The organism is Spirosoma foliorum, assembly GCF_014117325.1.
GTDB classification, from domain to species: domain Bacteria; phylum Bacteroidota; class Bacteroidia; order Cytophagales; family Spirosomataceae; genus Spirosoma; species Spirosoma foliorum.
Genome location: NZ_CP059732.1, coordinates 807,401 through 864,683, shown reverse-complemented (window position 1 = coordinate 864,683; position 57,283 = coordinate 807,401). Strand labels below are relative to the sequence as shown.

Here is a 57,283-nt window from a genome sequence, read left to right as displayed (position 1 = left end):
TCGAAAAACTCATAAAATAGCTTGGTGCAGCTCATTGATTTGCCTCCTCTCGTTTACGTTCGTTTGCTGCTTTAATGTCCTTTTTGTTCTCCTCCAGGAATAAAAGAACATCGTGCAAATTGGCCTCTTTAGCCTGCTGCATGGTGCCAAAAATCCCTTTTTCGGCCAGAATGTGCTGGTTCTTGAGCCACCCCTGGCCAGGGTATTCCTCTGGATCTCCGCCCTCCCCATCAAAGAGCTCGTACCTGGCCAGCACTTTCTGCATGTTCCCCGCAAAATAGAGGAGCACCAACTGCTTTTGGCTCAACTCCATACCGGCCAGCTTCTTGGCCATTTCCCTGGCCATAAACTCATTATAGGGCTCTCGTTTGTCGCCGTTCCAATTGGGCTCCAGCCAATACTCGCCCGTTCGCTCTGGTCGGCAGATGGTGGCCACTAACAGATCTAAGTGAGTGTCTCCGGGCACGAGTTGTTTGATCCACACTAGGAAATGTATGTAAGCATCGGAGAGCTCGCCAAAGCTCATGGTAAGAAAATCCTCCTCCGGCAGTAATAGGCTCCACTCCTTATACTGGAGCAATGGAAAGGGTTTCTCCGTAGAGAGCTCCTTACTCATCCACCGGACTTGGTGGATGAGTTCGTGGAGTACAATGGCATTGGCTTCTTTCACTTTTTTGCGGATACCTGGCCCGAAATGTTTACGCATTAACGCCCTCCATTGCTTGCCGCCCATATCCAGCAGGATCTGGAGCATGTGGTGGAATTTTTCGGGTGTATCGGGTGTAAAGTACACCAGTTGGAGAAGTCTTGGCAGGTGCTCCGGTTTAACCTCTTTCCAGTTTTCGGGTAGTTCTTTGGCCTGGCCGTTAAAGTTGATCTCTTGCATTAGTTGCGTAGCTTTTCTTTGAACCACTGGTAAAAACTAGAATATTGAGTCGTAGCCAGATAATCAAATGAGTTTTTGCCCCAAACGATCCGAACCGGGAGCCAATAAATAATGGCCGTACTAAACTCCAGAGTCAGGAGTATGAGCTGTAAGATTATGTAAATAGCGTATCTCATTCGATTACTGTTTGAGAGAAAGTAAATAGGGTGTAATCCAGTTGGCAATCAGTTTTATCTCCGACTTTTTGCGCCTATTCCGGTAGCAGCCGCCAACGGTGCCACGGCCTCCAGTGGTATTGAATCCGATTAGGTAAACCTCCTCTTCGTCCATATCCCACTCCTCCACGGCCAGCCCTTCAATGTGCGACACGTACAAACTAACGGCATCCATTCGGCGCGGTTTGATGCCTTTGCGCTGGTTGCCCCGTTGGTTTCGTCGATAGATGATTTTTTTCGGATCGGCAAAGTAACTGGCCACCATCCCCACCGCCTTTACCGGCAGCTTTACCCCGTTGATTCGATGCGCGAAATAAAAGCCACTGGCACAATACAGGGAGCGCTCCGGTAGGCCATTGGACAGATTAATTTTGCTGATCCATTCGGCATCATTGTGATCGGTGAGCTCTTTTAGGCCTAAAAACGTGGCCGCTGAGTCATAGATGGCCTGCCGTAGTTTCGTCTCATCTAACGTAATCGGTTTGGCTGGATAGGTGGCCAGCACGATAGCCTTTTTAGGCTGCTTCTTTAGGGTTTGACTCCATGCGTGAGAGCAGAGTGTAACACAAACAAGGCAATAAAGGAAAGCGTTAGTAGACATCGCTGATAGGGTGTTAAATCCTCAAAAAACTCGGTGAAAAAATCCTTACGGGAACGTATAAACGGCAGCATGTAAAAAGCAACGAAAGGCACCATAATCAAGAGTTTGAGCAATCCCACCGGCAGATCCCAAAACTCCACCCATTTCTCAAAAAAGAACTTTTGGATAGATGTTTCGTCGTAAGCGCTCATCTGCTGCTCAATTGGCAGCACCTTGTTTGCCTCTTTGATGTGCTCCCCGGTACTGTTGAAATAGTGATTTGCTACCCAGATGGCCAGCAGTAAGAGCGAGATCTGCACGACGGCCCCTAAACGGTGTTTCAGCAATGAGGCCACGGCTTTCACGGCTTTACTTTCCTGCTGGTGTTCTTCGGGCTCCTCCACGGCCAGGCCTAACTCCCTGGCCAGTTGGTTGGCTTGTTTGTCGGCATCCAGCGCCCACTGCACATACATCCGTTTGTTGGCCTCATCCTCCTCTTTGGCCGCTGTTAAGCGGAATCCAGCAGCATCCTCCCGCAAATGGTTGTATTCTTCCAGCTTTCTGGCCTGCTCTTGCTCTGCCGCTACTTGCAGCTTTAGCTCCAGTTCATTCTCCTGCTCCTGGAGCGCTTCTTTTTGCGCTTGGAGCTGTTGGGCCAGTTCTTCCAGAGTGAGCGCTGGAGGAACTGGCTCAATAACGTGCAATAAGGGTTGAGCCTGATTGAGTGGATGCACTACGCCACCTACCTGGTTGGCTGTTGTTGTCGCTTTGTTTTGCGTTTTCATGCTACAGAATTATTAAAGACTCGTTTGTAAAATCGTCGGTTTGTTGGGTGCCCACTTTAGCCAGTTGGGCCTGGTAAAAGGCTGGAAACAGGCTGGCCGTGGCCGTGGCCTGGAGGTATTCGGTGAGATCGGCCAGGAACTGCTGGCCATCCTGGTAGAGCTGCCGTTTTTGAGTGCCCTTATTGTTATCGCTCGGAGCCACCTGCTCCAGTGTGCCATCCTTCGAGCGGCTTTCTGTGATGCCGGTAATGTCCAGGGTAAGGGGCAAATACGGGTAGGCCTCAAAGAGTGCCATATGAGCCACCGCTGGCCGAATGAAGTCCAGCAGCATCTGCTCCTCTGCACTCCAGGTGGCTGCTGGATCGCGCCACTTTACTTTAAGGGCTACATAATCGGCATCGGTCAGGATTGGCCGAATGTAGTTTTGTTCGGCTCTACGGATGTACGTAAGGAGCTGCTCAAAGAGTCGGTTTTTACGGCCTAATGTGGGCACCTGTTCGGATAATTCCCCGGCAGAGCGGATAAACACCTGCTGGCGTTTGGCGTAAGCCGTGGAGCTCGTCCAGGCCGCTGGTTTAATGGATTCCATTGCACTCCAGAAGTTCTCCAGAGCCAGATCCAACATGGCCAGATTTGCCTCCTTTGAGTCCACGTATTCCCATTTGGAAATGGCCACCGCGTTCTGGCCGTTGACCTTTTGCAGCCCTAACTCCCCGGCCTTAAATTTCATGTGGGGAAATGCCAGCTCGTAACATTTCCAGCTCATGCAGGAATGAGCCAGGTAAAGTAAATCGGCCTCATCACTGCCAGCCTCTGGAGTCGTAATTTCCTGGAGGTATTCCATGAGTGGCACCCCCACCAGCTCGGTAAACCAACGCTCGGCAAAGTTGGCAAATGGCTCCAGGGTTTTAAAGTTGATGGAGGCCTGGATGCCGCCCAATTGGCTCTTAATAATCTCAGCGGTTAGCATTATGCGGAATGGTTTACAACGGCCTGTTTGCCGGTTGGATTCTTGTCCAGGGTGGTGAGTTGTACCTCCTTGAATACGGGAATGATATTGGTGTAATTCATGGCTCGGAGGGCCATCTGGATTGGCTCCAGCAAAATCTGCCGCTGGACGGGTGTTCTGAAATGCTGCTGATAATCGGCCACCGTTCTTACCTGGCTCCCAGAGTCGCCACTTTTTGAGCCTGGCGTAACGCCACCCAGAACCGGCAGGATGCCCACGGCATTGGTGATGGAAACCCCGGCCATTTCCCAAACTTTCGCATAGGCATCGTCGGACATTTCGTTTTTCAAGGGCACCACATCAATGCTTTCCAGCGCTTTGCCATCGTCACCACGTAGGTATCTAACCAGGAGCGATTTATTGACATTGTCCACGCCTGAGAGCCACTGTTTGAGGTTCTCACCAAAGGTGGCCCACTTCTGGCGGATCTTGTCGGGTGGTAGATCCTTGCCCCCTTCCTGGTCGAAATAGTCTTTGGGCATCTTAATCAGATACTTAATGTTGTATCCGTTTTTGAGCCCTGATTTGTGAAAGAGCGGTATCAGGTTGGCCACTTCGATCCAGTCGCGGGAACACCACCAGGAGGGAAACGCATAAAATGGATTGCCACTAATGTGCTCCCTGGAGTGGAAAAGACTTACTATGCTGGCCTTTGGATCTTTGCGGTTAAATGCCGGTATGGAGTCGCTTTTGCCCACTAACCCCCGGCCCTCGCCAAAGAATGGATTTTGCAGGTAGTTAACCACTTTCCCGTTTTTGGGCAGGCCTATCCGCGTGGTAAAACTGTCGGAAATGGAGAGCAGTGGCATCCCATCCACGGTAAACTCAAAGCGGGTAAAATGATTGGCATTTGTTACCCGTTCATTGATAGCCGCAATGATGTAATTGGTTAGCTCCGTTTCATACACCCAATCCTCCAGCCTGGCATCCGTAAAGGGCTCCAGCCGCATGGTTTTGCCTTCAAAGATCCGCTCAAAGAAGCCGATGCCAGAGCCGTAAATCATATCTCTGGTGGCCTCCAGGAGTGGCCTGATCTGGTTGTTATTCTGCACCAGTTTGGCCATCTGATTGGGCTGGTTGTCCGCATCTCCCCAGGGTATCCAGTCCCGCCCACCGCTTTGGGAAAGCATCGACCGGGAGCCATACACCTGATCCCGGCCATCGACTAGCTGGAGCAATGAGCCGTTTTTTTCGCTCGGTATCAATACCGCATTGTCACTAATCCACTCCATAGCGTTTAATAAGTGTGCACCACTCGCTGGCCGTTGTACTCCAGAATCAGATCAATGCAGATCTCGAATGGCTGATTTTTGTTGTCTAGGTTCTCCAGCAGGAGCACGTGGTTTAAATTGATGTTGCCCCGGTAGCCTTGAGCACCTGGCAAGTTTTTGGAGCACTTTCGGACTCTGGCCTTATAGCCTACCGTACTATCTTTTTTGGCGTATTTGAGAGAGAAAATATGGCTCTTTCCACCCTCCAGGGTATCCTGGTGGATTTCGGCAAACATGGCCCTCCTGGTAATGGTTTTGGTGTTACTTGCCATTTAACGCAATGCGTTTAACGGCCACGGCCACCGACACATTTACCCGATAATTACGGCCATCCATGAGGGTAATAAAGCTCTCATCGGCTGGCCGTTGTACGCTTTGCTCTACGTCCATGACGAACTCAGGATTAATGTGGATCTCTCGTACTGGCCCATCTGAATTAGTGATAAATTTGACTAGTTGCATCTGTGGTGGTTGCTTAACTCTTGGCCAAAGTTGCACCGGCCAGGTAGCTCCAGAAAGGACGGTTTAGTTAGGGTAAAATGCCCTTTATTTTGCCTGCTATGTAGAGTCCTACGGCCACCCGCATAGCCCAAATTTCCAGCCTGGCCAGGTTAGTCTTAAGTGTCTGCTCTCCTAGCTTTTGCTTTGTATTGGTCAAGTCGGCAGATAGATTGCCGTTTGCTTTCGTAAGGCTGGCCACATCTCCAGTGAGCTGCTTAATGGTGGTTTCCTGTTTGCTGAGTTGAGCCACGTAAACCACCTCTCTTTTTATAGCCCAATCGCCTTTAATCAGATCCAGCTCCACCTGCCTGGCATTACGGATAAAATCCACGGCCACGGCCAGGCTATCACTTTGCTTTGTACCGTTTGTTGATTGAGCGCATAGCCTCCAGCTCTGAGTGGTTAGCAGCAGAATCCAGAGCAGCCTTTTCCCGTAATCGGTTGTTTTCATGTTGGAGCGAGTTAATTTGTGTTTCCTTGAGATTAATCACCTTGCTCCATTTGATGGAGTCTAAAACGGTTTGAGCGCTGGCCTTTTCCTGGAGTAAAATAGTGCGCTCATCCTGGCAGGCCTTGAGCTCTCCCTGGCCAGAGAAATGGCCGATTAACCAGGTTACAACAATGGAGAGCAGGATGGCCGCAACCTCCCAGGCAAAGCGTTTGTAATTGCCTTTGAAAATTCCCAGATAGCTTTTATAATGTTCATAGTCCAAAGCTGGCACCGGATCAGGCCACCCAAAAGGACAGGTTCGCCTGCCCCATAAAAAAGCCACGGCTGGCTGGCCGTGGCTGGTGGTAAATAATGCAAGCAGCATTAACTTTATATATCTATACCGAAATCACAATGGAGATAACAACTATTTTCAAAACATACATAATTATACTATTGTCGATAGGTCTATTTGCCTGCCAAAGAAACAATGAGCCCAATCCTGAGCTTAGCCCTTTTACTGTGACGGCTAAACCAATACTTGGTGTTGCAGACCTTAAGCCAACACAATTTGTCTATGATATTCAGTTGACCTGGACAAAAGCGAAAGCAACCATCGGAGATTCGATTACCTATTCTGTAGTTTATAAAGATACTTTGGCAAAAAACCTGACTGACACGACGTTAATCATACCTAATGTCGGCAATAATTCTACCGTATCGGGTATAGTCATAGCTAAATCAAGTCAAGGGCTCAGCGCATCTGCTCAATTTAGTATTACAGTTGGCACTGCACCTAAATTCAGAATAAAATCATGGAGTGTAGAATCGTCTACTTTTAGATATTATACGCTTACCAAATATCACTATGATAGCCTTGGGCGCTTAGATTATTTTATAACGGCTGATGCTAAACAATGCTGTACAATATATAAGGCAACCCAAAGAACTGTTTTAAAATATAATCAAATTGGCCAGTTAATTAGTGTCGAGGGCTTACCTAATGGAGATAATACAGGCTTTTACGAGAATTACCTTACTACTTATGAATACGATGGGAGTGGAAATCTTACTTTGGCAAAAAATTATTCAACTCAATACCAACAGCCTCCACAAAAATTGGGCTCAATGATTCAATATGAGTACAATAATGAGAAGCTGCCGATTAAAGCAACTTATATATCTAGCTCTTCTAAGGAAATAGATACTTATACATATAAGAATGATAATCTTATTCAGATAGATCGGACTGATGGCCTAGGCAATAGTTATAGTTCAATCTTTTATCAATACGATAAGAATCCCAATCCATTTTATGGACTGATAAGATTTACTGAATATACTGACTTCTCTGTTACATTCAGCAAGAATACCCATGCTTTCCAGAATATTATCACCGATTCAAATGGTCTAATCGTCAAAAAAGTAAGCACGGGTAGTAATGACAGGACAGAGACGTTTGAATATGAGTCCTACTAGCTAAGCTTATTGTTTATTAACTCATCATTTTTTCTACCTTAATCTGCTCCAGCATATCCATTAAATCAATCTGGGTGCCTTTTTGAATGCCACCAGGTAGCTCCGTCAAACGTTTGCTGGTTCCTCTCACAGCTTTCTCTCTTATCGCATTTTCAATGAACGCCACTGGATTATCCAACTTTGAAAGTATTTGAATTACATCCACGGCCAGCTTTGAGTGGATCTTTTTACCCTCTTTTTTCTTTCGGCCAGAGTTTGCTGGCCTTATTTTTTTGGAGCCATCTGCATTGTATCCCTTTGGCATATAAAGAACTGGTTAAGCCTGGCCAGATCTGGCCAGGCTGGTGGTTAAAGTAGTGGCTCTAATGTGTCGGTGAGAATGGCAATTTGTTTGGAGACTCCGTACAAAATAAAGATCTCGTCCACATCCTGGCTTTTGTCTCTGGTCTTGTTAACCTGTTCCCCAAACTCCTTTAATTCTGCTGTGATTTGTTCTACTCGTTCCCGCGTAATCATTTTAGTATGACTTATTCCTGGCCATTTGTTGATGGCCAGGCTGGTGATTTATTCTATTCCGGCTCTTACTTTTTCCTTCTCTCCAAGCTCCAGAATTAGCGGGATCTTATCCGCTTTATAGCGCTCATTCAGATTCTGGACAACGTGCCACATGACCAACTCAAAGGCATCTGTGTAGCTAATGAAAGGCGCTTTTCGTATCAGACAACTGGCTACATAAAGCAGGTGGTAAGGCTTTGGCAGGATTCCTTTTTGCGCTCGGTCTACTACGTTTTTGCAGATCCGTGGAATGTTAATCTCCTGGCCTTTAAACTCGCATTTCCTCCGTAATGCAGAAATCATACTATCCTCGGCTGGCTCCAGCTTTTTGAGGCCTGGAGAGCTGAAATACCATTTTTCTCCATCGGGGAATGTGTTAACGTATTGCTCTAAAGTGATTGTGATTGTTTCCATTGTTTTGGTTGGGTTATCGACGGATTTTAGTAGAAATTTTGCCTCCTAATTGTGGGATGATGTTTGGCCTGTAAGTGTCGTCTGGGTTATCCAGGATCTCTCCAGAGATCTGGTTTAGGCGTTTGCAGTGGCTACAGTCGCAATTCTTTTTACTGTTTAATGGCAGATTGAAGCGAACTAGTAAAATGTCCTGTATTTCCTTATTGTCTTGGATTTGCTCTTCGGTAGGCGAGTCAACTAGCATTAAATGATGGCTACTTAAGGTGGATTAGAATGGCAAATCGTCGCTCCCTGCTTCACTAGTGAAGGAGCCAGCCGTGGCTGCTGCTGTAGTCGTTTGAGTGGCAGGAGCTGCCTGTGTTGCAGGAGCTGCTCCTGCCGCTGCTGCTGGCCGTTGGTCGTGTGGGGAGCTGCCTAATGAGATGTTATTTATTTCTATTTTGATGGTGCCATAGATTTTGCCATCCTTCTCATAAGTCCTTACCGATGGTTTGCCCTCCACCAGAATCTCACGGCCTTTAGTTAGCCAGTTGGCCACCTTAAAAAAACGCTCCTGATTTGATACGCAATCGTAAAACGTTACCCGCTCAACCTTTACGCCATCTCTGTTTTTGTATGTCTCATCAATGGCCAATGAAAAGGATAAAAATTGGTTGCCCTGGTGGTTGTGGATAACGGCATCTTTGCCAATACGGCCAATGGCCTGGATTTGATTTAATTTCACTCTGGTAACTGTTTAGATGGTTAATTGAGACTTTTCTAGTAGTTGAGCTCTTAGCTTTTCCAGCTCTTTTGCCTGGCTCTGGCAGAGCTCCACCGTGGCCAGTATGTGCTCTCTCATGGCTATGCCTTGAGCAGATGTAATGATGGCTTTCTGGAATCCGGCTTGTATGCAGCCGGTTAGCTTTCCGGTTGGCTGGAGTGCATTTGTGATGGCCTCCAGCGCTGGTGTTACCCTTGCTTTTGCCATCGGTTTAGGCCTCTATTAGTTGGCTTTCTACCTCTTTATATTCCGTTACGCTGCCCTCTGTAATGCCTTGAACTATTTGCAATACTTTCATTAGCATGTCCATATTTTGACAGTTGGCTAATTGCCTGGCTAGTGTTAGAATTACATCACGGCTGGCCAGGTAAAGCACCCGCTCCTCCGGTTTGAGATCGGCCAAAATTCGGCCCCGGCTTTTGTCTGCACCTTCTTGGAGTTTGCTCTTAATTGGCTGGCTGGCCAGTAGTAAAAGAGCAATCTCCTGGAGGAATGTGCTCACCGCTAATTTTTGTTTACTCGTGTCCATACGGATTAAATTTTGCTGGTTTGGCGAATTGATTTATTGAGTTGTCCATGAGCTTGAACATGGGATTGATAAGCAGGGAGATGAGCATAAAGCTGGCAATGACAATGGCCAGGCAGGCCGAAATGATTACGGCAGGAATTGCCAGTAGGGAACAGGTAAAAAGGATTTTGAACATGGATGTAATTGACTAAGGGTTAACTTTTTAGGCCTGCATCGACTAACTCATGGTCGATTTCTCCGAGTAATTGGCGGAGCTCTGGAGTGAGCTCATAGTTTTGGAGGTCTTTCCAGAATGCCACGGCTACCGACATTGGTAGACTCAGACCGTATTTTTTATTGTTGTCCCGTTCGCTCCAGGTTCTGATCTGAAGCCTAGTTAATTTGGCTCTCCATTCCAGTATCAGGATTTCCTCAAGTGTCCGGTTTACGGTGTCCGCTTTGCTGATATATCCAGGATCTGGGATAAACAAAATGAGCTGCCTAACCTGCTCCCGGTAGAGCTTAAGCGTGACTCTGTACATATTGATTTTAAGACATTTAGAGCTATTTGGCCTATTTGAGCCTGGTAAAAAAAAAGATCTCTTAACGCTGGCCATGTATCGGCTCTAGGTGGAGAATTTTACTTTTTCGGCCTTTTTTGGGGCATCTTTTAAGCAGTTGCTGCTTTTGCCCATTTTTTGAGTTGGGCGCTGGATGGCTTGGAGCTATTGATGGCCACTGGATTGAGAATTTCAACGCTCTTACAGTGTAAATAAAGCCCTCCCTTTGGCCCCTGGCTTAAATCAGCCTCAATTTTTATCGTGGCTCTACGGCCAAGTTCACCCCATTTAAAGCCCTTTTTTACCCGATACTTACAAAGGATCTCTGTTTTATCTGGGTTGTTAATTGCTGCCACCAGATCCGAGTGGATAGGCACCGAAAACTCTATGCGTAATCCATCCTCTGCATTTACCGCCCTGGCTGGATAACTCACCCAGGAATCAAAGGAAAATGTGCCTAATACAGAGCGATTTACGGGAATTGAGGCTGCTTTTTTACGGCTTTTTGCTGCTGGCTCTGGAGCTGTGGCTGCTGGAAAAAGTTCTACCTGCATGGCAATAAGTTAGGATTGTGAAACGTGGCTTAAGATTGATCCAACCGTAATAGGCTGGTTAGTTCGGCCATTGGAGGCCTGGCCTGGCCGTATTATTCTGGGTGGTGGTGAGAGTACCCCTTTTGGCTCTGGAAATTCATCCTGGCCGATGGTGCCTATCTTATTGTTTGGGCTGTAACATCGGTTATCATAGACCTCCACCAGCTTGAGTTTTTTAGTGCTAAACCAGTAGCTTATTTGTGGATTTCGTTCAAAATAGGCCGTTCCGTAAAACTCGTGGCTCGGCAGCTTGATAGGAGAAAAACCTGGCAATGTTCGGCTTTTTGATGCGTGTCTTATCTGCCAGTCAATTACGCCCAATTGAGAAAGTAGAGCCTCCAGAGTTTCCGCGTAACGGGTTGAAACATCGTTAAGGTTTGGAATCTGGTGTTTTGGTAGATAATATTTTAAGGTTGGATCTGCATTGACATTCAGGTGATAAACTGGATAGCATTCCTTTAGAAAATCGAACAGATCCGGCCACTTATAAGCGCGTTTAAGGAGTTCGGTGTGGAGTGCTCTGAGATCTGGAGCCAGGCCTGGAGGAAACATTTCCCGCTCCTCTGGCATATCGTAAGAATACCAGAGCCACGGCCTGCCATTTTTGGCTCTGTATTCGTCGGTCGTTTCGTGAAAGAATAGCCGAAACTTAAATAATGACTGTTCTAAATCGGGCTTAAGTGCTGATTTTGAGGACTTTTCGCGTTTCATGGAGGAATTGAGCTTTTTTTTTCTTTCTATAGTATTTAAAGCACTATCCAGCATCCAACGATTTAACGGTCTATAGATTTACCGTAAAACATTTCTTTAGAGTCTCTATAGAAAGCCCAGAGCTAAAAAAAAATAAACTTTGGACAATAGTCTAACAGTCAGCCCTTTAAGGCTATTTTTGAGAATATCTAAATGGATTTCTGCCAGGTGCACCAGGCAACAGATTAGTACTATAACGGTTTGGGATATACGTTAAACGTTTGAAAAGAGAGAGTTTAATGGCCTGGATCATAGCCAGGCCGTTAACACCATACTCAATTCCTAAACTTTTAACCTCATGGCCCTATGCCATTGCGGAACTTGATGGATTCGAACCACCACCACTGGCCCCAAATGCCAGATACTACCCTTATACTAAAGTTCCGTATTCTATTTGTGGCTTTTTTGATGGCCACAAAGTGCGTGATGAGAGCCAAACTCACGGCTACAAATCGGGCACTTAAACGTTTTAACAGTGGGTAGCTCCTGGCTAATTTGTTGGCCGCTTAACTGCTTAACCAACCACTCCAGAACTGGCTCTTTTGCCATACTGGCCTTAACTATGATGGCTTGGAGAGCTACCCTCTGTTTATGTTCGTTCCCTATATCGGAGAGCCCACTTTGCAGCTTACTCTCCATTTCTGCCAGTGCCGCAACTCGTGACACTAGGCAGCTAGTTTTAAATGTCTGAAATAGACGGGGCTATATTCCCGGCTACGCAAAAGCACGTACTGGACGCGTGCCTTTTTAATAAGATCCAACAGTGGCACTTTAAGCGCGTTATTAGTCTCCACGACTTTAAGCAAGGCATCTAAATGATTCTTTGCTTTCTCGTATTCGTGGCCTAATTCGTCAATAGACAGAGCCTCAATTTGCTCCCGGCTTAGATAGTATTGTTGAAACATGTTAAAGGTTGACTAGGAATTGATATAAAAAATTATTCTACTTCTTTCAATTCTGGTAACTCTGGCCAGGTTAGCGAATCAAAATTTTCCTGACTCCACCACGGCATAAAACGAACCATGCAAGTACGAACCCAAGAAGGAAGATTTACAAGCGTAACTTTCTCATTCTTAAGTATTGAGCGTTCAAAATATTTAAATAATTCTAGCCTCATTAATTCAGCTCTAAAATTATTCCAGCGCGCTCTATCATAAGTTTCAAGAAAATTATAATGTACATCAATACGCTCGTTCATAAGATATTTTAACCGTTCACAAACTTTTCTTTGCTTTCCTTAGTAGTTGTTACAAAATTTGTTACATATTTTGTAACAATTCCCGTTTAGTATGATGCAAATATAAAGCTGACTTTTAATCTAATGCAAGTAAGATTATAATTTAGTTTTAAAATTGTTTTAACATATTCACTTAAATTACTGAAAAACAATGCCTTATCAGTTTAAAGAAAGGATTGAAACCCTATTAAAAGAGGGTCGGCACTCGAAAAAATCTCTATACGACACTTTGGAAATGACTGCTCCAGGGTTTGAGTATATGCTAAAGCACAATACGCTATCAGCTAAACGAGTGGAGCAGATTGCTGCTTTTTTTCAGATGAGTGTAGCCGAACTTACAGAGAGCCAGCAGGAGCCTAAGCTAGTAGAACCTGCATCTTTTGGCGCTCAAGTAGCAGATAGAATATTATTAGAGTTTGAGAAGCTGAGAGAGCAGCTTGCTATAAAGGATAAACAACTGGAGGCAGCAGACAGGGAGCTGGAGGCAGCAATGGAAATCTCAAAAGGTTTACAGCGTACTATTGACGCTCTTATTAGTCGGCCAGGTATAGCGTCAGGCTCAAATTTTCTTAACGGTGTACCCTCTGAGGGTCGAGTTGTTCCTATGTATCCTAAAAATGAAAAAGCCGTTGCTTAGGCTTTTTTTTTAGGGCAATGGGTGCAATTTGGGGTACACCAGCTACTTTTGCGGTAGTAAAGACCTAATAGACAAGGATTTAATTGCGTGCCTCATAATCCCTACGAGTGCACTGGATAGTTTAATTCTAGCCCCTTAAGCCCACCAAAAGTGGGCTTTTTGCGTTTCTACGCCCTATTTCTCTCTCTGTCAATTTCCTGCAACGGTGTAACTTTTGGGGTGTACCTAATTTCTGTCAAAAATTCACAAACGAATAAGTACTGATTAATAGAGAATTTAAAAAAATATTAATTCCAGGTTAATGACGTGTTAAAAAATGACAGAAATCAACATGATAAAACTCATGTATTTTGATATTAATATAGTCGCATTGGTTACATAATTTCGCGACTTTTTTAATAACCAATACCTAAAATTATGTATCACAAAAAATGCGCGTTCTTTCCATTAAACGCAACGGCCGCAAAAGCCAAAGTGTAAAAGCTACCATCTATTGTCGAATCAAAATAGATGGCATTCCGGCTAATGATTTCTCCACATTCATTAAAGTTGAATCCTCGGAATGGGACTCTGACAAACAGCGAATCAAAGGTAAAAGCCTAAGGGTCAATGATGACAACTTAAAATTATCTCAAATTCAGTCAGATATAACCAGGCTATTCCTTCAATTCGAGTCTGTAAATGAACCCGTTAGCGCTCAACATTTAGCGGATCTTTACACCAACAAACAGAAACCCACCTATATATTTTTGGAACTGGTGGATTTATTTGAGCAACATTTAGAAGCTACCTATAAAACAAAGGAACAAAGCGCAACTACCAAACCCGGATAGACAACATTAAGCTGTTTCTGGAGGAAAAGAAATGGAAAAAACTGGCTGCTGACCGTTTTACGCTCGGATCTGCCGACGAATTTGTCAGATGGGCAAGAAAGCGCGGTCTGGATAATAATTAACGTGAATAATGGGGTTATGCTACTGATGAACAGAGGCTTATATGGAAAAAGGGCGAGAAATTGTGGATGTTTGTGGTGTCGAGTCACTAACCTACAATTTTCGTCCTATGCTGCCCCAAGCTACAAAAGATAAGCTCGTTGAGCTATTCGTTGCCATTGATGATTTTTGTTTAGCCCTTCAAGCTTGGCAGACCAGCCGCCAACTCGGACAAGAATCGCTGGACAAACCCGCTAGCGAGCTAAGTCACAGCGAGCAAATGACCATCTTAGTGTTTTATCATTACTCGGGCTACAAATGGTTCGGCGGGGCCGCCCTTTAGGTTTGTCTTGTGGTAAGATTCCAAGATTTGGTAGCTTGCCAACTAGTGAACAGGGTGGGCTACCCTATGGGGCCGCAGAGTTCCAGCTCTAGGCACGGAACGGTCCGCCGTCGCGGTCAGGACCCACCCTGTTTTACTTGCTTGAAGGCTCAAATGGAAATTCGGGCAACTAGGCCCATTAGCAAGGGTTTGAGTACCAAAGCAAGGACTTAATAACCACCCTAAATTACGATCTCGCATGGACATTCGCTACTTCATCGGTGTTGACGTTTCAAAAGCTACACTTGACTGGGCCGTTTTTGATGGCAAAACTACGGTCTTGCAACTTCAATCGGCTAACTCACCAGCAGCGATCAGAACGACAGTGAAAGTAAGTAAGGCCTTGCCTTACTTTACAAGTGCGGAATCGGTCTGCTGCCTCGAACATACAGGGATTTATTGTGCTCATCTTTTGTCTTCCCTTTACAAACTGAAGCTACCGATTTGGCTGGAAAGCAGTCTTCAAATTAAGAAGGCAGGGGGCCTTCAGCGCGGTAAGAGCGACACCATTGATGCAGTCCGCATTGCCGAGTATGCCTTCCGTTTTCGAGATAAAATGGGCCTGTGGCAGCCGCCACGGCCCATTTTGCAAAAACTGGCAACACTGAGTGCCCTCCGTCAACGACATCTTCGAGTTCGCCAGCACCTTCAACAACCTATTGCCGAACAGCAGGGCTTCGTGGAAAAGTCACGCCAAAAGCAACTGGCCAAAAACTGCCAGGCCTCCTTAAAAGCTATCAATGCCGATTTGGCCAGTGCCGAAAAACAAATCAATACGCTTATTCAGCGCGATGAGCGCTTGAAAGAGCTTTTCGGCTGGATCACCTCTGTTCCTGGTGTGGGTGATGCCCTTGCGGCTGAAGTACTGGTAGCTACTAACGAATTCAAGGCCATCAACGATCCCAAAAAATTGGCCTCTCACGCTGGAGTGGCGCCCTTTGAATACCGGTCGGGTAGTAGTGTGCGTGGCAAAACGCGTGTCAGCCAACATGCTCGTTTACGCTTGAAATCCGTCTTCCATTTGGGTGCCATGTCGGTTATCCAGATGAAAGGTGAGCTACGTGATTATTATCGACGGAAAGTAGGCGATGGTAAGAACAAAATGTTAGTTCTGAACGCGGTTCGCAACAAACTCCTACATCGTGTCTGCTCGGTGATTCACCGCCAGCAGAAATATGATAAAAACTATGCGCCAACGCTTGCATAACCCATGGAAATCCGTGCGGTATTAATACCGCCAAGTGGTACAAACCGAACTTCATTCGTACTTCCCACGCCTGATCAGCTATGAGCGATTTGTGATCACCATCACCAAGGTGCTACCAGGCCTATTTTTGTTCCTTCAGTACCGCTGTCGTAAAAGCCAGTTTACCAGTACTTATTTTGTGGACAGTAAAAAACTGCCTGTCTGTGACAATCGTCGTATTCATTTCCATCGTGTCTTTGCTGACATCGTAAGTTTTTTGTTAACGCCAGGTAATGTGGCTGACAACAATCATCAGGTTCTACATTATTTACTGGATCATTTAAAAGGACATTGCATTGGCGACAAAGGCTATCTAAGTGCGCTCTTTGAACACTTTTATGAGCGGGGGTTACACCTAATTACTAAAGTACGTGCGAAGATGAAAACCAGCTTATGCCCTTGGAGCACAAAATCAAACTGCGCAAACGAGCGTTAATTGAATCAGTCAATGATTTATTGATGACTCTTTTTGACATTGATCCTACGCGCCATCGGAATCCCTACAATGCTATTGCCCACATCCTTTCGGGCTTGATTGCCTATTGTTTTTACCCGAACAAGCCATCGGTCTTCATTCCCAGAACAGGTGGATATTTAACAACGTAGCCCATTATTCACGTTATTCTATGCTGATTTTACTCTTTTCCAGTCGAAAGTAATGGCTTTTTTAGGCCAGTTGGAGCCGTATTGTGTTCAACTCGAAAGCTTGCTAGCGTTGCGTTTTGCTATTGTCAATAAGGACGGTTTAGTCGCAGTCTAAATTAGCTTGTGCATAGCTTTCGCGGCATGACCATTTTGCTAGTTGGCTCCCAAGTGGCTTCAGCGGGTTCGTTGTTTGCCAGCATGATTCGGAGCGATCAAGGTAGTATTGTGATTGGAGTGGAGATCAGCGGGGCACTATGGACACACTAGCCCTATTCCGGTTACTTATCAGGCGACTCTATAAACAAACGAGCATTTAATTCAAATTAGCTAGGTAATACTTCTCCAGATGAGTATAAAACGTCAACAGCACAACCAGTTTCTCCCAATAAGCGCATAGAAACCAGTGCATGGCGATTGGATTGGATTCCTCGATTTGCTCAAATGTGTCAACCATATGGCTATCCAGAAATGGGCGGGCCCTTTTAATTACAAATTTCAGCCCCAAATAAATACCTCTCAGCTCTGAGCGGCAGAATTCGTGCCCCCACCGACGGGGTAAGATACCAGGCAAGACGACTTCCGTTGCGATCAACGTTTTGATGTATTCTTCCAGTAGATAGATGTTTTTTGACTGCAACATTGCAATTCTATTCACCGAGAAACACACTGCCAAAATCCTGCCAATATGCAATATACTCGCTGAAGCCTTTGATGATCTGTCCTTTAGGGAACCGTTGAAACGGCTTTTTTAGAAATGGAAAGCCTCATAGGTAGATTAATTCAACACAAGTTCCGTCAGGTATATCCTACCTGACGAGTCAGGCAAGTTCCTGGTCGTAAACCTGATGATGCGCTGGTCTAAAGAAGACCTGTTCCGATCTCCACAGATGCCTATTAGCGGTGGAATATATAGACAAATTACCCTCTAATTGATTAATAACCCCTTTGATTCGCCTTCTTCCAATGGAAAGACGAGCTCCATTCTGCATAATCAGATGGGCTACGATGGAGGAAATCACAACACAGCTATGAATGTGCTGAGGATTAACCAGGTTGGCTTTGTGAATGCGCACAAACTGAGGCCACCGCTCACTATACCATTTTAGAGTCCTGCTTGATAAAACCGACTTCCCGTTGAGCAAATAAACCATGCAGTAATTAACGTCACCAATTAAGTAAAGGACCTGGTCTGGCTTAAATTTGTGCTGTACTTGAGCAGCTGCGAATCGCTTTCGCTTCATGAAAGGTACACTGGTTATAAGCAGTTTATTGCTAGTCAATTTTATTTCTTCTCAGGAATAAATCTAGTGAAGTAGCTAGCTGAAAAAAGCCAGGCAAACTACCGCCTTTTCCCCTTTCCCCTAAATGCCATTCGGACTGATCTTTACCTTGATTGTTTTGTTTTTTATTACTCATCCTCACAGGCCTATCTGTTACTCCTTTTGCAAAACTATAAACAGGTGGACAACAAGACAGCCGAACTACATAAACGACCTGTTTTTTACCATGAATAACTTACCAGGACCGTCTAACGACTGATTTGCTCACTACATTATTGGGTTGGCGTTTCAAACAAACCTTTAAAAAACACCTTAGGGAGGATTTTTAATCTTACTCTACCGTAACCAGGAACCGCATATTATTTTATTCATCAAGCTAAAAACACCAGTCTCAAAAAGAATACCCTAACTCAAAAAAAGCTAAAGATGAAGGAAGGGGCACTGTTTATGTATATGAATGTACCGCAACGGTGAACGGTCTGTTACTCTAATGGGCACATAGCTTGGCACCAAAGGGAACCTGCCCTTATTGAGCAGGTTAGACGATCTCACTTAACCAGGCACCAGTACACCTTGATTGGGACTACTGACCTTAATGGTCGCATTTTGGAGCCGAGATCAGCCTTTTACAGGCGAGAACAATGTACGGTTTTTTAATCAATCGATCCGGAAGGCCGTTCTGTTGTCGCTATCGGAAGTGGGATTTACTAGCTATCTGACCGGGCCGCCATTGCGGCCGAAGCGGCAATTTATCGCCGTCAATCGGTTCGTCTATTTTCATTCCACAACGTACAATGGCTAGTCAGACAGAATTTGTTTCATGGAAGTAGGCTGTAGTCGTTACAGCTGAAGTAGATCGGCATTCTGCTCAAATACTTTTGCTTTGTATTGGGCCAACAAGAGCCGAAATTTTGTTAGATCAGGCGAGCTTGATATGGGACTGGCTTCATCCCTACCCAATTGATGCTGATCAGATACCACTTTGCCATGATTTTTTGTTTTTTTTCCGCTCATCCTCACCTACCTGTCAATTACTTATTTACGAAACTAGTAATAGATAGGTACTTCAGTTCGTAATAGACATAAACGACCCGTTTTTTGCTATGAACGACTTACTATAGGCTAATCGCTAGTCAAATCAGCATGAGCTGGTTTATCAAAAAAAACTTTTACCGTAATTCCTTTTTTGGGAATACCCTCTATAACGAGTTTGCCATTTTGCTTGATAAGCAACTCTCTACTTATTTTAAGCCCTAAACCCGTCCCACTTTCTGCTTGCGTTCCTGGGCGAACCTGAGGCTTCGTAAAGGCAAGATTGATCATGTCTTCAGTCATACCAATACCCGTATCCCGAATTTGAAGTTCAATGGTATTGACATGCTCAATGGCTAACAAACGGATGTAGCCGCTCACGGGTGTAAATTTGATAGCATTATCCATCAAATTCCGTAGCACAACTCCCAACTGCTGAGGATCAGCCATAATAAGACAATGTCCTTCAACCTGATTAATAATCGTAATCTGTTTTTGATTCGTTCGGTCGGAGAAATAACTACTCACTTGAGCGAGATGATCAGTTAGATTGACAACCTGTAAATTGGTCTGGAAGCCTTTAAACTGAACATAGGCCCAGTCAAGTAGAGTCATTAATAAAGCTAGAATATTATCTGTTTTCTGTTCAAGGCCAGTCAAAGAAGACATGACTGGTTTCTGACCTAACTGGGCAGCTAGTTGAAGTTGATGAATTTCCTGCTTTAGTTGCACTAGTGGGTTGCGTAGATCATGCCCAATGATAGAAAATAATTGATCTTTTGTTTTATTCAGGTTCGTTAACTGCTCATTCTGTGTTTTTATTTCATCCTGCTGTTGACTTAACAGTTGTTGGGATTTTTTCAATTTATAGAAGTTGATGTACATAAAACCAGCGAATAGCAATAGCAGGAAAGAAACAGCTATATATAATGTTCGTTGACTTTGCGTCAGACTCAGTTGCAATTGTATCGTGTTCTTGGTCTGTTGTTGTAAGGTCAAATCCTTTTTGAGATTTGCGATTTGGTTTTGTTGGCGCTCCACGTCAAACTGAGCTTGAATCTGGGCAATCGCTTTTTGCTTTTCTAAACCGTTCAAACTATCGCTCAGGAGCTGGGCCTCCTGGAAGGCTTGCAAAGCTTGGTCAGCGTGCCCAAGTCTCTGCTGCAACTTAACTTTAACCAGCAAAGCCTGATGGAGATAATGAGCCGATTGAATAGCCTTAAAAATCGTAATTGACTGTTCCAGAAAAGATAAAGCCCTTGATAGGTTATTGAGGGAACCGTAGCTTTGGGCTAGTTCCAAATAGATATACCCAATGAACTCCTTAGCACCAATCCGCTTTTGAATCGATAAAGCCTGTTCATAATAGGCGATTGCCGCTTTGTAGTGATGCTGGTTACGTTTGATCTCGCCAATATTACGCAATGTCTCAGCAGTACTATGATCGAGCTTAAGCTCCTGACTGATTGCCAAGGTTTTTTTTAGATAGAATTCCGCTTGGCTTAATTCTTGATGAGTAACATAGTATTCACCCAAATTACCGGATGCTGCCAAAATGGATTTTTTATTTCGGCTATTGGTAGCAAACTGATAAGCCTTTTTATAATACAGTAAAGCGAGTGAGTCATTCTGAAAATGCTGATGGATTAAGGCTAATTCACTATACAAGGTAACGACGAGTCCGGCTCGTCGCTCAGGATGTTTTTCGAGATCATTATCAAGTGCTAATCCAATACGAAGAGCTTGCTGATAATTGCCTTGAATTCGATAGGCTTGGGTCATTCTAGCCTGGACTTCAAGGCGAATACTGTCAAATGGATAGGCGCGGCTGATTTGATCCGCCTGCCGCAGGATGGCTAACCCTTTACTGGCCTCTCCCGTGGCGACATAAGTCGTGGCCAGTGCATTATACGCTTTGGTGAGTATGCGCTTATTAGGAAGCTTTTTGCTCAGGAAGATCGCCTGATGAAGATAATACCAACTTGAATCCAAATTGATCTGGATATAATTTCGTCCAAGGTCAATTAAGTTGAGTGCTCGCATAGAGTCAGATTGGGGCTTTTGCAAGCTATCTTTTAGCTGACTAATGGCTAACGATTGCGCGTAAGCCGTTTCCCAACTCGTAACCGAGAGCCAAATTGAAAAGCCTATAGTGAGTAGAAAGCGTATTGATCCAGACACAACAAAGCGGTAAATGAAAAAGATGTAAAGTATACTGTCGTTGATTAACCTGCTACAAAAAGAAACAGGCCTGTATGCGAATGATAAGCGTATCAAGTATGGATTTATGCGGAGTTTTCTTCACCTGCGTCAAACAAGGATAATAAGCCCTCCAAGCGAGGGCGAAATGATCTGCCAATTGGGATTTTTGTGTGGCCAAGCCAAATCGTGTGTCGGTCGTAGCTGGTGATTTTATTGACATTGATAAGGTAAGATTTGTGCACCCGAATAAACATGCGGGAAGGAAGTTGGTCACTCAGAGAAGCAAGCCGTTCATTAATTAGATACACTTGGTTGTCCGCATACACTTTAGTATAAATACCCGAGGCTTCTACGTAATCAATTGCTTGGAAAGCAAATCGTTGAGCCCTTCGTCCCATTTTCAGGAAAATCGCGTCAATCTCATCCATATTAACCTGGCTCTGCGATTGAAATGCCCTCGTTAATGCCAGGTGTAAACGGTCTAGCGGAAATGGTTTTAATAAATAATCAGCTGCTTTACCAATCTCATAGCTTTCCAAAGCATAATCCGGATAAGCGCTGGTAATAATAACAGGCGGTAAGTCAATGCCCTCTTTAAGAAGCGTTAAACCGAGTTGACCATTCAGGTTAATATCTAGAAAAATCAGATCAATCTCCTGAGAAGTTATAACCTGGACAGCCGCTTCAATCGTCGGTGTAATGCCAACCAGATTAAAAAAAGGAAACTTGCTCAGTAACCCTTTTAAATAAAGCGCGTCTGATTCGGTATCGTCAATAATCAAATATTGTTTTATCTCCATATGCGAAATCAATTGAAATCGAATACCTGTTACCAAAAGAGTATGAGCTTAATTCAAGAACAATGCAGGTTGAGCCTGTACACAGCATGAGATCTGTCCCTAGAGCCGACCATTTAATCGACATAAAGGTTCCATTCTACTGTTTACTAAGTAGTATTAACTTGTTCATGGCGAATATCGGGGGGCTGGCTTCGTCTGTCCATACTCAGTGGAAGCCCCTACAACCCTGATCAGGTGAAAATGATGGGCCAGTAGCATTCGGATGATAAGCCCCAGCATATCAGCCAATGCGACTTCCTTTAAAATGTCTGGATATAATTCCCTTAGGTATCAGTTGATTTGCTGTCAGGCTCACGAAACGCCCGAATTATAGATACCCCTTCGTCTTAATTGGGAGCGTATTGTGAGATTTGCAGGTTAAAAGGTATCAAGCTTTTCAAATACGCCCCCCGTTAAGTGATGTCTTGATTGTCATCTATTATTTCCTCCCCAACACTTGGTTCAGTAATCGCTCTAACTGATTCATTTTTGCTTGCTGTTGTTGACTGATTGTCTCCTGTCTACTAGCCTTTTTTTTCCAGTTCAATACTATATAAGGTCAACTTTTCAATCTTCACCAGTAGCGTAGTATTCATTTTCACCAGATCAACGCCATCTTTGACAACCTGTTCTGCCGAGGGTACACCCGGCAAGTGCTGGTTAGCATCAATGTACTTCTTTATCTCCGTAAGTGGCTTCAGATGATAGCCCGGCGCAAACACTTTATCGCTCCAAGCAATTCGGAGTTGATAGCGGGCTTTCACGACAGAGCCCAACAACAGCGGTAATATGCAGGGCTATCAGTTACTAGAACAGATTGATAATAGGAACAAGGGACCATTTAATCATCTTTCAACATTAATCTGCTCAAATTAAAATCTCCTATACCACATGCGACGTATACCCTGTTGACAAACTCAACTTCGCAACGTTCCATGAATAACTTAGTCAACTGGCTGGCCAAACTACAAGAGGCCACTTCTACTTCTTATTTGAAACGCTCTACTAACTTCCTGTATGCAGGCGCCTTTTCGCTTATGATTGGGCTATACGCCTGTCAGGATCATCGCCTTCCTCAGCCTGGTCAGAGCATCCAGTCAACAAGCCCTAAACCCGACTGGGGACCAACCATCGGCCCGCAAATGCTGGCTGTTATTGAAGAGCTAGGCCGCCTTAGTCCCATTCCGCTTAATACCCTCACCCCTCAACAGGCCCGCCAGCAACCTTCCTTCAAAGATGCAGTTAACTCCTTGCTGGATAAGAACAAAATTCCCCGACCAACGGCAAATGTCACTAGTAGTCAGCAGACTATCCCCGGCTATAATAATGTTCCCATTCGGATCGTGGTTTACACACCCAAAAATAAAACCGGCCCACTGCCCGTCATTGTCTATTATCATGGCGGAGGCTGGGTCATTGCTAGTCCGGAGGTGTACGAATATTCAACCTTGGCACTAGCTGAAGAAACGGGAGCCATTGTGGTTTCGGTGGACTACCGCTTAGCGCCTGAGAATAAATTTCCCACTGCCCATGAGGATGCTTATGCCGCCTACAAATGGGTCACTCAGAATGCGGCCTCGATCAATGGTAACCCGGCTAAGATAGCGCTGGCGGGAGAAAGTGCTGGGGGGAACATGGCTATTACCACCGCGATGCTCGCCCGGGATCGGGGAATTGCTCTACCGGTGCATATCCTGTCGGTATTCCCCGTAGCAGACAACAACCTGGATACTCCTTCGTACAACATCTACAAAGATGCCAAGCCATTAAACCGTCCTTTAGTGGAATACTTTACGGCGAACTATTTCAACAGCCCTGCCGATGGTAATAGTCCGTTGATATCGCTGGTAGATGTAGCGGATCTCACCAAGCTACCCCCTACCACCATTATTGGGGCTGAAATCGATCCGTTGCAAAGTGAGGGTATGTACTTGCGAGATAAACTAGCCAACTCTGGCGTTACGGTGACCTATCAATTATATCCTGGCGCTACGCATGAGTTTTTTGGGATGTATGCTATTGTCCCTCAAGCCCAGCAGGCTCATACATTAGCGGCCACCCAGTTGATCAATGCCTTCCAATAAAGTCACCATGCAAAAAGATAAAGCAGCCGACAATTAAATCGTGTCGGCTGCTTTTGTTATAAAAAGGGTATCCTATTGAGGCAACAGCAGCAGGCTCTCTGCTACGTTTGCTTTTAAGCGTTCCAGCGCTACGTCCTCCCCGCGCAGATACGCCTGCAAATTTTTCTCTCCCGTCTGCCCAATCAGCCGCCAAGCAGGGCCGTAACTGAAACACGCGTCAGTGTGGTCAATCAGAGATTCTAATGCCAATCTTGAAAACCAAAACAAGCTATTGACCTGCACAGCGCTGGCAGTAATAGGCAGTCCTATGAAGTAGTTAGCCCTATCAATAAAGTCAGTGTGGGAGAAGGGCGGCTGGTCCATGAAAAGTAAGATTTGGCCAACATTTTTAGTGGTCAGGCAGTTAGCGGGGTAACTCAGCATATTCGGCCAGTCTAGGGAGCAAATCCACCCCATTACTTACAAACCTGCCCTGGGGTAGGTCCTATAGTCTGTTAGTTTCTTGGTAGTCCTAAACTTGTAATGAGTCACTACAAATTTGATTGAGTTGATATGTCGATCCAGTTTTTTTAGAAAATGACAGGCTTAATCGGGTAGCCCTTAAGAAGTAATGATGATTACCAAAGGCCGCAGTCAGGCAGTAGTTTTGGGTCGCCAAACTCAAACTATAGAGTTTAAACAAACTTGGTTTAGGCCAGGCTGGGCTTCTGTTTCTAAGTAAGCAGGTGCAGCAAATTGCACCAACCAATCTGGTGCTGTATATGAAAATGGATGGGAACACCAAAGATGCATCGGGGAAAGGGTTCGATGGAAGTCTGAAGGCAGGTGCTTCCATATGGGGAGCGGGCACACCTACACTGACGAAAGACCGGTATGGCGTTGATAATAAGGCCTATCACTTCTTTAAAGGTGGTAATATTGAAGTTCCTTACAACACGGCGTTGAATCCATCGAAAGAAATTACGGTCAGTTTATGGGCACGTATGGATTCAAGTAATGCCAACAACTATATGTTGGGCCTAAATCGTTGGAATGGCTATAAATTCAATATTCAACAGGCTAATTACGCCTTCTTTACAATTAAGACGGGCACAGGCATTATCGACCATGACAATGCAGACCCAACGCTGGACCTTAACAAATGGTATCATATCACGGTGACTTACAAAGCGGGTAATATGAATTTTTACCTGAACGGAACCCTGGTAAAAAACTGGCCTAACCTAACGGGTGACCCCGTGGCGGTGAAGAGTACGATTAACTTAGCCATTGGTCAGGATTTGCCAACGAGCTTGTATAAATTTGATGAAGCTTCTCAAAAGGATGATGCCGACGGTAATAATTTCTACGGCCCTTGGGGTGGCTACTTCCGGGGTGATCTAGATGAAGTCCGCATTTATAACGTGGCCCTGAGTGATACGCAGGTAAAATCAATTTATACGGCTGAGAAGCCCTAATAAATACTTGTCGAATAACCACCTCTCCCCCTAAAGGGGCTTTGTCTGATTTGAGGAAAGCCCCTTTAGGGGGAGAGATTGTTTAGCTAGCTTCTTTGATTACATCTAATGGCCAAACTCTCCGCGCTGCTTTGTTTTCTTTGGCTGACCAGCTGCAACCGCGAACAGGCGACAAACCGTCCGCTTACGTTTTGGTGCTCCAACAATGCGGGAGAAATTGCTTTTGCCAAAAGCTTTACGGCTCAATGGCAGCAAAAGCGACCTGATAAGCCGTTACAGTATCAGCCTATTCCCGAAGGACAGTCGAGTGAAGAAATCATTCTGGCCTCGGTGGTGGGCAAAACCACACCCGATATTTACGCCAATATGTGGCAGGGTAGCGTGGAGATGTACGCCAAAGCGGGTGTATTAATTCCCTTAGACACGCTGAAAGGGTTCCGGGAGTTCATGATGGCCCGCTGTGATAGTGCCGTTATTCGGGAAATTACGTCGGCGGATGGCCATATTTATCAGGTGCCCTGGAAAGTGAATCCGATTATGCTGGTCACAAATACCCTCGCTATGAATGCCCTGCATAACACCAAGCCTCCCTATACCTATACAAAGTACCTCAATGCCGGACGTCAGTTTAAACGGGATAGTGATGGCGACGGCTACGTTGATCAATGGCTGGGTTATACGGAAGTAAAAGCTATCTGGTACGAACGGCTCTTCAATTTTTATCCACTTTATCTGGCGGCTTCTAATGGCGCTCCACTTATTACGAATAATCGGGCTGCTTTCAATAACCAATACGCGATTGAGGTATTTCGGTTTTTACAGACGCTGTACAAAGACGGTTATTTCGCCAAAGAGCGTCTTTCGGCCACCCGCGACCCATTTTTAGCCAAGCGAATTGCCTCGCAGTTTACGGGTCCCTGGACGGTGGGTTTCCTTGATAAATTCAAAGATCCTGGTTTCGAATACGGTACGTATGCCATGCCCGTTCCAGACAACCATCGCGGTCCGGCCTATACGTATGGTGATCCCAAGAACATTGTCATTTTCAACACCTGCCGCGATCCTCAGACCGCCTGGGAATTTGTAAAAACACTCGTAGACAAGCCTGGTGATTTGCAATTAATGGAATTAACGGGTCAGTTTCCTCGTCGGAAAAACGTTGATACAGATCCATATTTCTCCTCCTTCCTAACAAAGAATCCACGTTTACTTCCCTTTGCCAAACAGTCCCGCTACATCAAAGGCGTAGATAACTCGGAAGTAATTGTAGAAGTCTTTGATATTATCTCGCAGGAATACGAAGCCTGCGTAATTTTCAACAAAAAGACACCTGAAGCCGCTATTGCCGACGCAGCCAAGGCGGTAGATGTACTGTTGGGTAATTAGTGAATGAATGATTGATAGAATGATAGAATAAAAAAGCTGGCGTAAGCCTATTCTATCATTCTATCAATCATTCATTCAAAATTGAATTCGTATGAAAAAGTGGACGCCCTATCTTCTCATTTCGCCTTACATCCTGCATTTTGCGGTGTTTGTGGCGTTCCCCGTCGTATTCTCGGTGGTGCTGACGTTCCATAGCTGGAACATCATTTCGCCAATGCACTACGTTGGGTTAGCCAATTACGAACATCTTTTCAAAGATCGGCTGTTCTGGCAGGCAGTCTTGAATACGGTACGTTTCCTGCTGGTACACATTCCTCTGCAAATTGTTGTAGCACTGGTATTGGCAGAGTTACTGAATCGAACGGTACGTGGCGCATCGTTTTTTCGGGCGGCTTTTTTTCTACCGGTTATCGTGTCGGGCGTGGTCGTTACAATTTTGTGGCAGCAACTATTAAGCTTCAACTCGGGTATTCTGAATCGATTGCTGACGGCCATGAGTGTGCCCCGTGTCGCCTGGCTCGACGATCCAGCGGTGGCGATGTATTCCATTGCGGTAATGGCGACCTGGAAAAACGTCGGGCTGTACGTTATTCTGTTTCTGGTCGGACTGCAATCAGTACCGCTGCAATATTATGAAGCGGCTGATCTCGAAGGAGCCACCAACTGGCAGAAGTTTCGGTTCATTACGCTGCCAATGATCAACCCAACAATTTTTACCGTAGTCGTCCTCTCAACCATAAGTGGGTTTTCGCTCTTTGTGGAACCCTACATCATGACACAGGGCGGGCCCATGAACACGACGCTCTCAGCGGTCATGTACATTTACCGACAAGCTTTTCAATATTATCACATGGGCTATTCTGCAACACTAGGCTTTTGCTTTGCACTGATAATTCTATTTGTCGTGATCATTCAACGACGTTACGTTGAGCAGGAAGTGTAAACGAAAAACATAACATGCTTCAAACCACTATAAAATACATTCTACTGATCCTGGCGGCCGTGTCGTTCATTTATCCGTTTATCTGGATGGTAAGCGCGTCCCTGTCGTCGGAGAATGGGCTGGGCGATTTGACATTGTTGCCGGTGGGGTTTACGTGGAGTAACTACGTAACGGTGTTCACTAAAATCCCGCTCGACCGGGCTTTTCTGAATAGCTCTTTTGTGGCCCTATTGACAACGGGACTAGTTTTGGTATCAGGTGCAATGGTCGGTTATGCACTGGCAAAACTGGATTTTGTAGGGCGGAACTGGATTTTTTACCTCATCATTTTCACGATGACACTACCGTTTCAGATCACACTGATTCCGAATTACATCACCATGGTTCGGTTAGGCTGGGTCGATACGTATCTGGCACTGATTGTTCCCTTTGCGCTTAGTTCCTTGTCGATCCTGTTATTTCGGCAGGCATTTCAGAGTTTACCACAAGCGTTGATTGATGCAGCCCGAATGGATGGAGCCAATGAGATGCGGATTATTTTTCAGATACTGATCCCAAATATTCTGCCAACAGTGCTCACCATTACCATCCTGACATTTATGGGCTTATGGAACGAGGCTCTATGGCCATTGATCGTTATTCGGGATGAATCGAGGATGACGATGCCGCAACTGGTAACGCTATTTTCCGTTGGTGGTCGGGCTGAAGGCCAACTGGGTGTGAAGATTGCAGCTGCTGTTATGCTGGCTATTCCGATTGTGATTTTGTACCTGTTTTTCCAAAAACACTTCATCCGAAGCATGGCGTCTTCGGGCTTAAAAGATTAAACTTCTTTCCTGTCTTTGCGCGACCAGGAAATACTAGAACTGAAACGTTATGATTCGTCCTGTTTTTTTTAAACTTCTTACACTACAAATCTTACTCATCGCCTTTTCGTGTAAGAAAGAGCAGCCTGTTGCCCAGACCACTACGCCGACCACGCGCTACGTTAATCTATCGCATCTGGATCGACTGTATCAGACGGTTAAACTAGCTTCGAATGGAGCCGACGTTGGAACGGTAGCGATCTACAGCGAAGCGCCGGATTATCACCTCGTGACGGATACCGACGAAGGATTTACCTGTATCGACGACGTAGCGCGGGCAGCCCTGCTGATGTTACGTGAACCTGATCTGGCAACCAATAAAGACACGCAGACCAAATTGCGGACAATGACAGAGTTCGTTCTGCAATTACAAGCCGACAACGGGTATTTTTATAATTTCCTCTGGCCCGATAGAACCATCAACAAGACGTTTCAGACGAGTGTGGCCCAAGCAAATTTTTGGTCTTGGCGCGCCTTATGGCTTTTAAGCGAAGCTTATCCGTACTACCAAAAAGCGGATGCGACTCTGGCGGGGCGTATGCAGACGGCTATTCAGAAACTGACAGCCAATATGATTCGAGACTTTGGCAACAAGCCAAAAGAGTACAATTTTGTTCAGGGTATTCAGGTGCCTAAATGGCTTCCTTTCGGTTCGGGCACCGACCAGGCAGCCATTATGCTGATTTCTCTGGCTAATCTCTATCAGCAAACCCCCAACCCCGATGTTCTGAACCTGATTGAATTGCTGGGTGATGGCATTCTGGCGATGCAATACGGCGATGCAGGCAAATATCCATATGGTGCGATTTTGAGTTTTGATAACAGTTGGCATGCCTATGCAAGTGATCAATCGTATGCCTTATTACGAGTTGGAAAAGCCTTGAATAAACCGACCTGGATTGCAGCTGCCAAGCGTGAAATTGATAATTTTTACCCGTATCTAATTCAACTGGGTTTTCTGGAATCGTTTACGGTACAACAACCCGGCACTGAAGTTAAACCGATTAAATCCAGTCAGGTTTCGCAGATTGCCTATGGTATTCGGCCGATGGTCTGGGCTGCGCTGGAAGCATTTGATCAAACGAAAGATGCTAGATACGCCGACTTAGCCGGGCAACTGGCCAGTTGGTTTCTGGGAAAAAATGTAGCCAATACGCCTATGTACGACCAGGCATCAGGACGAGGTTACGATGGGATTATCTCAAGTAACCAGATTAATCGCAATTCAGGCGCCGAATCGACCATCGAATCTCTCTGGGCATTTCAACGACTCGAACAATATCCTGAAGCAGTGAAAGCATTAGAAAAATATAAATAGCGAATGGCTGAAGTTATACTACGTCACATTGCCAAGGCTTACCCAGGTGGACCGAAGGTGATCAACGATGTCAATATTGACGTTAAAGACCGCGAATTTGTCGTGCTGGTTGGGCCGTCGGGTTGTGGCAAGTCTACGTTGTTGCGGATGATTGCCGGTCTGGAAGATATCACCGATGGAGACCTGCTGATTGATGGACAACGTATTAACGATCGTGCTCCGAAAGACCGCGACATTGCCATGGTATTCCAGAATTACGCGCTTTACCCACACATGACCGTTTACGACAACATGGCGTTCGGGCTGAAGTTACGGAACATGGCCAGTACTGAAATCCGACAACGCGTGACCAACGCGGCCAGAATACTGGAAATTGAGAATCTTCTTGATCGAAAGCCCAAAGATATGTCGGGTGGACAGCGACAACGCGTGGCTATTGGGCGGGCTATCGTACGAAATCCACAAGTATTCTTATTCGATGAACCGCTCAGTAATCTAGATGCCAAACTCCGCGGTCAGACGCGTATCGAGCTGCAAAAACTTCACCGCGAGTTGCAGGCCACGATGATTTACGTTACTCACGACCAGATCGAGGCCATGACTCTCGGCGACCGGATTGTGGTACTACGTAATGGCGACGTGCTACAATACGATATACCTTTAGTGCTGTATAATCAGCCCGCTAATTTGTTTGTTGCCGGTTTTATCGGTTCACCCCCAATGAATTTCCTGTCCGGTCGAATTGTCAATTCAGATAAAAAAATAAGTTTTGAAAGTACAGGGGGTACCGTTCGGATTGACTTGTCAACGTCGATTCATCAGCCGGCCCTGGTGGCTTATGAAGGCCGCGAGGTAACGCTTGGGATTCGGGCGGAGCACATTCGGGAGCAGCCCATTGGTTTGCCGCAACAAAATTACTCCGCTGAAATGGCAACGTTAATTGACGCCATAGAGCATATGGGTAGCGAAATCCTGGCCTATTTTCTAATTGAAGACCGTCGGTTTGTCGCTAAGCTTCCCGGTGGGGCGTCCGTTACGTTCGGTCAGCCGATTGTTTTGTTTTGGGAACTTGATAAGCTTCACTTCTTCGATACACAAACTGAGCAGGCAATTCGATAAGTGTCGCTGATTCTTACGCTCTTTACAAGTGTACAGATTAAGAATCAACCTAAGTATGGACTTGCAACTTTTTACTGGACACTAGTGCTTTTCCAATTTAGATTCTATAGTTTCTATAGATTCTATCGATTCTGATAATCAGGTATCTAGTATCAAAAGAATCTAATAGAATCAAAAAAAACTATTTTGGAAGAGCACTAGCTTAAACTTAATTTTACTGGTCAATTTTACGAAACAAGTCCAGACTTCCTGAAGCTACTAAATTATCCCGTTAACAGGCAGCAAGTGTCTGGTTATCGACAGTCGCCTAAATTCCTTCGATAAAGCTAGAAATGAGCGGTAACAACGATTCATTAAAGATAGCAGAACCCAGTAACAGCCCACCTATTGACTTGGTTGTCACTATTGAATAGTACTAATCGTGAGCGGTGTACCTTCACCCAGTTTATTGAAGATAATCCGTTTAAAGTGGTTGGCATGACCTTGACGCGATTTGGGGATTCAGGCGATTTCATTCCGAATAGTGCGGGTGGGTACACCCGAGTAAAGAATGTCAATGGGAAATGGCTACCCCGCGACGAGAAGGCCCGCTTGGCCTTGCCTTTATTGAATTTCCGGTCTTTTTTAGGACGGCTGCGGGTATCCTGTCTACGGCTCAGGATATGGCTCATTGGCTGATCGTCTTATAGTCCGGGAAGTTGCTTTAAAAGAACCGTAGCGGTTGTCAGCATCAGCAGTTAGAGGCACTTACCGGTTGCATGCAGCAAATCATAGACGTACTACGGAAAAGCTAGCCATTTAGGCCTGATAATCTTAAGACAGGACGAGTTACTGGTATAATTATTCCCAATAAAGGCTTATAAATGAGACGAGCAGATTTTATCTGTAAGTGAATGGGGCGTTTAAGAAACAGATCTATTTTTCTTCGACTTCAAACGATTCCCAATATGTCAAAATCCTATATTCGAATAGTAAACCAGATTATGCAGTACGATCTCTCTAAATTATCCAACCGACAGAAAGAAATTTTACGGTTACTGGCGGGCGACCTATCTATCGATGCCATTTCCAAGCGACTATCTTTAACTAGCCGTACTATTTCGGGCCATCAGCAATTAATTATAAAGCTATTGGGGCTCGACAATGAAGCTGAGTTAATTCAGTTAGCCAAGTCAGTATACCTTTAACTCCCTCCAGCCATTTTGGGCTTTTTATGGACACCCCAAAAGCTACTTCAATTAGCATCAGAAGTCTGTCTACACGTTTCTTCGTGTGTTATTCTTTTATTTACTTGGTCACTGGACAGCGAAGAGAAAAGTAGGCTGCCATTGTAAAAGGAAAATTCTCTCAAGTGAGAAAAGGCAGATTCGCATGCCCCTAATTGAGGCTTTTCAGACGGCAATACTTCTCGTTATATTTTCCTGGAAAGTTCAATAACAGGCTACCACAAGCTATGACTTTTAGGAGTCTTAACCGGATTATAAATAGCTTATTTATAATCCGGTTCGTAAATTACGAAGTAAGGTACGGTTAGGTAGATGCTGGCTATTGCAACAAAAAGCGAAAAGGAGGAAATTGAGTAGGAGGCAAAAGATTAATCTCGTACCAATACGTTTTTAACATCTCAATATATTCTTTCCAGCCGCCTAAATCTGCCGGTTTAATAGTAAAGGCCGTTGCACCTGTTTGGTAGGCTTGTCGAACATGGGCTGGCGAATCCGAAACGGTCATCATGATAATAGGGACTTGGCCTTGAAAGCGAGTGCGTAGTTCAGGCAGCATGGTCAACCCATCGGTAGGTTGGTGGAGATTGATATCTAATAAGATAAGCTGGGGGCGTTTACTGACACTATCACTTAAATAATGAAGAGTCTCCTCCGGGGATGTTGCACGCACAAAAGTGGCTTCGGGAAACAGCATATCGCCCAGCCGATGTAAAAGATCGAAAGTTGGTTGATCATCCTCAACCACAAGAATTTCAAATGTTTCGTTATCAACCATAGCTGGTCGTTGTTTTTTAGACGAATATAGCAAAGCCTCATATGTTTTTTGGCTAACTAACTACTCTCGCTTTTGTTTGATGATGAACGAGTGGGATTAGCGATGTAGGTCAACCCATTGGGGAAAGATCGAGCAGACTGTTTGTTAGTTTGGAAAGTAATGCAGGAGAATTATGGATAGCCAATCAACGTCTGTACCAGGATTATGACCTCACCAAGCGCTACTTTTCCTGCTGACTTACGGTAGATTTTGATCAGCCATGAATGGGAGGTTTGACAAACCATCAAACCATTGTCCGTTTCCATACGACACTTGTCCATTTTTGGACAAGTTAGCTCCGGTTAATTAGCTAAAACAGCCTTTTTTAGGCATCTAAGCCTGGTTTGAAACTTTGGCCAAGTATTTGTACGACAAAGCCTATACTAATAATAGTTGCTTTGGTAATGAAACGAGCATTCTTAGGTGAATTGGAGGAAGTAGTCTTGCTGACGGTAGCCGCTTTGCAAGAACAGGCCTACTGTGCCTCAATTACCCAAACGATTGACCAGCAAATGGCCCGCAGTATAAGTTTCCCTACAGTCCACACTACTCTGCAACGACTTCAGGAGAAAGGTTTTGTCGCTTCTTACATGGGTGGCGCAACTACGGAGCGAGGAGGTCGTCAAAAACGCCTGTTTACCGTCACAGCGGCAGGTCAACGGGCATTGATCGAGTGTCGGCAGGTTCGGACCCAATTGTGGGAGCAGATTCCAAGCCCAATTCTTCAGCTATGGGGCGCTTAACCAACAGCAAGAAACCCAACACCAGCCCTCCCAATTGGGCTGCCTGGCTACTGAGCCGATTTAGCCCACCTGGCCTGGAAGACGAACTACAAGGCGATCTGCTGGAAATGTACGCTTATTGGGTGCAGACCAAAGGCCTATCAAAGGCTCGTTGGTACTATGCGCTGGCAGTCCTGCGGTTAATTCGGCCATTGGCTGATAAACGAATGAGCCAAGCCTCTAACAAATCTGAGTATCCTAACACATATACTTTGCAACCTGCCATGATTCGGAACTATCTATTAATTGCCTGGCGTAATCTGAGCAAAAACCAGGCTTACGCTTTTATTAATGTATCTGGGTTGGCGCTCGCCATGGGTTGTGCGCTGCTGATTTTCGCCCTGGTTCGCTACCATTATCAAACCGACCACCACCATCATAATTTTAACCGGATCTATCAATTTACCTCGCGCTTTTCCTCGCCCGCCGGTGATCTCAATATTCAGGGCGTCCCGTATCCATTGGGACAGGCTATTCGCACCAATTACCCTGATATTGAACAGGTGGCCATGCTGGATGAGTGGTACGGACCCTTGGTTGCTGTGCCTGTTCCCAATGGAGTCGATAAGAAAATTAAGGATAGCGGCTATAAGGGGGCCTTTGTTGAACCGGCCTATTTCCGCATTTTCGACTATACCTGGTTATCCGGTGGGCCTGATGACCTCGACCAACCAGGCACCGTCGTCATGAGCGCTGAGATGGCTCGCAAATGCTTTGGCAGAATAACTGGCGTCGTGGGCCGGGTCGTTCGGCTGGACGCCCGAACGCCCGCTCGTGTTGTGGGAGTGTTTGCTGACTATCAAGACAATACAGATCTAACTTATTCAATCATGGCTTCCTGGAAATCGCTTAAGGGACAACTCGGCGCTCTTCCTGAAGACCAACCTTTTGACAACACGAATGGCAGTACGCACTGTTTTGCCCTGTTCAACGACCGTTTTACTGTTACCGATTGGAATCGGCAGCTTCTGTCGTTTGTCAAAAAGTACAATCCCAAACAAATCAAAGAGACATCCTACCCCATCATGGCGTTCAGCAAAATGCACCTATCGCCCGAGTATGGTGGGGTAAGCCGGGGATTGTTGCTATCGCTGATATTTATCGGTCTGTCGCTGATTGGTACGGCCAGTATCAATTTTGTGAACCTAGCTACCGCTCAAGCGCTCAACCGGGGCCGAGAAGTAGGCATTCGTAAAGTATTGGGCAGTACCAAAACGCAGCTGTTCTGGCAATTCATGGGCGAAACAACCTTCATTGTCCTGCTCGCCCTGGTGCTGGCGGGGGGCGTCTTCCAGTATGGACAGATACTGGTTCATCGCTTCCTGCATGGCCCGTTTCGGTTTACGTTTTATTTTTCACCTTCGGTTATCGGGTGGGTAGCTCTGGTGGTCGTAATGGTCATTCTGCTAGCTGGTCTATATCCTGCGTTGGTCGTAGCCGGCTTCCGCCCTGTGGTCGCCTTAGCCGGGCGTCTCACCACCCAGCAGGTGGGCGGGTTCTCACTCCGGCGGGGCCTAGTGACCAGCCAGTTCGCGATTTCTCAACTACTGCTCATCGGGTTGATCGTCGTGGCAAATCAACTCAGCTATGTTCAAACGAAGGATCTGGGCTTCCGAAAGTCGGCTATCCTGACGGTGAATTTGCCCAATACGCCTGCGCAGGATCTGGCTAAACTGAGCACATTCCGAAAGCTGGCTACCGCCTTGCCTGATGTTGGTCAATTCAGCTATTCCATGAGTGGCCCTCCCCAGTCAGGCTCAACCAGCCAAACCAGGGTTCGTTTCGACACTCGTCCCCAAGCAGAGCCCTATACACCCCAGCAGACTTGGATTGATGCGGATTATGTGGGTTTGTATGGTCTGAAATTACTAGCCGGACGCAATGTGCAACCTTCCGACACGGCCCGTGAAGCGCTCATTAACGAGACATTCCTGCATCGGCTGGGCTTCAGCCGACCGGCGGAGGTATTGGGTAAATACTTGCACAAAGAAGGCTTTGCCCCACTAGCAATTGTCGGAGTATTAAGGGATTACAATCAGCTGGATCTCAGACAAGGAGTAACCCCGTTGTTTATGACTACGTTAGCAAGTGGATTCTATTCAGCCAATATTCAACTTAGCTCGCCCAACTACAGCCGGGCACTGCGGCAGATAGAGCAGACCTATAACCAGGTTTATCCAGATAGCTTTTTCGAGTCAGAATTTGTGGAGCAGCAACTCCAGAAGGCTTATCAACAAGAACAGACCATGGGCAGTCTGATCAACTTTTTCACTGGGGTTGCCTTGTTGATAGGCAGTATGGGTTTGTACGGCCTGGTCCTGTTCATGGTGGTGCAACGCAGGAAGGAGGTTGGCGTGCGTAAAGTCTTAGGAGCTAGTGTAGGCAGTATTCTATGGCTGTTCAGCCAGGAGTTTGTGCGATTGATCGGTATCGCTTTTTTGCTGGCTGCACCCGTAGGCTGGTGGGTGATGACTAACTGGTTGGCCAATTTTACGTACAAGATTTCCCTAAATCCGTTCATGTTTCTACTGTCGCTGTTGGCCACGGTAGCCGTTGTGCTATTAACGGTGAGTTTCCAGAGCGTGAAAGCCGCTCAAATGAACCCAGTAAAATCTTTACGGAGCGAATAGACGTTTACCAGTTGCTATCAAATCAATTAGATAAATTGGTTTGATAGCAACTGGTAAACAAAACCTTCATTGCTTTTGAACTAGGGTAATATCAATTCTTATAAAACCCTTGTTTCATAAGTGTATCAGGTTACCAGCCAATTAGTTGCTTATTTTTCAAACTGAAAAATCTGGTCCATGAGCACCCATTTTTCGCCAGCTTTGGCCCAGGGAAGCGGCTGCTGAAACGTCCACATAAGCCGTTCCCATTCCTGCACGTGCGGGTTATCGGCATCCATTTCCTTTTTCTTTTCAAAAGTGAATTGGTCGTCCGTTTCCAGAATCATGAACATCCGGTTACCAGTTCGGTAAATCTGAAGATCCAGGATTCCCGCGTTCAGATCGTTGGCTCGCACTTCCGGCCAGCCAGATCCTTTAGCATGCCAGCGTTCATAGTCGGCAATTAATTCAGGATCATCTTTGAGGTCGAGAGCCAAACAAAATCGCTGCATAAAGCTTAAGAGTAAGTTGTATTTACTAGGTAGAAGATGGGCCAAAGTAGGTTTGAAACGACCGGATGGTTTGCTGAGCCGCCCGGTCAGGGTCTGGATAAGGAAACGCTTCGGCTGAAATATAACCGGAATACCCAATTTCCCGGAGGGCTGCGGCTACCGAATCCATTGACGTATGTCCCAAACCAATCGGTCGCCGGTTGCTATCGGCAAAGTGAACATGACCAATGTACGAGCCCGCTGCGCGGATACTATCGGCCAACGAAGCCTCTTCGATATTCATATGAAACAGATCCGCCAGCAACACCACCTGTTTGGTACCCAGTGAGCGAATGAAGTCAACCCCGGCCTGGAGGTCATTGATCAGGTTGGTTTCGTAGCGGTTCAGGGGTTCGTAAATCAAGGGTACACCCAGTTTTTGGGCCGTCTGATCCAGGGTAGTCAACCCATCAGCCAGCCAACCTAACGCCTGTACTTTTTCGGTGCCCGGCGCTACGTTTCCCTGCATGGAACCAATAATGGCAGGAGCGCCGACGGTTGCCCCAAAAGACATCATGTCCGCAATGAACGCGACGGCCTTGGCCCGGATCTGCGGATCGGGGTCCGTCAATGTGAGGCCATGCAGTACCTTCCCGGCACCGGTTCCCACAGCCGCTACAGTTAGGCCAAATCGACGGGTCAGCTCAAGTAACCAACTGGAGCTGATCGTGTCGGCGGATGGCGTAAATAACTCAATGGCGTCGAAACCCAGCTTGGCTGCTTTCGCCATACTGATTTCCAGATCATCCCAATAAATCCAGGGGCCAGTTTTGATGTCAGGAACCAGTGCGATGGTAACACAGGATTTCATGGCAGATTTCATCAATTCGCGGAGGTATCAAAATCGACCATAATTTTTGTGATCGGACCAGGGTTCTCCGACCAGTCAGCCAGCGCTGCCCCGGCTTCATCCAACGACACAACCCGGCTAATAACCGCGTCTATCGGGAATTTGCCCTTTTCCAGGTAATCGATCACCTCTGGAAATTCACCCAGGCAATTGCGGGAACCCAAAATTTCAATCTCTTTCCGAACGAATGTCCCCGTATTATAATCGACCGGCTTTTTGGCATATCCAATGTAAACCACCCGTCCTGTATAAGCCACCTCATCGACGGCAGCCCGGTACGTAGCTGAATTACCGACCGCTTCGATCACTACGTCAGGACCGTCCCCGTTGGTGATGCTCATCAGGGCCTCGTGCAGATCAACTTGGGTGGTATTGATAGTATGGGCAGCTCCGGCCAGTTTCGCTGTGCGCATCTTGGCCTCGTCGATGTCGATCGCGATCACCTCAGCCCCCCGATGAACCGCAGCGGCTACGGCTCCCATGCCCACGATACCGCAACCAATTACGGCTACTTTTTCGCCCGTAGCAACCCTACCCCGGCCTACAGCGTGAAAACCTACCGTCAGTGGCTCAACCAAGGCAAGTTCCCGAACGGATAAGAGAGCCGAACTGTGCAGCTTTTGCCAGGGAACGCTAATCAGATGGGTCATTGCGCCGGGTCGGCGAACGCCCATCGTTTTATTATCCTGACAGGCGTTTGGTCGCCCTTTTCGGCAGGAAAGACAAACGCCACAATTCAGATACGGATTTAACGTAACATGCATACCGGGCTGGAATTGGCCCGGCACCTGGCTGCCCGTTTCCAGGACCGTAGCGCCCACTTCGTGGCCCAGTACATTCGGGTATTCCTGTAGTTCGAACAGTCCCCGGAATCCGTTGAGGTCGCCCCCGCAGAATCCAACCCTATTGACCTGTAATAGGACGTCTTCCGGGCCAGGCGTGGGTATGTCGATGTCGCGTATTTCCGTTTTTCCGGGCTCTACGAGCACCAGCGCAGGTTGTTTATTCATGTTGACCGTTCGATTTAGGAATATTATTCTCTGGTTTTCCCTCAAACCACATCTGATTTTTCACCGGAGCAACCAGTGTTTCGATACGCTGAAGTAATTCATTGGGTATCTGGATCTGAAGCGCCCGCAGATTCTGCTCGACCTGCCGCTGCTCCGACATTCCCACGATGGTTGTCGCAATCACCGGATGCTGTACGGCATAATTCAATGCTACGTCGCTCAACGCCAGCCCGTATTCGTTACACAAGGCAACTAATTTGGGCTGTATGTCTTTCACGGCCTGGGGGGAACTTTGCCAGGAGGGAATTGGAGCAGCGGACAAAATTCGCTGCATCAGGGGAGCGGCATTCATCAGCCCAAACCCTTTTTCTATTGAAAGGGGTACTAGTTCGTCGTTGATTTCATCTTCCAGCAGCGTATAGTGGCCCCAGGATAAAACGGTATCGACGTCTACTTGTCGGGCAATTTGAGCCAGATACCGTACCGGTAATCCCGAAAAACCGACATAGCGCGCTTTACCTATCTCTTTAACGGCAAGAGCGGCCGGAATAGCCTCGGTCAACACCTGTTGCCGATCACCAAACTCGATGTCATGGACAGTCAGTAGGTCTACATAATCTACCTGTAACCGCTCCAGCGACTCGTCGATGCTTTGCAGCACCCGCTCGTAGGAAAAATCGAAGACTCCATTTCCATATCGGCAACATTTGGTGGCCACAAAAACAGAATCCCGTTTATTCTTTAACGCTTTTCCTAACCGCGTTTCAGCCAATGTATCCCCGTAAAAGGGAGCTACATCAAAGAAATTAATGCCTTGATCGATGGCCGTATGTACCGCACGGATACTTTCCGTTTCTGATACTTCATTAAAAACATTTCCCAGCGGAGATGCGCCAAAACTCAATAGTGATACGTTGAGGTCGGTCTTCCCTAATTGGCGGTACTGCATTGATTATTTTTTATTGACAAAATTGATAGTAGCAGCCAGCGCACTTGTTACCAAATAAGAAACTAGCTCAATGACTCTCCAGCTACGCTACCAGCAAATGCACTAAACTTGAATTTCTACTAGTCAGAGACCTTGAATGAACCTTAGATTGCCAATCAGAAGGGATACGAATAGCCGTTATTCAGGGTCAGCCTAAATCGGAATGCCTCCCGGCGCTACTGGAGAAGCTGCCCAATTCCTTTTCTAATATATCGCCTTCTAATTGAGCTTCTCTAAGCTCACGCTATAGCCTTTTGATCTGTGCTGTTCGTCATTGAGTGCCGTATTAGTAGATAAAAGTCGCACGTTTTTTTATGGTGCTGCCTCCATTTGCTGATTCGCAACGAATCGACACACAGTTCACGGTCGGACCGCCGAAGCGGCTACCTTCTGAATTGAGTCCTTTGCATACGCAACTCAACCGGTACGCCGGGGCGTGCCATTCCCCTAAAGGCTTCGTCAAAAATCCGTCTTTTCTTCATAGGTACTTTCGGTTTACCCCAAATGTGCTTAAAATCCGTCTCCAGTCAAATGTAGCAACTCCACATAGTCATATCTCATTGGATAGGAAGTCACTAACTATTCAAATTTGCGGGTACATTTTTTCTATTTTAGAAAATCTGAACTAATTTAGAAAACGTATAATATTGATCAATACGGCTCCCTTGTTTACCTCGCACTTAGATAACTTAGCAAAAAACACGCTTGGCCTTGAGATGTATATGTGTAAAAATTACTTACGTATCCTCTTAAAATGGTTATTTTTAGTCCTGTCTTCGATATCTGGATGGTAGCCGGGATAGTTAATTTAACTAATTAGCGCCTGGGCATATCGTTTTTACTAGCTAAGGGAAAGTCCTGTTAATACCTGATAAATGCAGATTAACCAGACGCATTATCTATTTATTATCCATTAAGAGTCATCAGTTCCACTATCCCCATTTTTAACCCTAATGAATGTATTAATTGCTACTTATCTAATATCATCTTCTCCTTCAGGGGTTGTTACTTCCTACCAAACATTAGCCAACGATCTGAAGGAAGCCGGTATGGGCGTTCAGATTGTAGATTCATCACATACACCTGTTGTCTGGCGTAAAGGCTTAGGTATAATGAAGCGTATTGCACGACTGCTGGGTGGTACTTGCCAAGCTGCATATGAAGAATTTGCCTATTTTACAGGCGTATATCTGTCTACCCGTAAATTTCGTCAAACCAATTTTGACCTCATTCATGCCCAGGACGCCCGGTCGGGGGTGGCTGCCTGGCTGGCTCTTAGCAAACAAGTACCTGTGGTTCTTAGCTGCCATTTCAATGACGACCCAGTAACAGAGTTAGTCCTTCGTTTTTCACTAAAATCCTGGGCTACAGCCCGCCTTACGAACTGGTATAGGTATCTGTTATCAAAAATAAAAAACTACGTATTTAGCTCAGAGTACGCCTATATAAAATCAAAACACCTTTTACCAACTACTATCAATAAGCTAATTCTCTACAATGCTGTAAACTTAAAAGCTACAGCTGCCCAATTAACCCGGCTTCCCTCCGACCAGTTCAGGATTAGCAATGTTGGCTACGTCGACGAACGGAAAAACCAACAATTACTACTTCAGATTGGGCACGAACTTTGTAAACGAGGCATCGTTAATTTTACGATCTGGCTCATCGGCGATGGTCCAAAACGTGTTGACTATGAACAATTAGCGGTATCGCTGGGCCTTTCTGGACAAGTGCATTTTTATGGGCAGTATGATGCTCCCTGGAAACTGGTAGCGCAGTCGGACCTATATGTTCATACATCTCTAAATGATAATTGTCCCTATTCTATTATAGAAGCGTTAGCCGTGAAAACACCAGTTCTCGCACTGCCTGTAGGTGGAATTCCCGAGATGTTACCTCAGGAATTTGGACTACTTCGTGGTTCCGACGTGAGCACACTAACCGATGAGATTATTCACTATTTCGACCCGAAAAACCGTGCCCGGCTGACTCAGGAACAATCCACCTTTGCCGACCAACGGTTCAATCACCAAATTAACCTAAAGAAGTTATTTGCTTTTTATAGGCACATAACGGGTAAATCTGCTTATTCTACACTACACCATAACAGATTGACAGTAAATACAGAAAAAAGCAAGTCGTCTCAAAATGAGACGACTTGACCAATTGCACCATATCACCTTATTGCACTGGTTCACTACTATGTCGATTGATCAATGCAAGTGATCGACTATTAACGATCATAATCTTTATTTTGAGGGTCAACGTTTGTCCAGCCTGAAATCCAGTTATCTGAACCAAACGCTCCGCGGTAGGCAACCTGGGTGAAGAACGAGTTGATTAATTTTCCACCCGATGTTCCTGATCCTAATAAAGGGGAAAGCGCTTGCGGTAAGAAATTAGGGGCAGTAAGGGTGAAATTAGCTCCATTTATCAGCAGAGATGCCAGATTAGATGCCTGAACAATCTGATTACTTCGCTCGGCTGCCGTGAAATACGCTGAAGCCTGGTCGGTAGAAATGCTACCTGTACCTGCTATAGGCGTTAACACGTTAGCCAATACAACTCCTTTTAAATCAATAGTACCACTTGTCAGGCCAGTTCCAGATCCGTTGAGCGTTACCCCTACTGGATACCCATACACAACGGAGTTATAAATACTAATGGCACTGTTTCGGCGCAGATAAATACCCGACTGATAGGCTCCCGTGCCTTTTGCCGTATTGGTTGTTGTAGGCGTTGTATTAAACGCGAAATTGCTCATATTGGCAAAGACTGGAGCAGCCTGGGTCAGTCCGTTAACTAGAGTCACAGCTGTAACATCCGTAGTTTCTGTGGGTGAGTAGTTCTCTACCTCAAACCCGTTCGAGCCAGACTGATCGGCCACATCTGGGTCGCGAAGAGCAACGCCAAACTGCACATTGCCTACATACCCCCAGTCTACACTCCAGTCGTCGTCGAAGCTGCGGTAGGCAAACAAGTTTTTTAAGTTTACCGAACCACCAAACCACGAAAAACCATCGCCCCCACTATACGAGATCTGGACATGGTCGATAGTGGTACCAGAACCTACTCCAAGCAACGAGAGTCCACTGAGTCTGGTTACGGGCGTGGTAGGCTGGGTAGCCCCGGCATATTCGATACGCACGTATTGTAGGGTGCCGGAGTTATCTAACGGCTCACCATAGGTTTCAACTGTTCCCCGAACGCCATTTGGAACAGGCGTTGTACCAAGCTGATTAATAGGCGCTTTTCCAATTAGAACAACACCACCCCAATCGCCATAATTACGTTGACCAACAGCTTTGGCCGAAGTAAATACGATGGGTTGAGACGCCGTTCCCTGAGCAATTACTTTACCTCTTCGTTCAACAATCAGGGCACCGGCATGATTCGTGCCAGTGGGGTCTCGCTCAGGTCCAGCCCCCCTGATTACCGTTCCAGCCTCGATAGTCAGTGTATAGTCGGCTGGAATATATACCAGCCCCCGCAACAAATAAATCGTGTCCTTTTTCCAGCTCAGATTGGCAAATGTAGTTCCCGACACTTCTTTTACCGGTTTAAGTGCAGGAGTAGCAACCGTAAACGTGGTTGAAGCCTGAGCCGTCTGTCCGTTAGCCGTTACCGAAATAGGGCCACTTGTAGCACCAGCGGGTACAACAACGACCAGGCGCGTATCGGTAGCCGAAACTACCGTAGCCACTACGCCACCAATTACAATGGTATTACTACCAGGGGTGGTATTGAAGTTTGTTCCGTTTATGGCAATGGTGCTGCCAACCGGCGCAGTCGCCGGATCGATACTAGTTATGGTTGTTGTGGGAGTTGGCTTTACAACCGGTGCAGGATCATCCGGGCTTTTCTTACAGGCAACAATAACCACAGCCAAGCCCAACAGGAGCAGTAGACTGGAAATAATGTGTTTGACAGTTGGCATACGTTAATTGGTTTTAACGGTTATTGATATAGTAATAAGCAGGATAGAGCCTGCATTTCAGATGCGACTGCCCGTACTAACTGGCTTTGGGTGGTTGTATCGATTTAGGTATAGATTACCCAATCAACTTTAAATCAGGTTGCTCAATTTGTTCTGACTTTCCCATACACCGCTCGTAGAGAGCGATGTATTTATCAGCCACTCGTTGAATTTGAAATCGTGTTTTTATGATCTGAGCAGCTCTGGTCGATAGTTTTTCATAGAGTGCAGAGTCCGACAGAAGCTTATCTACGGCATTACTAATTGCATCAATGTTTGTCACATCAACCAGTATACCCCCATCTTCGACCACCCAGGGCACGGCTCCGCTATTTTTTCCGGCCACAACCGGAACACCATAGCTCATTGCTTCGGCCAGTACCATTCCAAATGATTCTTCGAGTGATGCATGGAGCAGGATTGTGCTCTGTCCCACTTTCTCTAGGACTTTAGCCTGATGCGTATGACCAAAAAGCACAACGTTTTGAATCTGGTGTTCGCGACAAAAAGCGGCCGCCTGTGCTTCTGGATCAAAGGCCGTTCCAAACCCCCAAAGAATAGCTTTAGGATGACGCTGCTGAATAGCTTTAAACGCTAATAGAGCCGTTTTACAATTCTTACGTTCATCCCAACCATTGACAACAATGCTGATAACAGGTGCATTAGGTATGGCTGATCCCAATTGTTTCGATGGGATAATCACTGGATTGGGCACAACGGCTACTGGTAGTTTTACCCACTTTTGCACCGATTCAGCCATATAAGGTGATACTGCCGTGAACCAACGTCCTTTCTGGAAAACATAACGTGCTAAAAGAAGCATAAAGAAACGCTCCAGTGTAGGCACGTACTTGTAAATGATTTGGGCATTATCATGTACCGTTATAAGCGCATTGGGGGTGTACGTGAGTGCTGCCAAGGCAAATTCATATGTCCAGTGTGCATGAACAACATCGGGCTTATACTTCTTTAACACCTTTAGAATTCTGCTGCGCTCATATTGATAAAAATCGATAGTGCGCCCGAGTCTCCAGCCATTGGGCCGAAACGTACGTTTACGTCCTGGTATAACAACATACGTTAGCTGACCATCATCATAGACAAATGGTGGTTCATCATCATCCAGCTGAGCATCGGTCGTAATGGCCAGCACTTTATAGCCGCGCGCCAGATACTCATGAATGAGATTACTGATCAGTGGAGCCCACCCTTGACCTTTTGGATAGGTACCCAACTGTTGCCTGGCCGATTCCGAGAGCAGATCGTTGGTGGCAATAGCGCCTAAAACTCCAATATACATGGCTGAAGTTGAGTTAAAAGAGGAAGATTAATTCGTTATCTGACTAACAGCGAGCGCCAAACCAAGCCCCTGATTAGTCATTGACTTATAATAGGTCTGAACAATATGGTTCACCTTTGTTTCCCAGTTCTGTTGTTGAGCAAACCGGAAAGCATTCAACCCCATACTGGTTCGTTTATCTTCATTATGGTACATCCACTCGATCGCCTTAGCTAGATCGGTGGCCACCATTTCCGGTTCAGTAACCGGTACACGTATACCCGTCGATGAACTAACAAGTTCGGCCTGTCCGTGCAAATCGAGGGTTACAACGGGTAATGAATAGGCCATTGCCTCCATCAATTGAGCTGGACCCGTATCACGTAGACTGGTAAACAGAAAGACATTAGCTTTTCGGTAATAGTCTTTCACCTGTTCGTAGCTTACGTTGCCAACCCAGGTGACTCGATCTGCCAAATTGTAGGCAGAGATGTATTCAGGTACGTATTTACCCATTTCGCCATCGCCTACAACAGTCAGATGAACAGGTAGTTGTGGGTTCACTTTACTCAAGCCATGTAGCGAAAGTTCAAGGGCTTTACGAGGCATTAATCGACCGACCCAAACGAGTTGTAATGTTTTCTGATAGGGGCGATAAATAGGCTCCGACGGAATAAATGACCGGCCAACTCCGCCAAATTCTTTCACAACGGCTTTTTCTCTACCCAATGCCTGAACACGCCTGCGTGTATCCTCATTCCAAACCAGCACATAGGTTGCCAAACGGACCGACTGATAGCACCCAGGATTGAAGCGGAGCATAAGATTACCCATCCAGGTTCGCATTTGCTCCTTCAGCCAATATTGTTTAAAATACCGACGCATTGTTTTGGGAGCTACCTGCCCCCCACCCACGGGTCCATAGATAAATGGAAGCTTTAATTTGTATAAAAAGCTTCCCATTTGAAGACTCGTATAACTTACATGATGTACTAAATCGAACTGGTGTGTTTTGGTAAGCTTCAGAGCAACCTGTAATGTAGACCACTGCCAGTAGAGATAATGAAAAAATAACCCGAGCATTCCCCAGGAGTATACCTTATCAATCCAGCGGGGTAACGTGACGTAAACGATTGTTAGGTTAGGATGTGGTATCTGTTCTAGTTTTCGCTCAATTTCGGCTTTTCCAACGTCGCGGGTCAGGCACCAGACCTGATAGCCCTGTTGGCTGACTATGGATGAATAATGCCATCCATTACCCTCTTCAGATCCTCGATCAGGAATGCAGGCATAAGCAGAGATTAATACTTTTTTCATAACGGGAGAGAGATAGTTTATCGATTGTATGGAGGATTAATTACATAAGCTTATAGTTCTTATAGTTATGGATAGTTTAAGATTGGATTGGTCAATAGCCTTATGCAAATTGGGTACTAATTCAGTTTATATATGGGTCTAATTAATTCCTTTTATGGCTATTGGGTCGGCAACATTAGCACCTAATAGAGGTGAATAGAGTTCATCAATGAATCGCCGAATTTTGGTTTCCCAGATCTGCGTTTGAGCAAAGGCATAACCTGACTGACCCATTCTTAAGCGCTCGTTCGGATGAGCGTACATCCATTCGATTGCCCGTGCCAGATCTGATACCACCTGATCTTCATTTGTTACAGGCACTCGTAAACCGGTTTCGTCACTCACTAATTCAGCCTGGCCGTGTAAGTTCAGCGTAACAATCGGTAGTGAGTAAGCCATAGCTTCCAACAATTGGTGTGGACATGAATCGCGCAGACTCGTAAAAAAGAAGACGTCTGAGTGTTCGTAGAAATCCTTCACTTCCTGATAGGATACATGTCCAGCCCAGTGTATCCGGTCTTTAACACCATAGCGTTCGATATATTGAGGCACCTGATCAACCATTTCCCCTTTACCTCCCACAATGGTTAGCATAACTGGTATGGCTGGATCAACTTGTCCTAGCGCCTGAATCGTTAACTCAAGTGCTTTACGTGGAAGTAGCCGACCCGTCCAGAGTAGCTTCAGGGTGTTACCAGGATAGCGCTCAATGGGTTTTTCGGGTAAAAACGACGGACTCAGTCCAGCGTCCCAAATCCGATCGATAGGCCGGTTAGGTCGTAGTTTCTGAGCTAGTTTATAGGTATCTTCATTGGTTACCACCAGCCGATTGGCAGTAGCCACTGATCTATAGAAGCCAGGATTGGTGTATTGCAAAAATGTACTGACCCAGTCGCGCATCCATTCTCGCGTCCAGTAAGCACCGAAGTATCGTTTGAACGCTTTAGGCGCGTGCTGGCCGCCACCTACGGGCCCGAATACAAACGGCTTTCGGAGCTTGTACATAAAACTACCCAGTTGAATACTGCCGTAGGTTACGTGATGAACCAGGTCGAAGTTGTAGACTTTATTCAATCGTCGGGCTACCTTCAGGGCGCTCCACTGCCAGTAGATATAGTGGAAATACATGCCTATCAGGTTAGAGTTGCAGAATTTGTCAACCCAATTGGGCACGATTACGTAATGAACTGTCAGATTCGGGTACTGCCCATTGGCCAGAATTTCCCCAATAGATGTTTTTCCATCTTTTTTGGTTAAACAATGTACCTCAAGACCATTCAAGCTTAGTGTAGTAGCATACGTCCAGCCTGTCCCCTCTTCGGAACCATGATTGGGCAGACAGGCATAAGCAGATAGTAATACTTTTTTCATGGCCTTACAATGGTTTCATGAGTTTAATCTTACGGAGCAAAAAACCAGCGCATATCCGGCCAACGTCGCAGCAGAAGTAAATGACTTTCGTTTTTGAATGGGCAATTGCAAAATTGTAGCGTACCCTCAGGTTGGTTGGCGATTTGATGGACGTAAACCCTTTAATAAACTCCTTCAATGTTATCTTGCGCTCCACCTGAATACCCGTTGCCTCGGTGTATTCGTACACCAGACTAGGCACATTGACAATCAGCTTATAACCTGCTTTGTGAGCCCGTACAGAGAATTCGATATCGGACATATAATGCATAAATCGTTTCGAATCATACAGGCCAATATGATCAAAAGTATCCAATGGGATCAGCGTGCCCCGGCCCGGTAGCGAGCCCGATTCTACATACGTTTTTCGGCTAACCAGCTCTTTATAACTGTAGTTGTAATCCTCTGCCAGATGCCGTCCCCCTGCCGTGTACAATTCAAATTCAGAACCGGCATATTCAAGCTTTTCGGGATTCTCACTATTCACACTAACCGACCCCACCAAACACGGCTTGTGTTCTCGATAGGCATCAATCATCGTTTGCAGATAATCGGGTTCAACACGCGTATCATCGTTGAGCGTCAGGATGAAATTGGCGTCCTGTTTATTCTGGTGTTGTTGAGCATAACGAATGCCCCAGTTCGTAGCTTCGGTCCACCACAGATTACCATCGCCACGGAGTACCACTACATCTGGAAACTCCTGATTGATCATGATATCAGTACCATCGGTCGATCCATCATCCACCACGATAATCTGAAAATTTCGGTAGGTCTGAACCGCCAGACAGGCCAGGCATTGGCGGGTATATTCCAGGCGGTTGTGAACGGGAATTATTATGCTAATCATATACTTAGTGGCTTTTTAGGTAAAACAGCCGGACGTGACGATAAGCCCGGTTGGGCATGCTGGGGTGGATTATAGGTGATAACAGGAACCTCTGGAGATTTGAATGCGTAATACATCCCAACGCCAACAAAACCCCAGAAAAAGACGGGCAACTGATAGGATACAGCATAGATCAATCCACTCACGATAAAGCCGAATAAAACAGTCTGTTCGGTAGTGAGAGTTGGATTCCGATGATATATCGTCAGGAGCGTACCAAATATGATCAGGAGGTTAATGCTTAGCCCAACAGCACCATAGTTGTACAGCATATCGATGTACTGCGAGTGGATAATGGTTCCTTTCGTTGGGAAGTCTTCATTTTCCATAATCTCGCCCTTATCGTAACCTTCATAGCGCCAGCCTAACATGGGTTTATCCGGAATAAGGCCCAGATAATATTCTGATTGCTCCAGCCGCCAGCTACCCGTATTATCTTCCTTCGGGTCGAGAATACCACCAATATTTTCCAGAAAGGCATCGACTTTGTTGCCCGGCAGCATGCCCATGACGGGAGCCAGTAAGAGTAGCAGAACTGTAAAGGTGGCCAATGTGCGTCCCATCGGCAACTCTCCTGTCGATAATTTCCCAACCAGTGAAAGCCCTATAACTACGGCAATCCCGACAATTGCGGCCGAAATAACTGAACGGTGTAATAAGAACACGATGAGACCAAATGTGAGAAGAACCTTAAATAGATCGACAATACGACGATCTTTCAGGTAGATCATTAGGTAATACAGGCAGGGAATAACCAGATATAACGCTTCGTTTGACGTTACAGTCCGGGTATCGGAGGTTAGATTGTAGCTAAAAATCTGCCCCAGAAATAACTGATTGATAACATAGAAAGCAAAAATCACATAGATCGCATACTCTAATTTTAATTCGCCAGCTCTTGTAGCGATTACGTAAGTCATTAATGCCAAGCCACAATAGGCAAAACGCTTAATAACAAAGTAAGAATAAACATATTGGCCGTATTCATATTTGGATTCGAGAACCAGACCAATAACCCCCAGAAATAAGAACCAGGCTACCCATTTATAAAGGGGTGGAAATTGGGGGTAAAAAATAACGAGCGATACAATGCCTACTAACGCAGTTCCACTAACGGCCTTATCGAAAATCGGGTTCAGCGCATTTCCTCCGTAAATGAGGGCACTCATCCCGAATAATAAGACAAAGAGTATGAATCGATACAACCAGATTATCATAAAGGGTAAGATGATTGAGTATAGTTAGGTACTGATTTACCAATTGTTTGCTGATAAAAGGCCAGTAGCTTTTTCAGGTTATCCTCGTGATTGAAAGCCAGAGAAGCATTAGCCCGTTGAGCCTTAGCTGTCTGTTGTCGTTGGTACGGATCAAAATAACGGGTAACTTCCGTTGCCATTTCGCTAACATTCTCGCCATGTAATATTCCAAAATTGGCAGGCACCATTTCAGGAATACCACCAACGGGCAAGGCCAGCACTGGTGTTCCAATAGCAAACGCTTCTACAATTGAATAAGGGCAGTTGTCGTTCAGAGCCGTATGCACATACAAATCGCTTTGGGCTACCAATCGCCAGGGCGAAGCTTGTCGGCCAAAGAATGTAACGCAGTCTGTCAACTCTAGTTTCTGGGCCAGTTGGCTATATTCCTCCCGCTTGGGCCCATCGCCAATAAGCCAGATCGCAAAATTAACGATGCCCCGATTCCGAAGTTCGTGTCCAATCTGAAGCAAAAGTTTCTGATTCTTCCGCTCATCTATATAGCCTACATTACTAATTATCAACCGTGTGTCTTTATCCAATGCAGGCTTGGCAAGTTTGGCAGGCCGATCCAGACGAACGGTGTTTCTGAGAATCTCTTTATTAATCTCTTTGGGTAAAAGATGTTTCGATTGTGTATACGCGTAGTTGGATACAAATACGTAGTTACTGATGTGCGAAAACAGGTAAGTATACCAACTCGTGAGTGTTTGGGTAAAACGTGGCTTAAGGGCAAACTGGTTAGCTAACTCACGAACTGGGTCGTCATTGAAATGACAGGTCAGCACCACAGGCACACGTTTGCCTAAGGCCAGAAAAGCCGCTATCCCTGATCGAGGATCTTGTGCATGAATAATATCGAAGTCCGACGTGCGCAGTTTACGAACGGCCAGATAAATACCTGTGAAGTAGGCAAATTCGTCATAAACAACATAAAAAGCCCCACCCAATGATCGCATGATATACTTTAAAACACCCAGGCATTTTTTCCAGACAGAGGGCGTATCAGAGGCATTGACAGTATGTACATTTACCCCTGCCTTTACCAGATCATTAGATAGCGTTCGACAATAAGTAATAACACCAGAAGGTGAAACAGGAGCCAGATAAGTAACAATCAGTACATTCATGACGGGTTGTTATTTATGCATAAATCGGTAAAGCCGAAGCGTAAAAATTGTCTCAGGTCGTTTGCGGAAATTATTCAGCAAACTGTCGAAAGAAGCCTCTGCAAACAGTAAGAAGTTGTACATCCTATTTTTCCGAAAGGCAGCCAATTGATTGAACGTAGCCCGAATTGACCAAAACAGAAACATGATAAAGCCGTATTTATTACCATGAGCATTTTGAAAAACACGGCGCTCATTACGAATCCGATAATAGTTTTTCCAGGCACCCGGCCAGGGAATCCCGTCCCGATCAACACTGGGTGGATGATAAAATATTGACTTCGGAATAGTTACTACTGGGAATCCCATTTTCTGAGCTCGAGACATGTACTCTACCTCATCGCCCCAGATAAACAGTTTTTTGTCGGGTACACCTATCGTCTTTATTACTTCTGAACTGATCAGGGTTCCGTTGAATAAGGCTGCAACACCGAAGAGCATATCGAAGGATGCCATATCGGCAGCATGCCGGAAAGCCTTATTAGGCAAATCGACGAAGAAAGCCAGTTCATCGTTAAGCTGACTACTAAGCGATACACTGTTTTTTATGCATGGACCTATATTAGGCGAACAAAGCAGATTATCGAGCGCATTCGGAGTGGCCAGACAGTCATCGTCCATGCACCATATGCCATCGTATTCATCGTGGTAAGCTTGGGCTATACCGGTAGCAAAACCACCAGCTCCACCCAGATTGGCCTGAGTCAGTACAGTTAAGTCCGATTGCTTTGCCAGCCACTCACTCGTTCCATCTGTACTTCCATTATTGACTACATAGATCGTGTCGAGCTGCCGGGTCTGCGTTTGCAGGCTCACCAGGCATTTCTTCAGATCATCGAGTCGATTATAAGTCACAACAACCGCGGCTATACGTTTCATAATTACTGTTTAAACAGGACTGCCAAACGGTTTCTGCTGAAAGCAATGGCATCCTGTAAATACGCGAGCTTAACTACCTGAATACCTTTATAACGCAGGTAGGCATAAAAAGAAAAGGTAACGAAAGCTTCTGTTGTGACCCAGGAAGCGGCCACTCCAGCAGGTCCAAATCGCTGGATCAGTAAAGCGTTAAGCGATAAACTAATGATTGAACCAATAGCCGAAATCCGAAAAAACGCTTTGTCCATACGCAGGCTAAGCATCGTATGAACACCGAATAAATTATTAAGCCCCAGTGTAATTGGCAAAAGCGATACAATACGTAGTACTACAACGGCATCGTCGAACTTGGCCCCGTAAAACAGGGAGATAAAAACGGGAGCAATAAGCCATAATCCTAACGAAATCAGCATCATCAGGACTATCACCGGAAAAAAGATAGTCCGAACAACTGTCAAACCTTTCTCTTCACTTTCGCCAAAGGCGCTGGCCACAATCGGAAAGAAAGCCTGGTTCAGTGCCAGCGAAACAAAGGCCTGCGCAATACCGACTATACGTGTTCCTGCCGAAAAAATACCAACGTTATAGGGCGTACTGAAGATACCCAGTAAAAACACATTCGACCCAGCATAAATTGTTGCGACCACAGACGTAAAGAATAGCGTGCTATCATTACGAAACCGTATCAACATATTAGTAAGGCCTGGCCAGGCAAACGTGATATTGAATCGTTTGACTGCTACAAAGAATGCAATAAAGCTAAGCGCTACCTGAGACAGACTCAGCGAAAGATTCTGGTAGATGTAATCGTTTGGTTGTCGGATAAAAATAAACACGGTTAACATGACCAGCACCTTGGTAATCATGTTGAACAGGGCTACCCGACCCAGATTTTCCATGGCCTGATAAAGCCATACCGGAAAAAATACGATACCAAGACAACCTATGTATGTACAAATGTGCAACCAGAGGTGTGCCCGAAAATCTGGAACAAAGTAGGAAATGAAACCGAAAATAATGGTCGACAGAACCCAAAGCAGTGCTTTACCAACTACCACTTCGCTAAAAACCCGATTCGTTACGTCCTGATTGGTTCGATTGGCAGCAATGGTCCGTACGGCTGCCATGTCGAAACCGTAGTTGATAAGCAGTGTAAAATAGGCAACAAACGCCTGCGAAAAATTAAGCAGACCCAGCCGTTCAGGCCCAATGATACGCACTACATAAGGAACCGTAAGCAGAGGCAGTAACATGTTAGCCACATGTATACTGAACAAAGAGGCTACATTGACGGCAAACCGCTTCAGAGTTGATTTTGACAAAACTGATGATTTGGGAGCTACTGCCTCTACATCGGCAGAAGCGACTAGCTCACCTGATGCATCGGCCAACTGGGCATCGGTTAAAACAATAGCTTCTTTTCTACTCAGCATAAGTCAATAATTCTGGATACGCTAGTTGGGAAAGTTCAGATCATTCATAAAACTGTCGTCTCCAACGTTACGAGAAATGAGTTCTTGGCGAGATGGCTTCTTTAATATTGAACAAGATAAATAAAGGTATAACTTTCAGGTAACGCTTGTATAAACGCTTAGGCTCCATCGAAAGTCGAAACAACCATTCCAGCGAGGCTTTTTGCATCCATCCTGGCGCTTGGCGTACACGATCTGTGTGAAAGTCAAAGGCTGCTCCAACGGTAACAATAAAGTTAACATTGGTCCATTTCGCCAGTCGCTGGGCAAAGTATTCCTGTTTGGGCGAGCTTATGCCAATCCAGACAATATTCGCGCCCGATTGATTGATTGTTTCAGCTAATGACCGGAATTCATCGTCAGACATGGGCCGGAACGGTGGGCAGTATGTACCCGCCACCTGAAGGTTCCCAAACTTCTTACCAACAGCCGCTTTCAGTTCATCAGCTATACCCTCCTTACCCCCACACAGGAAATGTTTGATGGATGTATTGGCACTGTTCTCAAAAACATACCGGAACAGGTCAGGACCATAACAACGAGTCATTTGCTTTGCCCCCTTTAGTTTTCCGATCCAGACACTGGGCATACCATCGGGCAGATTCCAGTAAAACGAATTCAGGACGGCTTTAAAAGCTGGCTCTCTAAAGGCGGTTACTAAGCCGTGGGCATCGGTGGCACTAACACACCTGTTTTGCCGGGATTCCGTTAACTGACATTGCTGGATTATCTCCTGAACAGCCGAGTCTAATCCGGCATCGTATAGATTAATTTGTAAAACGCGTGCCATTTATTAGAGAAATATTGGTTAAAATCTGACTACCAGGCATTTTTATTTCCTAAGATGGCTGATTTAATTGTCCACCAACAAATTTTCGCATCCAGGCGAGACGACTGGCGACGGATGTACAAATGATCGTAGCGTACGCGTTGTTTCATTTTATACAACTCGTCGGTTTCACCTCGTGCTCCTCTTGCCTGGGCTAAGCCGGTAATACCGGGACGGACAGCGTAACGTTCTTTGTAACCAGGTAGTGTATGCCAATGCTCAGCATCTAGCGGTAATGGATGCGGACGAGGCCCGACAATACTCATATGTCCCATCAGTACATTCAGAAACTGCGGCATTTCATCGAGATTCGTTCGTCGCAGAAACTTTCCAAGGCGAGTTACCCGCTGGTCATTGCGCGTTGCCTGACGAAATTGAGCATTACGATCATACGTCATTGTTCGAAATTTCAGACATGGAAATACGCGACCATTCCGACCCGTTCGCAACTGAATAAATAAGGGTGGCCCTGGTGAAGTTAATTTTATCGCTAGAATTAGTAGAGGAATAAGCCACATAAGAACCACTACCGTTACCAGACTGGCAACGGCGAGGTCAAAGGTCCTCTTTTTGATGCCAGCCAGTAGCCACTGTCTGTTTCGTGGCTTTGACTGTACATCGTAGGCGAGATATAATTGAAAAGTTTTTCCGTTGGTAGATGCTTGCATACGAATATCAATTTTTGCATGCGATGAAGTTGGATAAGTACGGCTAGTTCGCCGAAAAAAGGGGCCCAAATAAAATTGGGTTACCGGTATGAGTAACTATTCTTAAGCCGGTCGCTGTAGTGGTAAGCTTCACTACCACCTACGCCATTCAGAATAATACTGAGGTTCTGAAAGCGCTGTTCACGATAAAGTGTGTCAAGTACTTTAAGACTGTGTTTTGGCGTTACTCCATGACGAATAACAAACAGGGTCGAATCGACGTAAGGGGCTACAACCTGGGCATCTGTAACAATACCAATTGGGGGTGCATCAAGCAGGATATACCGGAATTGATCCCGCAAGGATTCGATCAGCTCTTTCATCGTAACGTCATGCAATAATTCTGAAGGATCAGAAGGCAGCGGACCGCTAGGAATGATAAAGTAATTGGGATGGCCTGGCACAGGTTTAATGATATCGGCCAATTCAGCCTCACCACTCAGGTAAGAACTTAGCCCTACTGTGTTATCTATATCAAAGAGTTGGTGCAAGCGAGGCATACGCATGTCCATTTCCAGAATAACTGTTGGCTGGCGCATTAAGGCTAGACTCGCCCCTAAATTTAAGGACACGAACGATTTGCCTTCACCACTCATACTAGAGGTAAAAAGCATTACTTGTTTGGGGCCACCTTCACCCGTCCAGGTTTGGAGGTTGGTTCGGATTGACCGGATCTGTTCAGCAATAACCGAACGTTGATTAGGCGCAACAATAAGCGTTTCGCGTTGCCGTTTATTCATCACCTCGCCCAGAATAGGCACCTGCGTGACATGCTCAACGTCAACCCGACGCGTTACCCGTGTGTTCAACGCATTTCGCCCTGCAATGACTCCCGTTGGTAGTAAGAAGCCAATCAAACCAAAGAGAGCATACATCACAACACCTACGGGTTTCACTGGATCTATAGTGCTTTTAGCGACATCAATGATCCGACTGTCGGCAACAGAAGCCGCAAATGTAACTGCCATCTCTTCGCGTTTTTGAAGCAGATAGGTATACAGATTGTTTTTGATCGCCTGTTGCCGCGTGATATTCATCAAAGCACGTTCCTGCTTCGGAATGGTACGGATGCTACTTTCCAGTTTTTCGTTTTTGGCGGTATACTGATCTTTCGACGTATTCAGTATCGCCTTCATCGACTTTATGTTCTGGTTGATGTTATTCTTAGTCGCTTTTATCTGATTATCAATCGTTTGCAACATCGGATTCTCGTCCGAAGTTGTTTGCGCCAATCCGTCCCGCTTTAGTTCAAGTTCCGACAGTTTATTGATCTCACCCAATAAAATCGGATCGTTCAGGCCAACAATTGCTGGTGTACTTCCTCGTTTATCGGATTGTGTCGTAATAAAATCCTGTAACTCATTTAACGCAGCCAGTTGAACCGTTACCTGATTAAGCTGTGTGTCGTTTTGCTGACTTGTCTGTAAAAACGATTGTGCCTGAGCTCCCAAATCCGTAATAGCCATTGTGGATTTATACTGCTCCACCTCTTTCTCTACGGCCGACAACTCACCGGACACCATACGCAGCCGATTCTCAACAAAGTTGAGTGTATTGGCTGCTACCCGGTTTTTATCGGTAATAGATGCCTGGTTGTAGGCATTAATTAAGTTGTTCAGAATGGCTTCTCCTTTTTGAGGAACCGCATCTTCAATCGTTAGCCGAACAACGGTTGAGGTTTTGCTGCTCGGCTCTACTTTCAGCTTGCTGGCATACATACTTACAGCTGCAGCCGGGGGCATAGCCTGAACAATAATAGATTCAGTTTTTGGATTGACAGCTTGTCGTGTTACGATCCGTAAACGCCCATAGGGAGTCTGGATGCCTTGGTTAAGTGGATACGTTTCTGCCTTTTCTCCATTGCTGATACGAACCGATTGATTTGTTGGGAAAGACAAAAGCAGTGGTTTTTTATACAAGATTGGGTTGGGTGCTTCAACCAGCATCAAGACTGGCGAATCTGTATAAATTTCGCGCTTCCCGAACGAAGTCTCATGAAAGTAGCGGGTATCTAAATGAAGGGTATTCACTACATGCTCCATTAAAGTGGATGATTGCAGTACTTCCAGTTCATTTTCCACCACTTTTTTAGGCGTATAAACTTCCAGTTCTTTTAGTGGATTTGTTTGCCCATTTCCTCTTTTTTCATCCTGAAGCAACAAGCTGGCTTGAGTTCGATAAATGGGTTGCTTGTAAAGTAAATAAGCATAAGCTCCGGCGAAGGCAATGCTCAGGGATAGAACATACCAGGGCCAATGACGGAGCAACGGTAGAATATACGTCCGAAAGGCTGAGTTGTCGGCGGAGACAACCTGATAAGGAACATA

The 57,283-nt window shown here is 45.7% G+C and carries 63 protein-coding genes, 1 tRNA gene and 1 pseudogene (2 of these 65 cut by a window edge); 19 read left to right on the top strand and 46 right to left on the bottom strand.

The window, feature by feature from the left end; all coding sequences use genetic code 11:
* The 11 genes from H3H32_RS03675 to H3H32_RS03625 all read right to left on the bottom strand — a co-directional run.
* Positions 1-35 carry the 5' portion of a hypothetical protein gene (locus tag H3H32_RS03675; RefSeq protein WP_182461324.1) on the bottom strand. 433 nt of this gene lie to the left of the window's left edge, so the window shows 35 of its 468 coding nt (coding positions 1-35); its start codon is at positions 33-35; the stop codon falls past the left edge of the window.
* Positions 32-886 carry a hypothetical protein gene (locus H3H32_RS03670; RefSeq protein ID WP_182461323.1) on the bottom strand — a complete coding sequence of 285 codons (855 nt, stop codon included), beginning with the start codon at positions 884-886 and terminating at the stop codon, positions 32-34. Before H3H32_RS03670 ends, H3H32_RS03675 begins: the two co-directional genes overlap by 4 nt.
* Positions 886-1,062 (bottom strand): hypothetical protein, encoded by a 177-nt coding sequence (locus H3H32_RS03665; protein WP_182461322.1) that lies wholly within the window; start codon positions 1,060-1,062, stop codon positions 886-888. The genes H3H32_RS03670 and H3H32_RS03665 overlap by 1 nt, the downstream gene beginning before the upstream one ends.
* A 4-nt stretch (positions 1,063-1,066) precedes the next feature.
* Positions 1,067-1,606 carry a hypothetical protein gene (locus H3H32_RS03660; RefSeq protein WP_182461321.1) on the bottom strand — a complete coding sequence of 180 codons (540 nt, stop codon included), beginning with the start codon at positions 1,604-1,606 and terminating at the stop codon, positions 1,067-1,069.
* Positions 1,607-1,629: 23 nt separating this feature from the next.
* A complete protein-coding gene (locus H3H32_RS03655; protein WP_182461320.1) occupies positions 1,630-2,466 on the bottom strand; it encodes a hypothetical protein in 837 nt (278 codons plus the stop codon).
* 1 nt (position 2,467) lies between these two features.
* Positions 2,468-3,436, bottom strand: a complete 969-nt coding sequence (locus tag H3H32_RS03650) for a DUF6712 family protein (protein ID WP_182461319.1) — start codon at positions 3,434-3,436, stop codon at positions 2,468-2,470.
* On the bottom strand, positions 3,436-4,707 hold the full coding sequence (locus H3H32_RS03645; protein ID WP_182461318.1) for a hypothetical protein: 1,272 nt from the start codon (positions 4,705-4,707) through the stop codon (positions 3,436-3,438). Before H3H32_RS03645 ends, H3H32_RS03650 begins: the two co-directional genes overlap by 1 nt.
* A gap of 5 nt (positions 4,708-4,712) precedes the next feature.
* Positions 4,713-5,018: a hypothetical protein gene (locus H3H32_RS03640; protein WP_182461317.1), complete on the bottom strand. Its 306-nt coding sequence runs from the start codon at positions 5,016-5,018 to the stop codon at positions 4,713-4,715.
* Entirely contained in the window at positions 5,008-5,208 is a 201-nt protein-coding gene (locus tag H3H32_RS03635) for a hypothetical protein (RefSeq protein WP_182461316.1), read from the bottom strand. Before H3H32_RS03635 ends, H3H32_RS03640 begins: the two co-directional genes overlap by 11 nt.
* A gap of 67 nt (positions 5,209-5,275) precedes the next feature.
* The gene (locus H3H32_RS03630; RefSeq protein ID WP_182461315.1) at positions 5,276-5,578 is read right to left on the bottom strand and encodes a hypothetical protein; all 303 of its coding nucleotides are present in this window, start codon (positions 5,576-5,578) and stop codon (positions 5,276-5,278) included.
* A gap of 16 nt (positions 5,579-5,594) precedes the next feature.
* Positions 5,595-6,062 (bottom strand): hypothetical protein, encoded by a 468-nt coding sequence (locus H3H32_RS03625; RefSeq protein ID WP_182461314.1) that lies wholly within the window; start codon positions 6,060-6,062, stop codon positions 5,595-5,597.
* On the opposite strand from H3H32_RS03625, the gene H3H32_RS03620 reads away from it, so the two are divergent.
* On the top strand, positions 6,050-7,156 hold the full coding sequence (locus tag H3H32_RS03620; protein ID WP_182461313.1) for a hypothetical protein: 1,107 nt from the start codon (positions 6,050-6,052) through the stop codon (positions 7,154-7,156). The two genes, H3H32_RS03625 and H3H32_RS03620, sit on opposite strands and share 13 nt — an antisense overlap.
* A gap of 16 nt (positions 7,157-7,172) precedes the next feature.
* Here H3H32_RS03620 and H3H32_RS03615 read toward each other — a convergent pair whose 3' ends face one another.
* From H3H32_RS03615 to H3H32_RS03560, 12 genes are all read right to left on the bottom strand, one after another.
* On the bottom strand, positions 7,173-7,460 hold the full coding sequence (locus tag H3H32_RS03615) for a hypothetical protein (protein ID WP_182461312.1): 288 nt from the start codon (positions 7,458-7,460) through the stop codon (positions 7,173-7,175).
* A gap of 260 nt (positions 7,461-7,720) precedes the next feature.
* Positions 7,721-8,125 (bottom strand): hypothetical protein, encoded by a 405-nt coding sequence (locus H3H32_RS03610; RefSeq protein ID WP_182461311.1) that lies wholly within the window; start codon positions 8,123-8,125, stop codon positions 7,721-7,723.
* Between the two features lie 268 nt (positions 8,126-8,393).
* Positions 8,394-8,849, bottom strand: a complete 456-nt coding sequence (locus H3H32_RS03605) for a single-stranded DNA-binding protein (RefSeq protein ID WP_182461310.1) — start codon at positions 8,847-8,849, stop codon at positions 8,394-8,396.
* A gap of 12 nt (positions 8,850-8,861) precedes the next feature.
* Entirely contained in the window at positions 8,862-9,095 is a 234-nt protein-coding gene (locus tag H3H32_RS03600; RefSeq protein WP_182461309.1) for a hypothetical protein, read from the bottom strand.
* 4 nt (positions 9,096-9,099) lie between these two features.
* Positions 9,100-9,417, bottom strand: coding sequence for a hypothetical protein (locus tag H3H32_RS03595; RefSeq protein WP_182461308.1), 318 nt, complete (start codon positions 9,415-9,417; stop codon positions 9,100-9,102).
* The gene (locus tag H3H32_RS03590; protein ID WP_182461307.1) at positions 9,404-9,592 is read right to left on the bottom strand and encodes a hypothetical protein; all 189 of its coding nucleotides are present in this window, start codon (positions 9,590-9,592) and stop codon (positions 9,404-9,406) included. The genes H3H32_RS03595 and H3H32_RS03590 overlap by 14 nt, the downstream gene beginning before the upstream one ends.
* Positions 9,593-9,611: 19 nt before the next feature.
* Entirely contained in the window at positions 9,612-9,938 is a 327-nt protein-coding gene (locus H3H32_RS03585; RefSeq protein ID WP_182461306.1) for a hypothetical protein, read from the bottom strand.
* Positions 9,939-10,066: 128 nt separating this feature from the next.
* Positions 10,067-10,510 (bottom strand): hypothetical protein, encoded by a 444-nt coding sequence (locus tag H3H32_RS03580; RefSeq protein WP_182461305.1) that lies wholly within the window; start codon positions 10,508-10,510, stop codon positions 10,067-10,069.
* A 9-nt stretch (positions 10,511-10,519) separates the two neighbouring features.
* Positions 10,520-11,260, bottom strand: coding sequence for a hypothetical protein (locus H3H32_RS03575; RefSeq protein ID WP_182461304.1), 741 nt, complete (start codon positions 11,258-11,260; stop codon positions 10,520-10,522).
* Between the two features lie 354 nt (positions 11,261-11,614).
* Positions 11,615-11,684 (bottom strand) — tRNA-Gln (locus tag H3H32_RS03570).
* Between the two features lie 280 nt (positions 11,685-11,964).
* Positions 11,965-12,204 carry a hypothetical protein gene (locus H3H32_RS03565; protein ID WP_182461303.1) on the bottom strand — a complete coding sequence of 80 codons (240 nt, stop codon included), beginning with the start codon at positions 12,202-12,204 and terminating at the stop codon, positions 11,965-11,967.
* 32 nt (positions 12,205-12,236) lie between these two features.
* Positions 12,237-12,497, bottom strand: a complete 261-nt coding sequence (locus H3H32_RS03560) for a hypothetical protein (RefSeq protein ID WP_182461302.1) — start codon at positions 12,495-12,497, stop codon at positions 12,237-12,239.
* 190 nt (positions 12,498-12,687) lie between these two features.
* Between H3H32_RS03560 and H3H32_RS03555 the strand changes: the two genes are divergently transcribed.
* From H3H32_RS03555 to H3H32_RS37760, 6 genes and pseudogenes are all read left to right on the top strand, one after another.
* Complete coding sequence (locus tag H3H32_RS03555; RefSeq protein WP_182461301.1) at positions 12,688-13,173, top strand: hypothetical protein; 486 nt, start codon at positions 12,688-12,690, stop codon at positions 13,171-13,173.
* Positions 13,174-13,604: 431 nt separating this feature from the next.
* Positions 13,605-14,006: an Arm DNA-binding domain-containing protein gene (locus H3H32_RS03550; RefSeq protein ID WP_182461300.1), complete on the top strand. Its 402-nt coding sequence runs from the start codon at positions 13,605-13,607 to the stop codon at positions 14,004-14,006.
* A 163-nt stretch (positions 14,007-14,169) separates the two neighbouring features.
* A complete protein-coding gene (locus H3H32_RS03545; RefSeq protein ID WP_182461299.1) occupies positions 14,170-14,448 on the top strand; it encodes a hypothetical protein in 279 nt (92 codons plus the stop codon).
* Between the two features lie 238 nt (positions 14,449-14,686).
* A complete protein-coding gene (locus H3H32_RS03540) occupies positions 14,687-15,694 on the top strand; it encodes a transposase (RefSeq protein ID WP_182461298.1) in 1,008 nt (335 codons plus the stop codon).
* Positions 15,695-15,857: 163 nt separating this feature from the next.
* Positions 15,858-16,339: pseudogene (locus H3H32_RS38120) on the top strand (transposase); the annotation flags it as partial.
* 180 nt (positions 16,340-16,519) lie between these two features.
* Positions 16,520-16,645 carry a hypothetical protein gene (locus H3H32_RS37760; protein WP_256432969.1) on the top strand — a complete coding sequence of 42 codons (126 nt, stop codon included), beginning with the start codon at positions 16,520-16,522 and terminating at the stop codon, positions 16,643-16,645.
* Positions 16,646-16,691: 46 nt separating this feature from the next.
* On the opposite strand, the gene H3H32_RS03525 is transcribed toward H3H32_RS37760, so the two are convergent.
* The 5 genes from H3H32_RS03525 to H3H32_RS03505 form a co-directional block, all read right to left on the bottom strand.
* A complete protein-coding gene (locus H3H32_RS03525) occupies positions 16,692-17,018 on the bottom strand; it encodes a hypothetical protein (RefSeq protein ID WP_182461296.1) in 327 nt (108 codons plus the stop codon).
* A 178-nt stretch (positions 17,019-17,196) separates the two neighbouring features.
* Positions 17,197-17,619: a LytR/AlgR family response regulator transcription factor gene (locus H3H32_RS03520; protein ID WP_182461295.1), complete on the bottom strand. Its 423-nt coding sequence runs from the start codon at positions 17,617-17,619 to the stop codon at positions 17,197-17,199.
* A 1,161-nt stretch (positions 17,620-18,780) separates the two neighbouring features.
* Complete coding sequence (locus H3H32_RS03515) at positions 18,781-20,871, bottom strand: ATP-binding protein (RefSeq protein ID WP_182461294.1); 2,091 nt, start codon at positions 20,869-20,871, stop codon at positions 18,781-18,783.
* Positions 20,872-20,975: 104 nt separating this feature from the next.
* Entirely contained in the window at positions 20,976-21,674 is a 699-nt protein-coding gene (locus tag H3H32_RS03510; protein ID WP_182461293.1) for a LytR/AlgR family response regulator transcription factor, read from the bottom strand.
* 581 nt (positions 21,675-22,255) lie between these two features.
* Entirely contained in the window at positions 22,256-22,495 is a 240-nt protein-coding gene (locus tag H3H32_RS03505) for a hypothetical protein (protein ID WP_182461292.1), read from the bottom strand.
* A gap of 171 nt (positions 22,496-22,666) precedes the next feature.
* Here H3H32_RS03505 and H3H32_RS03500 point away from each other — a divergent pair, with 171 nt between their 5' ends.
* Positions 22,667-23,815, top strand: coding sequence for an alpha/beta hydrolase (locus tag H3H32_RS03500; protein WP_182461291.1), 1,149 nt, complete (start codon positions 22,667-22,669; stop codon positions 23,813-23,815).
* Positions 23,816-23,887: 72 nt separating this feature from the next.
* Here the strand turns inward: H3H32_RS03500 and H3H32_RS03495 are convergent, their stop codons facing one another.
* Positions 23,888-24,178 (bottom strand): hypothetical protein, encoded by a 291-nt coding sequence (locus tag H3H32_RS03495; RefSeq protein WP_182461290.1) that lies wholly within the window; start codon positions 24,176-24,178, stop codon positions 23,888-23,890.
* A gap of 362 nt (positions 24,179-24,540) precedes the next feature.
* Between H3H32_RS03495 and H3H32_RS03490 the strand changes: the two genes are divergently transcribed.
* The 8 genes from H3H32_RS03490 (at position 24,541) to H3H32_RS03455 (ending at position 32,091) form a co-directional block, all read left to right on the top strand.
* On the top strand, positions 24,541-25,272 hold the full coding sequence (locus H3H32_RS03490) for a LamG domain-containing protein (protein WP_182461289.1): 732 nt from the start codon (positions 24,541-24,543) through the stop codon (positions 25,270-25,272).
* Between the two features lie 108 nt (positions 25,273-25,380).
* Complete coding sequence (locus H3H32_RS03485; RefSeq protein ID WP_182461288.1) at positions 25,381-26,658, top strand: extracellular solute-binding protein; 1,278 nt, start codon at positions 25,381-25,383, stop codon at positions 26,656-26,658.
* Positions 26,659-26,749: 91 nt separating this feature from the next.
* Complete coding sequence (locus H3H32_RS03480; RefSeq protein ID WP_182461287.1) at positions 26,750-27,601, top strand: carbohydrate ABC transporter permease; 852 nt, start codon at positions 26,750-26,752, stop codon at positions 27,599-27,601.
* A 14-nt stretch (positions 27,602-27,615) separates the two neighbouring features.
* A complete protein-coding gene (locus H3H32_RS03475) occupies positions 27,616-28,428 on the top strand; it encodes a carbohydrate ABC transporter permease (protein ID WP_182461286.1) in 813 nt (270 codons plus the stop codon).
* Between the two features lie 49 nt (positions 28,429-28,477).
* Positions 28,478-29,785, top strand: coding sequence for a hypothetical protein (locus tag H3H32_RS03470; RefSeq protein WP_182461285.1), 1,308 nt, complete (start codon positions 28,478-28,480; stop codon positions 29,783-29,785).
* Positions 29,786-29,788: 3 nt separating this feature from the next.
* On the top strand, positions 29,789-30,904 hold the full coding sequence (locus H3H32_RS03465) for an ABC transporter ATP-binding protein (RefSeq protein WP_182461284.1): 1,116 nt from the start codon (positions 29,789-29,791) through the stop codon (positions 30,902-30,904).
* Positions 30,905-31,309: 405 nt separating this feature from the next.
* Positions 31,310-31,582, top strand: a complete 273-nt coding sequence (locus tag H3H32_RS03460) for a hypothetical protein (RefSeq protein WP_182461283.1) — start codon at positions 31,310-31,312, stop codon at positions 31,580-31,582.
* Positions 31,583-31,851: 269 nt separating this feature from the next.
* Positions 31,852-32,091, top strand: coding sequence for a LuxR C-terminal-related transcriptional regulator (locus H3H32_RS03455; protein WP_182461282.1), 240 nt, complete (start codon positions 31,852-31,854; stop codon positions 32,089-32,091).
* Between the two features lie 358 nt (positions 32,092-32,449).
* Here H3H32_RS03455 and H3H32_RS03450 read toward each other — a convergent pair whose 3' ends face one another.
* Entirely contained in the window at positions 32,450-32,905 is a 456-nt protein-coding gene (locus H3H32_RS03450; RefSeq protein WP_182461281.1) for a response regulator, read from the bottom strand.
* A 443-nt stretch (positions 32,906-33,348) separates the two neighbouring features.
* Between H3H32_RS03450 and H3H32_RS03445 the strand changes: the two genes are divergently transcribed.
* A complete protein-coding gene (locus H3H32_RS03445) occupies positions 33,349-33,687 on the top strand; it encodes a PadR family transcriptional regulator (protein WP_182461280.1) in 339 nt (112 codons plus the stop codon).
* Complete coding sequence (locus H3H32_RS03440; protein WP_220472597.1) at positions 33,675-36,356, top strand: FtsX-like permease family protein; 2,682 nt, start codon at positions 33,675-33,677, stop codon at positions 36,354-36,356. The genes H3H32_RS03445 and H3H32_RS03440 overlap by 13 nt, the downstream gene beginning before the upstream one ends.
* Before the next feature lie 149 nt (positions 36,357-36,505).
* On the opposite strand, the gene H3H32_RS03435 is transcribed toward H3H32_RS03440, so the two are convergent.
* From H3H32_RS03435 to H3H32_RS03420, 4 genes are read right to left on the bottom strand one after another with little or no spacing between them, the layout of a single operon-like run.
* Entirely contained in the window at positions 36,506-36,847 is a 342-nt protein-coding gene (locus tag H3H32_RS03435) for an L-rhamnose mutarotase (protein ID WP_182461279.1), read from the bottom strand.
* 25 nt (positions 36,848-36,872) lie between these two features.
* Positions 36,873-37,697, bottom strand: coding sequence for a sugar phosphate isomerase/epimerase family protein (locus H3H32_RS03430; protein WP_182461278.1), 825 nt, complete (start codon positions 37,695-37,697; stop codon positions 36,873-36,875).
* Between the two features lie 11 nt (positions 37,698-37,708).
* The gene (locus H3H32_RS03425; protein ID WP_182461277.1) at positions 37,709-38,746 is read right to left on the bottom strand and encodes a zinc-binding alcohol dehydrogenase family protein; all 1,038 of its coding nucleotides are present in this window, start codon (positions 38,744-38,746) and stop codon (positions 37,709-37,711) included.
* Positions 38,739-39,695: an aldo/keto reductase gene (locus tag H3H32_RS03420; protein WP_182461276.1), complete on the bottom strand. Its 957-nt coding sequence runs from the start codon at positions 39,693-39,695 to the stop codon at positions 38,739-38,741. The genes H3H32_RS03425 and H3H32_RS03420 overlap by 8 nt, the downstream gene beginning before the upstream one ends.
* Before the next feature lie 992 nt (positions 39,696-40,687).
* Here H3H32_RS03420 and H3H32_RS03415 point away from each other — a divergent pair.
* Complete coding sequence (locus tag H3H32_RS03415) at positions 40,688-41,896, top strand: glycosyltransferase (protein ID WP_182461275.1); 1,209 nt, start codon at positions 40,688-40,690, stop codon at positions 41,894-41,896.
* A 71-nt stretch (positions 41,897-41,967) separates the two neighbouring features.
* Here H3H32_RS03415 and H3H32_RS03410 read toward each other — a convergent pair whose 3' ends face one another.
* From H3H32_RS03410 to H3H32_RS03355, 12 genes are all read right to left on the bottom strand, one after another.
* Positions 41,968-43,671, bottom strand: coding sequence for an IPT/TIG domain-containing protein (locus tag H3H32_RS03410; RefSeq protein WP_182461274.1), 1,704 nt, complete (start codon positions 43,669-43,671; stop codon positions 41,968-41,970).
* Positions 43,672-43,786: 115 nt separating this feature from the next.
* Complete coding sequence (locus H3H32_RS03405) at positions 43,787-45,010, bottom strand: glycosyltransferase family 4 protein (RefSeq protein WP_182461273.1); 1,224 nt, start codon at positions 45,008-45,010, stop codon at positions 43,787-43,789.
* A gap of 27 nt (positions 45,011-45,037) precedes the next feature.
* Positions 45,038-46,306 (bottom strand): glycosyltransferase family 4 protein, encoded by a 1,269-nt coding sequence (locus H3H32_RS03400; RefSeq protein WP_182461272.1) that lies wholly within the window; start codon positions 46,304-46,306, stop codon positions 45,038-45,040.
* 138 nt (positions 46,307-46,444) lie between these two features.
* Positions 46,445-47,716 carry a glycosyltransferase family 4 protein gene (locus H3H32_RS03395; protein WP_182461271.1) on the bottom strand — a complete coding sequence of 424 codons (1,272 nt, stop codon included), beginning with the start codon at positions 47,714-47,716 and terminating at the stop codon, positions 46,445-46,447.
* 4 nt (positions 47,717-47,720) lie between these two features.
* A complete protein-coding gene (locus H3H32_RS03390; RefSeq protein ID WP_182461270.1) occupies positions 47,721-48,605 on the bottom strand; it encodes a glycosyltransferase family 2 protein in 885 nt (294 codons plus the stop codon).
* Positions 48,602-49,861: an O-antigen ligase family protein gene (locus H3H32_RS03385; protein ID WP_182461269.1), complete on the bottom strand. Its 1,260-nt coding sequence runs from the start codon at positions 49,859-49,861 to the stop codon at positions 48,602-48,604. The genes H3H32_RS03390 and H3H32_RS03385 overlap by 4 nt, the downstream gene beginning before the upstream one ends.
* Entirely contained in the window at positions 49,858-51,030 is a 1,173-nt protein-coding gene (locus H3H32_RS03380; RefSeq protein WP_182461268.1) for a glycosyltransferase family 4 protein, read from the bottom strand. Before H3H32_RS03380 ends, H3H32_RS03385 begins: the two co-directional genes overlap by 4 nt.
* A gap of 9 nt (positions 51,031-51,039) precedes the next feature.
* A complete protein-coding gene (locus tag H3H32_RS03375) occupies positions 51,040-51,948 on the bottom strand; it encodes a glycosyltransferase family 2 protein (RefSeq protein ID WP_182461267.1) in 909 nt (302 codons plus the stop codon).
* A 2-nt stretch (positions 51,949-51,950) separates the two neighbouring features.
* Entirely contained in the window at positions 51,951-53,381 is a 1,431-nt protein-coding gene (locus H3H32_RS03370; protein WP_182461266.1) for a flippase, read from the bottom strand.
* A gap of 67 nt (positions 53,382-53,448) precedes the next feature.
* Positions 53,449-54,210, bottom strand: coding sequence for a WecB/TagA/CpsF family glycosyltransferase (locus tag H3H32_RS03365; protein WP_182461265.1), 762 nt, complete (start codon positions 54,208-54,210; stop codon positions 53,449-53,451).
* Between the two features lie 29 nt (positions 54,211-54,239).
* Entirely contained in the window at positions 54,240-54,917 is a 678-nt protein-coding gene (locus tag H3H32_RS03360; RefSeq protein ID WP_182461264.1) for a sugar transferase, read from the bottom strand.
* Between the two features lie 80 nt (positions 54,918-54,997).
* Positions 54,998-57,283, bottom strand: partial view of a GumC family protein gene (locus H3H32_RS03355; RefSeq protein WP_182461263.1) — the 3' portion only. The gene runs 24 nt beyond the window's last position; only the last 2,286 of its 2,310 coding nucleotides appear in the window; its start codon lies beyond the right edge, outside the window; the stop codon is at positions 54,998-55,000.

Coding starts and splice junctions, on each gene's coding strand:
- H3H32_RS03575 (WP_182461304.1), bottom strand. CDS start 11,260: ATGAAACGCGAAAAGTCCTCAAAATCAGCACTTAAGCCCGATTTAGAA.
- H3H32_RS03375 (WP_182461267.1), bottom strand. CDS start 51,948: ATGAAACGTATAGCCGCGGTTGTTGTGACTTATAATCGACTCGATGAT.
- H3H32_RS03500 (WP_182461291.1), top strand. CDS start 22,667: ATGAATAACTTAGTCAACTGGCTGGCCAAACTACAAGAGGCCACTTCT.
- H3H32_RS03620 (WP_182461313.1), top strand. CDS start 6,050: ATGCAAGCAGCATTAACTTTATATATCTATACCGAAATCACAATGGAG.
- H3H32_RS03420 (WP_182461276.1), bottom strand. CDS start 39,695: ATGCAGTACCGCCAATTAGGGAAGACCGACCTCAACGTATCACTATTG.
- H3H32_RS03470 (WP_182461285.1), top strand. CDS start 28,478: ATGATTCGTCCTGTTTTTTTTAAACTTCTTACACTACAAATCTTACTC.
- H3H32_RS03560 (WP_182461302.1), bottom strand. CDS start 12,497: ATGAACGAGCGTATTGATGTACATTATAATTTTCTTGAAACTTATGAT.
- H3H32_RS03390 (WP_182461270.1), bottom strand. CDS start 48,605: ATGATTAGCATAATAATTCCCGTTCACAACCGCCTGGAATATACCCGC.
- H3H32_RS03610 (WP_182461311.1), bottom strand. CDS start 8,125: ATGGAAACAATCACAATCACTTTAGAGCAATACGTTAACACATTCCCC.
- H3H32_RS03450 (WP_182461281.1), bottom strand. CDS start 32,905: ATGGTTGATAACGAAACATTTGAAATTCTTGTGGTTGAGGATGATCAA.
- H3H32_RS03665 (WP_182461322.1), bottom strand. CDS start 1,062: ATGAGATACGCTATTTACATAATCTTACAGCTCATACTCCTGACTCTG.
- H3H32_RS03600 (WP_182461309.1), bottom strand. CDS start 9,095: ATGGCAAAAGCAAGGGTAACACCAGCGCTGGAGGCCATCACAAATGCA.
- H3H32_RS03365 (WP_182461265.1), bottom strand. CDS start 54,210: ATGGCACGCGTTTTACAAATTAATCTATACGATGCCGGATTAGACTCG.
- H3H32_RS03550 (WP_182461300.1), top strand. CDS start 13,605: ATGCGCGTTCTTTCCATTAAACGCAACGGCCGCAAAAGCCAAAGTGTA.
- H3H32_RS03640 (WP_182461317.1), bottom strand. CDS start 5,018: ATGGCAAGTAACACCAAAACCATTACCAGGAGGGCCATGTTTGCCGAA.
- H3H32_RS03385 (WP_182461269.1), bottom strand. CDS start 49,861: ATGATAATCTGGTTGTATCGATTCATACTCTTTGTCTTATTATTCGGG.
- H3H32_RS03415 (WP_182461275.1), top strand. CDS start 40,688: ATGAATGTATTAATTGCTACTTATCTAATATCATCTTCTCCTTCAGGG.
- H3H32_RS03480 (WP_182461287.1), top strand. CDS start 26,750: ATGAAAAAGTGGACGCCCTATCTTCTCATTTCGCCTTACATCCTGCAT.
- H3H32_RS03430 (WP_182461278.1), bottom strand. CDS start 37,697: ATGAAATCCTGTGTTACCATCGCACTGGTTCCTGACATCAAAACTGGC.
- H3H32_RS03650 (WP_182461319.1), bottom strand. CDS start 3,436: ATGCTAACCGCTGAGATTATTAAGAGCCAATTGGGCGGCATCCAGGCC.
- H3H32_RS03585 (WP_182461306.1), bottom strand. CDS start 9,938: ATGTACAGAGTCACGCTTAAGCTCTACCGGGAGCAGGTTAGGCAGCTC.
- H3H32_RS03465 (WP_182461284.1), top strand. CDS start 29,789: ATGGCTGAAGTTATACTACGTCACATTGCCAAGGCTTACCCAGGTGGA.
- H3H32_RS03360 (WP_182461264.1), bottom strand. CDS start 54,917: ATGCAAGCATCTACCAACGGAAAAACTTTTCAATTATATCTCGCCTAC.
- H3H32_RS03625 (WP_182461314.1), bottom strand. CDS start 6,062: ATGCTGCTTGCATTATTTACCACCAGCCACGGCCAGCCAGCCGTGGCT.
- H3H32_RS03540 (WP_182461298.1), top strand. CDS start 14,687: ATGGACATTCGCTACTTCATCGGTGTTGACGTTTCAAAAGCTACACTT.
- H3H32_RS03380 (WP_182461268.1), bottom strand. CDS start 51,030: ATGAATGTACTGATTGTTACTTATCTGGCTCCTGTTTCACCTTCTGGT.
- H3H32_RS03565 (WP_182461303.1), bottom strand. CDS start 12,204: ATGTTTCAACAATACTATCTAAGCCGGGAGCAAATTGAGGCTCTGTCT.
- H3H32_RS03635 (WP_182461316.1), bottom strand. CDS start 5,208: ATGCAACTAGTCAAATTTATCACTAATTCAGATGGGCCAGTACGAGAG.
- H3H32_RS03370 (WP_182461266.1), bottom strand. CDS start 53,381: ATGCTGAGTAGAAAAGAAGCTATTGTTTTAACCGATGCCCAGTTGGCC.
- H3H32_RS03410 (WP_182461274.1), bottom strand. CDS start 43,671: ATGCCAACTGTCAAACACATTATTTCCAGTCTACTGCTCCTGTTGGGC.
- H3H32_RS03595 (WP_182461308.1), bottom strand. CDS start 9,417: ATGGACACGAGTAAACAAAAATTAGCGGTGAGCACATTCCTCCAGGAG.
- H3H32_RS03555 (WP_182461301.1), top strand. CDS start 12,688: ATGCCTTATCAGTTTAAAGAAAGGATTGAAACCCTATTAAAAGAGGGT.
- H3H32_RS03520 (WP_182461295.1), bottom strand. CDS start 17,619: ATGAAGCGAAAGCGATTCGCAGCTGCTCAAGTACAGCACAAATTTAAG.
- H3H32_RS03395 (WP_182461271.1), bottom strand. CDS start 47,716: ATGAAAAAAGTATTACTATCTGCTTATGCCTGTCTGCCCAATCATGGT.
- H3H32_RS03445 (WP_182461280.1), top strand. CDS start 33,349: ATGAAACGAGCATTCTTAGGTGAATTGGAGGAAGTAGTCTTGCTGACG.
- H3H32_RS03425 (WP_182461277.1), bottom strand. CDS start 38,746: ATGAATAAACAACCTGCGCTGGTGCTCGTAGAGCCCGGAAAAACGGAA.
- H3H32_RS03580 (WP_182461305.1), bottom strand. CDS start 10,510: ATGCAGGTAGAACTTTTTCCAGCAGCCACAGCTCCAGAGCCAGCAGCA.
- H3H32_RS03645 (WP_182461318.1), bottom strand. CDS start 4,707: ATGGAGTGGATTAGTGACAATGCGGTATTGATACCGAGCGAAAAAAAC.
- H3H32_RS03670 (WP_182461323.1), bottom strand. CDS start 886: ATGCAAGAGATCAACTTTAACGGCCAGGCCAAAGAACTACCCGAAAAC.
- H3H32_RS03545 (WP_182461299.1), top strand. CDS start 14,170: ATGGAAAAAGGGCGAGAAATTGTGGATGTTTGTGGTGTCGAGTCACTA.
- H3H32_RS03485 (WP_182461288.1), top strand. CDS start 25,381: ATGGCCAAACTCTCCGCGCTGCTTTGTTTTCTTTGGCTGACCAGCTGC.
- H3H32_RS37760 (WP_256432969.1), top strand. CDS start 16,520: ATGACCATTTTGCTAGTTGGCTCCCAAGTGGCTTCAGCGGGTTCGTTG.
- H3H32_RS03525 (WP_182461296.1), bottom strand. CDS start 17,018: ATGTTGCAGTCAAAAAACATCTATCTACTGGAAGAATACATCAAAACG.
- H3H32_RS03475 (WP_182461286.1), top strand. CDS start 27,616: ATGCTTCAAACCACTATAAAATACATTCTACTGATCCTGGCGGCCGTG.
- H3H32_RS03400 (WP_182461272.1), bottom strand. CDS start 46,306: ATGAAAAAAGTATTAATCTCTGCTTATGCCTGCATTCCTGATCGAGGA.
- H3H32_RS03590 (WP_182461307.1), bottom strand. CDS start 9,592: ATGTTCAAAATCCTTTTTACCTGTTCCCTACTGGCAATTCCTGCCGTA.
- H3H32_RS03615 (WP_182461312.1), bottom strand. CDS start 7,460: ATGCCAAAGGGATACAATGCAGATGGCTCCAAAAAAATAAGGCCAGCA.
- H3H32_RS03440 (WP_220472597.1), top strand. CDS start 33,675: ATGGGGCGCTTAACCAACAGCAAGAAACCCAACACCAGCCCTCCCAAT.
- H3H32_RS03655 (WP_182461320.1), bottom strand. CDS start 2,466: ATGAAAACGCAAAACAAAGCGACAACAACAGCCAACCAGGTAGGTGGC.
- H3H32_RS03405 (WP_182461273.1), bottom strand. CDS start 45,010: ATGTATATTGGAGTTTTAGGCGCTATTGCCACCAACGATCTGCTCTCG.
- H3H32_RS03495 (WP_182461290.1), bottom strand. CDS start 24,178: ATGGACCAGCCGCCCTTCTCCCACACTGACTTTATTGATAGGGCTAAC.
- H3H32_RS03435 (WP_182461279.1), bottom strand. CDS start 36,847: ATGCAGCGATTTTGTTTGGCTCTCGACCTCAAAGATGATCCTGAATTA.
- H3H32_RS03455 (WP_182461282.1), top strand. CDS start 31,852: ATGTCAAAATCCTATATTCGAATAGTAAACCAGATTATGCAGTACGAT.